The organism is Rhizobium sp. Root274 (genome assembly GCF_001429245.1).
GTDB lineage: Bacteria > Pseudomonadota > Alphaproteobacteria > Rhizobiales > Rhizobiaceae > Allorhizobium.
In genome coordinates this window covers 939,716-996,855 of sequence record NZ_LMJE01000001.1, presented here as the reverse complement: position 1 = coordinate 996,855, position 57,140 = coordinate 939,716, and the positions used below count along the sequence as shown (strand labels likewise).

The 57,140-nt window shown below is 62.1% G+C and carries 51 protein-coding genes and 1 tRNA gene (2 of these 52 running past the window's edge); 33 read left to right on the top strand and 19 right to left on the bottom strand.

Annotated features, from left to right (window positions below):
- A protein-coding gene (locus ASE36_RS05095; protein ID WP_082510836.1) for a gluconokinase crosses the window boundary here: on the top strand, positions 1-500 show its 3' portion. 49 nt of this gene lie to the left of the window's left edge; the window shows 500 of its 549 coding nt (coding positions 50-549); its start codon lies beyond the left edge, outside the window; it ends in the stop codon at positions 498-500.
- Here ASE36_RS05095 and ASE36_RS05090 read toward each other — a convergent pair.
- Positions 477-1,382: a LysR substrate-binding domain-containing protein gene (locus tag ASE36_RS05090; RefSeq protein WP_062276167.1), complete on the bottom strand. Its 906-nt coding sequence runs from the start codon at positions 1,380-1,382 to the stop codon at positions 477-479. The genes ASE36_RS05095 and ASE36_RS05090 overlap by 24 nt on opposite strands.
- A 933-nt stretch (positions 1,383-2,315) precedes the next feature.
- On the opposite strand from ASE36_RS05090, the gene ASE36_RS22510 reads away from it, so the two are divergent.
- Genes ASE36_RS22510 through ASE36_RS05060 form a run of 7 tightly spaced genes read left to right on the top strand, consistent with a single transcriptional unit; the run spans position 2,316 to position 10,350 of the window.
- A complete protein-coding gene (locus ASE36_RS22510) occupies positions 2,316-2,525 on the top strand; it encodes a hypothetical protein (protein WP_156378567.1) in 210 nt (69 codons plus the stop codon).
- An 11-nt stretch (positions 2,526-2,536) separates the two neighbouring features.
- A complete protein-coding gene (gene kdpF, locus ASE36_RS23255; protein WP_062276165.1) occupies positions 2,537-2,623 on the top strand; it encodes a K(+)-transporting ATPase subunit F in 87 nt (28 codons plus the stop codon).
- Between the two features lie 14 nt (positions 2,624-2,637).
- Entirely contained in the window at positions 2,638-4,347 is a 1,710-nt protein-coding gene (kdpA, locus tag ASE36_RS05080; RefSeq protein ID WP_062276162.1) for a potassium-transporting ATPase subunit KdpA, read from the top strand.
- A 9-nt stretch (positions 4,348-4,356) separates the two neighbouring features.
- The gene (gene kdpB, locus ASE36_RS05075) at positions 4,357-6,393 is read left to right on the top strand and encodes a potassium-transporting ATPase subunit KdpB (protein ID WP_062276160.1); all 2,037 of its coding nucleotides are present in this window, start codon (positions 4,357-4,359) and stop codon (positions 6,391-6,393) included.
- A 2-nt stretch (positions 6,394-6,395) separates the two neighbouring features.
- The gene (kdpC, locus tag ASE36_RS05070) at positions 6,396-6,959 is read left to right on the top strand and encodes a potassium-transporting ATPase subunit KdpC (RefSeq protein WP_062276158.1); all 564 of its coding nucleotides are present in this window, start codon (positions 6,396-6,398) and stop codon (positions 6,957-6,959) included.
- Between the two features lie 14 nt (positions 6,960-6,973).
- Positions 6,974-9,664 carry a sensor histidine kinase gene (locus tag ASE36_RS05065; protein WP_062276156.1) on the top strand — a complete coding sequence of 897 codons (2,691 nt, stop codon included), beginning with the start codon at positions 6,974-6,976 and terminating at the stop codon, positions 9,662-9,664.
- Positions 9,661-10,350 (top strand): response regulator, encoded by a 690-nt coding sequence (locus ASE36_RS05060; protein WP_062276154.1) that lies wholly within the window; start codon positions 9,661-9,663, stop codon positions 10,348-10,350. Before ASE36_RS05065 ends, ASE36_RS05060 begins: the two co-directional genes overlap by 4 nt.
- 646 nt (positions 10,351-10,996) lie before the next feature.
- On the opposite strand, the gene ASE36_RS05055 is transcribed toward ASE36_RS05060, so the two are convergent.
- Positions 10,997-12,010, bottom strand: coding sequence for a substrate-binding domain-containing protein (locus ASE36_RS05055; protein ID WP_062276152.1), 1,014 nt, complete (start codon positions 12,008-12,010; stop codon positions 10,997-10,999).
- A 10-nt stretch (positions 12,011-12,020) separates the two neighbouring features.
- On the bottom strand, positions 12,021-13,373 hold the full coding sequence (locus tag ASE36_RS05050) for an ROK family protein (protein ID WP_062276150.1): 1,353 nt from the start codon (positions 13,371-13,373) through the stop codon (positions 12,021-12,023).
- A 187-nt stretch (positions 13,374-13,560) separates the two neighbouring features.
- Between ASE36_RS05050 and ASE36_RS05045 the strand changes: the two genes are divergently transcribed.
- From ASE36_RS05045 to ASE36_RS05020, 6 genes are all read left to right on the top strand, one after another.
- On the top strand, positions 13,561-14,373 hold the full coding sequence (locus ASE36_RS05045) for a sugar phosphate isomerase/epimerase family protein (RefSeq protein ID WP_062276148.1): 813 nt from the start codon (positions 13,561-13,563) through the stop codon (positions 14,371-14,373).
- Between the two features lie 45 nt (positions 14,374-14,418).
- A complete protein-coding gene (locus ASE36_RS05040; protein WP_082510834.1) occupies positions 14,419-15,540 on the top strand; it encodes a substrate-binding domain-containing protein in 1,122 nt (373 codons plus the stop codon).
- Positions 15,541-15,646: 106 nt separating this feature from the next.
- Positions 15,647-16,813: a Gfo/Idh/MocA family protein gene (locus ASE36_RS05035; protein WP_062276144.1), complete on the top strand. Its 1,167-nt coding sequence runs from the start codon at positions 15,647-15,649 to the stop codon at positions 16,811-16,813.
- Positions 16,810-18,384, top strand: a complete 1,575-nt coding sequence (locus ASE36_RS05030) for a sugar ABC transporter ATP-binding protein (RefSeq protein WP_062276142.1) — start codon at positions 16,810-16,812, stop codon at positions 18,382-18,384. Before ASE36_RS05035 ends, ASE36_RS05030 begins: the two co-directional genes overlap by 4 nt.
- On the top strand, positions 18,377-19,318 hold the full coding sequence (locus tag ASE36_RS05025) for an ABC transporter permease (protein ID WP_062276140.1): 942 nt from the start codon (positions 18,377-18,379) through the stop codon (positions 19,316-19,318). Before ASE36_RS05030 ends, ASE36_RS05025 begins: the two co-directional genes overlap by 8 nt.
- A complete protein-coding gene (locus ASE36_RS05020) occupies positions 19,315-19,620 on the top strand; it encodes a putative quinol monooxygenase (RefSeq protein ID WP_062276138.1) in 306 nt (101 codons plus the stop codon). The genes ASE36_RS05025 and ASE36_RS05020 overlap by 4 nt, the downstream gene beginning before the upstream one ends.
- 442 nt (positions 19,621-20,062) lie before the next feature.
- On the opposite strand, the gene ASE36_RS05015 is transcribed toward ASE36_RS05020, so the two are convergent.
- Positions 20,063-20,136, bottom strand: a tRNA-Gln gene (locus tag ASE36_RS05015).
- 286 nt (positions 20,137-20,422) lie between these two features.
- On the opposite strand from ASE36_RS05015, the gene ASE36_RS05010 reads away from it, so the two are divergent.
- The 3 genes from ASE36_RS05010 to ASE36_RS05000 are packed head-to-tail and all read left to right on the top strand — an operon-like array spanning position 20,423 to position 23,342.
- Positions 20,423-22,159: a Ppx/GppA phosphatase family protein gene (locus ASE36_RS05010; protein WP_062276136.1), complete on the top strand. Its 1,737-nt coding sequence runs from the start codon at positions 20,423-20,425 to the stop codon at positions 22,157-22,159.
- Between the two features lie 2 nt (positions 22,160-22,161).
- Positions 22,162-22,944 carry an RlmE family RNA methyltransferase gene (locus ASE36_RS05005; protein ID WP_062276134.1) on the top strand — a complete coding sequence of 261 codons (783 nt, stop codon included), beginning with the start codon at positions 22,162-22,164 and terminating at the stop codon, positions 22,942-22,944.
- Positions 22,945-22,958: 14 nt separating this feature from the next.
- Positions 22,959-23,342 carry a VOC family protein gene (locus tag ASE36_RS05000; protein ID WP_062276132.1) on the top strand — a complete coding sequence of 128 codons (384 nt, stop codon included), beginning with the start codon at positions 22,959-22,961 and terminating at the stop codon, positions 23,340-23,342.
- 10 nt (positions 23,343-23,352) lie between these two features.
- Here ASE36_RS05000 and ASE36_RS04995 read toward each other — a convergent pair whose 3' ends face one another.
- Complete coding sequence (locus tag ASE36_RS04995; RefSeq protein ID WP_062278086.1) at positions 23,353-24,759, bottom strand: DHA2 family efflux MFS transporter permease subunit; 1,407 nt, start codon at positions 24,757-24,759, stop codon at positions 23,353-23,355.
- Positions 24,760-24,998: 239 nt separating this feature from the next.
- Here ASE36_RS04995 and ASE36_RS04990 point away from each other — a divergent pair, with 239 nt between their 5' ends.
- Positions 24,999-25,985 carry an MBL fold metallo-hydrolase gene (locus tag ASE36_RS04990; protein WP_062276130.1) on the top strand — a complete coding sequence of 329 codons (987 nt, stop codon included), beginning with the start codon at positions 24,999-25,001 and terminating at the stop codon, positions 25,983-25,985.
- Between the two features lie 64 nt (positions 25,986-26,049).
- On the opposite strand, the gene ASE36_RS04985 is transcribed toward ASE36_RS04990, so the two are convergent.
- Positions 26,050-26,400: an ATPase inhibitor subunit zeta gene (locus ASE36_RS04985; protein WP_062276128.1), complete on the bottom strand. Its 351-nt coding sequence runs from the start codon at positions 26,398-26,400 to the stop codon at positions 26,050-26,052.
- 285 nt (positions 26,401-26,685) lie between these two features.
- Between ASE36_RS04985 and guaB the strand changes: the two genes are divergently transcribed.
- The 4 genes from guaB (at position 26,686) to adhP (ending at position 30,835) form a co-directional block, all read left to right on the top strand.
- Positions 26,686-28,176 (top strand): IMP dehydrogenase, encoded by a 1,491-nt coding sequence (guaB, locus tag ASE36_RS04980; protein WP_062276126.1) that lies wholly within the window; start codon positions 26,686-26,688, stop codon positions 28,174-28,176.
- 98 nt (positions 28,177-28,274) lie between these two features.
- Complete coding sequence (locus tag ASE36_RS04975) at positions 28,275-28,688, top strand: MAPEG family protein (protein WP_062276124.1); 414 nt, start codon at positions 28,275-28,277, stop codon at positions 28,686-28,688.
- A gap of 78 nt (positions 28,689-28,766) precedes the next feature.
- Positions 28,767-29,642, top strand: a complete 876-nt coding sequence (locus ASE36_RS04970) for a dienelactone hydrolase family protein (RefSeq protein WP_062276122.1) — start codon at positions 28,767-28,769, stop codon at positions 29,640-29,642.
- Between the two features lie 164 nt (positions 29,643-29,806).
- Complete coding sequence (gene adhP / locus ASE36_RS04965; RefSeq protein ID WP_062276120.1) at positions 29,807-30,835, top strand: alcohol dehydrogenase AdhP; 1,029 nt, start codon at positions 29,807-29,809, stop codon at positions 30,833-30,835.
- 61 nt (positions 30,836-30,896) lie between these two features.
- On the opposite strand, the gene ASE36_RS04960 is transcribed toward adhP, so the two are convergent.
- Positions 30,897-31,373, bottom strand: coding sequence for a hypothetical protein (locus ASE36_RS04960; RefSeq protein WP_156378566.1), 477 nt, complete (start codon positions 31,371-31,373; stop codon positions 30,897-30,899).
- Positions 31,374-31,566: 193 nt separating this feature from the next.
- On the opposite strand from ASE36_RS04960, the gene ASE36_RS04955 reads away from it, so the two are divergent.
- Positions 31,567-32,706, top strand: coding sequence for a DUF3734 domain-containing protein (locus ASE36_RS04955; RefSeq protein WP_062276116.1), 1,140 nt, complete (start codon positions 31,567-31,569; stop codon positions 32,704-32,706).
- A gap of 134 nt (positions 32,707-32,840) precedes the next feature.
- Positions 32,841-33,473, top strand: a complete 633-nt coding sequence (locus ASE36_RS04950; RefSeq protein ID WP_320410143.1) for a TetR/AcrR family transcriptional regulator — start codon at positions 32,841-32,843, stop codon at positions 33,471-33,473.
- Positions 33,474-33,482: 9 nt separating this feature from the next.
- On the opposite strand, the gene ASE36_RS04945 is transcribed toward ASE36_RS04950, so the two are convergent.
- On the bottom strand, positions 33,483-34,436 hold the full coding sequence (locus ASE36_RS04945; protein WP_062276113.1) for a LysR substrate-binding domain-containing protein: 954 nt from the start codon (positions 34,434-34,436) through the stop codon (positions 33,483-33,485).
- Between the two features lie 192 nt (positions 34,437-34,628).
- On the opposite strand from ASE36_RS04945, the gene ASE36_RS04940 reads away from it, so the two are divergent.
- Entirely contained in the window at positions 34,629-34,928 is a 300-nt protein-coding gene (locus ASE36_RS04940; protein ID WP_062276111.1) for a DUF1127 domain-containing protein, read from the top strand.
- 211 nt (positions 34,929-35,139) lie between these two features.
- Entirely contained in the window at positions 35,140-37,632 is a 2,493-nt protein-coding gene (locus tag ASE36_RS04935) for a methyl-accepting chemotaxis protein (protein WP_062276109.1), read from the top strand.
- A gap of 83 nt (positions 37,633-37,715) precedes the next feature.
- Here ASE36_RS04935 and ASE36_RS04930 read toward each other — a convergent pair whose 3' ends face one another.
- From ASE36_RS04930 to ASE36_RS04895, 8 genes are all read right to left on the bottom strand, one after another.
- The gene (locus tag ASE36_RS04930; protein WP_062276107.1) at positions 37,716-38,606 is read right to left on the bottom strand and encodes a DUF937 domain-containing protein; all 891 of its coding nucleotides are present in this window, start codon (positions 38,604-38,606) and stop codon (positions 37,716-37,718) included.
- Between the two features lie 119 nt (positions 38,607-38,725).
- Complete coding sequence (locus ASE36_RS04925) at positions 38,726-40,099, bottom strand: glutamate--cysteine ligase (RefSeq protein ID WP_062276105.1); 1,374 nt, start codon at positions 40,097-40,099, stop codon at positions 38,726-38,728.
- A gap of 142 nt (positions 40,100-40,241) precedes the next feature.
- Positions 40,242-40,979: a 16S rRNA (uracil(1498)-N(3))-methyltransferase gene (locus ASE36_RS04920; protein WP_062276103.1), complete on the bottom strand. Its 738-nt coding sequence runs from the start codon at positions 40,977-40,979 to the stop codon at positions 40,242-40,244.
- 22 nt (positions 40,980-41,001) lie between these two features.
- Positions 41,002-42,507, bottom strand: coding sequence for an inorganic phosphate transporter (locus tag ASE36_RS04915; protein ID WP_062276100.1), 1,506 nt, complete (start codon positions 42,505-42,507; stop codon positions 41,002-41,004).
- A 175-nt stretch (positions 42,508-42,682) separates the two neighbouring features.
- Complete coding sequence (locus tag ASE36_RS04910; RefSeq protein ID WP_162244202.1) at positions 42,683-43,192, bottom strand: NUDIX hydrolase; 510 nt, start codon at positions 43,190-43,192, stop codon at positions 42,683-42,685.
- 183 nt (positions 43,193-43,375) lie between these two features.
- Positions 43,376-44,125, bottom strand: a complete 750-nt coding sequence (locus ASE36_RS04905; RefSeq protein WP_062276099.1) for an HAD family hydrolase — start codon at positions 44,123-44,125, stop codon at positions 43,376-43,378.
- Positions 44,122-45,459 carry a glycosyltransferase family 4 protein gene (locus ASE36_RS04900; protein ID WP_062276097.1) on the bottom strand — a complete coding sequence of 446 codons (1,338 nt, stop codon included), beginning with the start codon at positions 45,457-45,459 and terminating at the stop codon, positions 44,122-44,124. Before ASE36_RS04900 ends, ASE36_RS04905 begins: the two co-directional genes overlap by 4 nt.
- 231 nt (positions 45,460-45,690) lie before the next feature.
- Positions 45,691-46,524, bottom strand: a complete 834-nt coding sequence (locus tag ASE36_RS04895) for a FadR/GntR family transcriptional regulator (RefSeq protein ID WP_156378565.1) — start codon at positions 46,522-46,524, stop codon at positions 45,691-45,693.
- A 182-nt stretch (positions 46,525-46,706) separates the two neighbouring features.
- Here ASE36_RS04895 and ASE36_RS04890 point away from each other — a divergent pair, with 182 nt between their 5' ends.
- Positions 46,707-47,978: a DUF3422 family protein gene (locus ASE36_RS04890; protein WP_062276093.1), complete on the top strand. Its 1,272-nt coding sequence runs from the start codon at positions 46,707-46,709 to the stop codon at positions 47,976-47,978.
- Between the two features lie 11 nt (positions 47,979-47,989).
- Here ASE36_RS04890 and ASE36_RS04885 read toward each other — a convergent pair whose 3' ends face one another.
- Positions 47,990-48,883, bottom strand: coding sequence for a DMT family transporter (locus ASE36_RS04885; protein ID WP_062276092.1), 894 nt, complete (start codon positions 48,881-48,883; stop codon positions 47,990-47,992).
- A gap of 147 nt (positions 48,884-49,030) precedes the next feature.
- On the opposite strand from ASE36_RS04885, the gene ASE36_RS04880 reads away from it, so the two are divergent.
- Positions 49,031-50,443: a DUF6880 family protein gene (locus ASE36_RS04880; RefSeq protein ID WP_062276090.1), complete on the top strand. Its 1,413-nt coding sequence runs from the start codon at positions 49,031-49,033 to the stop codon at positions 50,441-50,443.
- A gap of 3 nt (positions 50,444-50,446) precedes the next feature.
- Here the strand turns inward: ASE36_RS04880 and ASE36_RS04875 are convergent, their stop codons facing one another.
- On the bottom strand, positions 50,447-51,343 hold the full coding sequence (locus tag ASE36_RS04875) for a LysR family transcriptional regulator (protein ID WP_062276087.1): 897 nt from the start codon (positions 51,341-51,343) through the stop codon (positions 50,447-50,449).
- 137 nt (positions 51,344-51,480) lie between these two features.
- Here ASE36_RS04875 and ASE36_RS04870 point away from each other — a divergent pair, with 137 nt between their 5' ends.
- The 5 genes from ASE36_RS04870 (at position 51,481) to ASE36_RS04850 (ending at position 56,702) form a co-directional block, all read left to right on the top strand.
- Positions 51,481-52,914, top strand: coding sequence for an FAD-linked oxidase C-terminal domain-containing protein (locus ASE36_RS04870; protein ID WP_062276085.1), 1,434 nt, complete (start codon positions 51,481-51,483; stop codon positions 52,912-52,914).
- Between the two features lie 265 nt (positions 52,915-53,179).
- The gene (locus ASE36_RS04865) at positions 53,180-54,388 is read left to right on the top strand and encodes an FAD-binding protein (RefSeq protein ID WP_062276082.1); all 1,209 of its coding nucleotides are present in this window, start codon (positions 53,180-53,182) and stop codon (positions 54,386-54,388) included.
- Positions 54,385-54,765 carry a DUF4870 family protein gene (locus ASE36_RS04860; protein ID WP_062276080.1) on the top strand — a complete coding sequence of 127 codons (381 nt, stop codon included), beginning with the start codon at positions 54,385-54,387 and terminating at the stop codon, positions 54,763-54,765. The genes ASE36_RS04865 and ASE36_RS04860 overlap by 4 nt, the downstream gene beginning before the upstream one ends.
- A 59-nt stretch (positions 54,766-54,824) precedes the next feature.
- Positions 54,825-56,141 (top strand): glycolate oxidase subunit GlcF, encoded by a 1,317-nt coding sequence (glcF, locus tag ASE36_RS04855; protein ID WP_062276078.1) that lies wholly within the window; start codon positions 54,825-54,827, stop codon positions 56,139-56,141.
- A gap of 111 nt (positions 56,142-56,252) precedes the next feature.
- Positions 56,253-56,702, top strand: a complete 450-nt coding sequence (locus tag ASE36_RS04850; protein ID WP_156378564.1) for a hypothetical protein — start codon at positions 56,253-56,255, stop codon at positions 56,700-56,702.
- Here ASE36_RS04850 and ASE36_RS04845 read toward each other — a convergent pair.
- Positions 56,690-57,140, bottom strand: the 3' portion of a protein-coding gene (locus ASE36_RS04845) for an outer membrane protein (RefSeq protein ID WP_062276075.1). The gene runs 209 nt beyond the window's last position; 451 of the gene's 660 nt are visible here — the last part of the coding sequence; the start codon falls outside the window, past its right edge; the stop codon is at positions 56,690-56,692. The two genes, ASE36_RS04850 and ASE36_RS04845, sit on opposite strands and share 13 nt — an antisense overlap.

Sequence of the window (57,140 nt, the reverse complement as noted above, 5' to 3'; positions counted from 1 at the left end):
GGACTGCAGGAACGGGCAAGTCGGCGATAGGCTACCGGCTGGCAGCCGCTCTAGGCTCAATATTTATCGAAGCGGATCTGTATCATAGCCCGGAAAACGTCGAGAAGATGAGGGAGGGACGAGGATTGACCGATGCAGATCGTGAACCCTGGCTTCATGATGTCTGTCGTGCAGCACTCGATTGTCCATCTCGTCCCGTGGTCATTGCACGCTCCGCCTTGAAGCGCAGTTATCGAGACCTCATCCGTGCCAGGCTTGGCAAGGTGCGCCTTGTCTTTCTAGACGGGACACGGGAGCTGATTTCTGCCCGTCTGTCGGGACGGAAAGGTCATTTTGCGTCTGTGTCGCTTCTGGACAGCCAATTGGATACGCTCGAAAGGCCCGGGCTCGACGAGGCGCCTATCGTGCTCGACATCGCTTTGCCATTGGACGCGCTGGTCGGGACAACCATTCGTCACTTAAGTGTCGAACCGTCTTCAGGCGGCACTCTGGTCTTGTGAGGCCTGCCATGCATCGCGCTCATCTCGAAGCCAATCGAGAAACTGCCGGACTTTCTTCTGACGCAGATGATCGCGAGGACACACGATCCATTGCGTGGTGATGCGCAGTTCCGGCGGATCCTTGACAGCGCAGACCAAGGCCCCGCTTCTGAGTTCGTCCTGCATCATCAGTGTGCTTTCAAGCGCGATACCCATGCCCCGCACTGCCGCATCGATTGCCATGTGGCTTCGATCGAACAGGACACGCTGCCAGCGGGCGTCCGAGGCTGCCCCGGCCAGTTGAAACCATGACGTCCACTGCGCCTGCGATTTGACGGAGTGGATCAGCCGATGCGCCTGAAGTTCGCTCGCTGTGAGAGACCCTGAGGCGGCGTAGGCTGGAGAACAAACCGGAAGAAAACGCTCTTCCGCAAGGCCTTCGACGAAAAGGCCCGGCCAGCGGCCATTGCCATGGCGCAGTTCCAGATCGACCAGTTCCTGATTAAAGTCGGTCGGCTCATTGGTTCCGTCGAGCCGTACCTCAAGATCAGGATGCCGGTCCAGAAGTCGCCCCAGGCGCGGCAACAGCCACTTGTTCGACAGGGTCGGGGTAGCACGGATGGTCAAGGTCGTAACCGATCGGAAGCCACGAATTGTCGCCGTTGCCTCCTCGATACGCTCGATCTGATCCGAGATCATTGAGAAGTATCGTTCTCCGGCCTCGGTTAACGCGATGCCACGCCCGGCTTTGGTCAGCAGTGAGACCCCGAACTGGCTTTCGAGCAACTGGATCTGCTGGCTGACGGCAGATGGCGTCACACTCAACTCCTCGGCCGCGCGGGATATGCTTCCCGCGCGCGCAGTGGTGTGAAAAACAAGGATGGCCTTGATGGGAAGTTGCATGGTGCGTTCTGGCTTTTTTATCCACCAACGATAAGTCAGGTGCCTACGGAGTAGAAGGGCACTACGTCGAAATGTGATGATTTTTGCAGGGCAGCCATACCAATTATGCTCGTCCCGCAGGCTCAGCTCTGCGGTATAAGCATCTCGGTGAAACGAAAGAGTACGCGATGAACAATGAACACAACAAAACGGCACGCCCGAGCATCTGGGGTGCCATGTGGCATGCGTTCCGACAGGAGCGCAACCGACAGGTCAAGCGTATGCTCGGCCAGCGTCGCGGCTGACTCCGGTCAGCGATCCCCGTGAGGATAGACTACTGGACCACCGCGGGTCGACTATAACTGGATGCAGCACACGCCTCATATTCCGACGCGACCAAAGCTGACTGTTCAGCCAGCTTGGCTCGGATATCGACTGCGTCGTGCGCTCTTGCATGCTCTATGCAAGTAAGAACTTCAGAATTGTTGGAATTTGTTCTGGGTCCCCAGCCAATTTTGCGAGACCCGCTTGAGCACGACGGATGGCACTAAGAACGGGAGCCAGGATTGGCCAAGTTGTTGAGGGGGACGTCGCTTTTTTTGGTAAGAAAAGGACGCTCAACTTCAGCGGAAAACCGATCTAACACGGCCCGCCTGGAGAGCCTGGATTATCGAATGATTTCAAGCGCTTATAAAAAGAGCCTTTGATTTTCCTCTGTTTTCCTGTCGCGAGCGACCGTGGATGCCATCTTTGTGCCCTGCTTTGGGCTGACGTCAACATGGCGGACGAGCGGTAATTATTCCCGCTCGTAGGCGCCGAGGTCGAGGCCAGGTCGTGTTTTCGCGCGACAGCTTAGTGTCTTCAATTCGGTCCCCCGTTGGCAGCCTCGCACCAACAACCGGACATCCGCTCCCACGGAGACGGACCTACTCCGTGCTCTCAGCACCAGCGATAATGGAGCTCAAGCCAGCCCTGCAGGTGCATCCTTATCTTTTCTTTACGCCCCTCCCACTTCTTCCCAATCGAAGCCTGACCCGAGGTGGCCTTAATCCTTCTCCTGTATCAACAGGAGACCCTGATATGTCTGACCTCATCTTTATCGCGCTCGGCTCTGGCACGCTTCTGGTGCTGGCACTTTATGCCCGCGCGCTCGACCGGCTGTGAGGGGCACACAAATGCTTGAACCCCTTTTCGGCCTCGCTGTCGCCGTCGCGCTTGGCGTCTATCTCGTCGTGACGCTCCTGCGTCCCGAGCGTTTCTGATCGGGAGCAGATCCATGACACTTGTCGGATGGCTGCAGATCAGCCTCCTCTTTTTCGCCGTCCTTCTCGTCATCAAACCACTCGGCCTTTACATGGCGCGGGTGTTTTCGGGCGAGCGGACCCTTTTGTCTCCCGTGCTCGGCCGCGTTGAGCGCGATCTCTACCGCGTGAGCGGCATCAACCCCGAGAAAGAGCAGAGCTGGCTCGGCTACACGCTTGCGATGATCGCGTTTTCGCTGGCTGGCTTTGTGGCGCTCTATGCGATGCTGCGGCTGCAGGCCTATCTGCCGCTGAACCCTCAAGGGTTCCCTGGTCTGCCTTCGGATCTCGCCTTCAACACGGCTGTCTCTTTCGTCACCAACACCAACTGGCAGAACTACGGTGGTGAGACGACGATGAGTCACTTCTCCCAGATGGCCGGCCTCACCGTGCAGAATTTCCTATCGGCCGCGACCGGCATGGCACTCGCGATCGCCGTCACCCGCGCACTCGCCCGCTCTAAGGTTGCAACGCTCGGCAATTTCTGGGTCGATATGACGAGGGCCACCCTCTACGTCCTGCTGCCGCTCGCCATTGTCGTCGCACTTGCCTTCGTTGCCATGGGCTTGCCACAGACGCTCGATGCCTCGGTCACGGCCACGACGCTCGAAGGCGCCAACCAGGTGATTTCGCTCGGCCCCGTCGCCTCCCAAGAAGCGATCAAGCAGCTCGGCACCAACGGCGGCGGCTTTTTCAACGTCAATGCAGCCCATCCCTTCGAGAACCCGACAGCCTGGTCCAACTATCTGAACATCTTCGCCATGCTGTCGATCTCAGCATCTCTCGTCTACACTTTCGGCCAGATGGTCGGAAACCGCCGACAGGGCTGGGCGCTGATCTCGGCCATGGCGGTTCTCCTGATCGCAGGCGTCGCCGTCACCTACTGGGCCGAAGCCCAGGGCAACACGATCCTGACGGCGGTCGGAGTCGATCCAGCGCTCGGCAACATGGAAGGCAAGGAAGTCCGCTTCGGCCAGGCGATGACGGCGCTTTATGCAGCGGTCACGACCGGCCTCTCGGATGGCGGCGTGAACGGCATGCATGGCTCGTTCACCGGCTTGGGCGGTCTGGTTCCGATGTTCCTGATCCAGCTCGGTGAGGTGCTGCCGGGTGGTGTCGGCTCCGGCCTCTACGGCATGCTGGTCTTCGCGCTGCTTTCCGTCTTCGTCGCCGGCCTCATGGTCGGCCGCACGCCGGAATTCCTCGGCAAGAAGATCGAAGGCCGCGAGATGAAGTTCGCTATGCTCGCCGTGCTCATCCTGCCGCTCGCCATCCTCGGCTTTACTGCCGTCTCGGCCATGCTGCCCTTCGCGGTGGCAAGTGTCGGCACATCAGGCCCGCACGGGCTGTCGGAAATCCTCTATGCCTATACCTCGGCTGCCGGCAACAACGGCTCGGCCTTTGGTGGCCTCACCGGCAACACGCCCTGGTACAACACGACGCTCGGGATCGCGATGCTGCTCGGTCGCTTCGCCTATGTCGTGCCGGTCATGGCAATCGCCGGATCGCTCGCCGCCAAGGTGAAGTCGCCGGCTTCCGCTGGCACCTTCCCAACCGACGGCCCGCTGTTCGTCGGCCTGCTGATCGGCATCATTCTCATTCTCGGCGGTCTGCAGTTTCTGCCTGCGCTGGTGCTCGGCCCAATCGTCGAACACTTCGCCATGCTCGCCGGCCAGACCTTCTAAGGAACCATCATGTCAAATGAGAAAAAGGCATCCGCTCTTTTCGACCCGGCGATCCTGCTCCCGGCGATGCGTGATGCATTCATAAAGCTCGATCCGCGCAAACTCCTGCGCAACCCGGTCATCTTCGTGACCGAGATCGTCGCCGTCGTCGTGACGATCCTGTTCATCCGTGACTTCGCCGCAAATCCCGGCGAGGCCGGTTTCTCCGGCCAGATCGCCGCCTGGCTCTGGTTCACGGTGCTCTTCGCCACCTTCGCTGAAGCCGTGGCGGAGGGCCGTGGCCGCGCCCAGGCCGACAGCCTGAAGAAGACCAAGTCGGAACTCGTCGCTCGCCGGCTTGGAGCCAACGGCAAGACGGAGACGATCCCGGCCTCCAGCCTTAAGGTCGGCGAAATCGTGCTGGTCGCGGCCGGTGAACTCATCCCCGGCGATGGCGAAGTGATCGAGGGTGTTGCCTCGGTCAACGAAAGCGCCATCACAGGTGAATCCGCCCCCGTCATCCGCGAATCCGGTGGTGACCGCTCGGCGGTGACAGGCGGCACGCAGGTGTTGTCAGACGAAATCAAGATCAGGATCACCGTCCAGCCTGGCTCCTCCTTCGTAGATCGCATGATCGCGCTGATCGAAGGCGCTCAGCGCCAGAAGACGCCGAACGAGATCGCACTGTCGATCCTGCTCTCGGGCCTGACGCTTATCTTCCTGTTCGTCTGCGTCGCGATCTGGGGCCTTGCTGGCTATTCCGGCACGGTGCTCTCCGTCACGGTGCTGGCAGCCCTTCTCGTCACTCTGATCCCGACCACGATCGGCGGCCTGCTCTCGGCCATCGGCATCGCCGGTATGGACCGGTTGGTGCGCTTCAACGTGATCGCCACCTCGGGCCGTGCGGTCGAAGCCGCTGGCGATGTCGACACGCTGCTTCTCGACAAGACGGGCACGATCACCTTCGGCAACCGTATGGCCAGCGACTTTCTCACCGCTCCCGGTGTCACGGCGACGGAACTGGCAGAGGCAGCCCTCATCGCCTCATTGTCTGACGAAACGCCCGAGGGCCGCTCGGTCGTGGCGCTGGCGACGGGCGAGTTCGGCGTGCCCATGCCGAAGGCCGAGTTTGATGCCGTCATTGGCTTCACCGCCGAAACACGCCTTTCGGGCGTCGACATCGGTCAGCGCCGTCTGCGCAAGGGTGCCGTCGATGCGGTGCTGAAATTCGCAGGCCTCCCCGAACAGCATGCTCCCGCTGAATTCCGCCGCGCCGTCGACCAGGTCGCCCGCACCGGTGGTACACCGCTCGGCGTGGCCGATGGCGACCGCCTGCTCGGCGTCATCCATCTCAAGGACGTCGTCAAGCCCGGCATCAAGGAACGCTTCGCAGCACTGCGCGCCATGGGCATCCGCACGGTCATGGTCACTGGCGACAATCCGGTCACGGCCGCGGCCATCGCTTCGGAAGCCGGTGTCGATGATTTCCTCGCCCAGGCGACGCCGGAGGATAAGCTCGCCTATATCCGCCGCGAGCAGCAGGGCGGCCGCCTGATCGCAATGTGCGGCGACGGCACCAATGATGCACCGGCGCTTGCCCAGGCCGATGTTGGCGTCGCCATGCAGACCGGCACCCAGGCCGCCCGCGAGGCCGCCAACATGGTGGACCTCGACTCCAGCCCGACCAAGCTCATCGAGATCGTCGAGATCGGCAAGCAGTTGCTGATGACGCGCGGATCGCTGACGACCTTTTCGATCGCCAATGACGTGGCCAAATACTTTGCCATCATCCCGGCGCTGTTCGTGGCCACCTATCCGGCGCTCGAAGCCCTCAACATCATGGGGCTGACGTCACCGCAGTCGGCCATCCTGTCTGCCGTCATCTTCAACGCGCTGATCATCGTGGCGCTCATCTCGCTGGCTCTGAAAGGCGTGGCTTACCGTCCGTCCGGTGCCGCAGCGCTTCTTCGCCGCAACCTGCTCGTTTATGGCGTCGGCGGCCTGATCCTTCCCTTTGCCGGGATCAAGGTCATCGACATCGCCGTCAGCGCTCTTCATCTGGTGTAATCATGATCAACCATCTCAGACCTGCACTCACCCTCGTTGTCGCCATGACCGCACTCACCGGGCTTGCTTATCCACTGGCGATCAACGGCATTGCCCAGTCCGTCATGCCGGCCCAAGCCAATGGCAGCCTGATCGAACGCGACGGAGCGGTCGTAGGCTCAGCGCTGATCGGCCAGACCTTTACCTCGGACCGCTACTTCTGGCCTCGCCCCTCGGCGACCGGACCAAACCCATACAACGCTGCGGCCTCGTCCGGCTCCAACCTCGGCACAACCTCGGTCAAGCTGAAGGATCGTGTCACCGCAGATGTCGCCCGGTTGACCGCAAGCGGCATCGCGCAGCCTGTCCCGGCTGATTCCGTCACCACCTCTGGCTCCGGTCTCGACCCGCATGTCTCGCCGGCCTTCGCGGAAGCTCAGGTGGCGCGCGTTGCGCAGGCGAGGGGGCTGGATCCATCTGTCGTCGCCACGCTCGTCGCGCAGCAGACCGAAATTCCGACCTTCGGCATTATCGGTCAAGCAAGGGTCAATGTGCTAGAGCTCAACCTGGCACTCGATGCCCGGTAATGTGTGAGGCCTGAATGGCGGATGACGACCGCAGGGACGACCGGCGTCCCGATCCCGATGCCCTGCTTGCCCTGGCGGAGAAAGACCGCCGGGGCAAGCTGACCGTTTTTCTGGGCGCTGCTCCGGGCGTCGGCAAGACCTATGCGATGCTGTCGCGGGCCAGACGCCTGAAGGCCGACGGCGTGGATCTGGTCGTCGGACTGGTCGAGACCCACGGTCGCGGTGAGACGGCAGCACTGCTCGATGGACTTGAGATCCTGCCTCGACGCAGGGTGGCTCATCGTGGTCGGATGCTGGAGGAGTTCAATCTCGATGCAGCGCTCGAACGGCGTCCCCGCATCATCATCGTCGACGAACTCGCCCATTCCAACCCCGAGGACAGCCGTCATCCCAAGCGGCATCAGGATATCGAGGAGCTGATATCGACCGGCATCAATGTCTGGACGGCGCTCAACATCCAGCATTTAGAAAGCTTGGCCGATCTCGTCGCCCAGATCACCGGGGTGACCGTGCGCGAGCGCGTGCCCGATACCGTGCTCAAACGTGCGGACGAAGTTCTGCTCGTTGATCTCGCGCCATCCGAACTCATCGAACGGCTGAAGGACGGCAAGGTCTACCTGCCTGAAAGCGCCAACCGCGCTGTCGACCGCTTCTTCCGCCTCGGCAATCTGACAGCACTGCGTGAACTGGCGCTGCGCCGCACAGCGGACCGCGTCGACGATCAGATGGTCGACTATCTCAAGCAGAATGCCATCGACGGCCCCTGGGCCACAGGCGAGCGGCTCATTGTCTGTGTCGGCTCCGATCCCCTGTCGGAAAAGGTCGTGCGCGTTGCGAGCCGCTTGGCCTCGGGTCTCAACGCCCCCTGGCTCGTCGTCTCGATCGAGCGGGCCGACCGGGAAGTCGAGACGCCGGAGCGGCTGCAACGGATCGAGACGCTGTTTCGCTTGGCCGAACAACTGGGTGCCGAAACCCGCCGTGTGATCGGCAATGATTTCGTCGAGGAGATCCTCAAGCTCGCCCGCCGCGAACACGCCACCCAGATCGTCATCGGCACGCGCAAACGCAGCCGCTGGCAGAAGCTCGTTAGCCGCTCGCTGCCGGACGCATTGGCGGGCAGGGCATCGGGCCTGAGCATTCACATCGTGACACCGGACGGCACCGCCGCCGACCGTGCACGCCCGTCGCTAAGCCTACCAGGAGCCACGGCGCTAAGACAGTCGTCCATCTGGGCTCTCGGCTTCGTCGCCCTGACGACGGTCCTGGGGAAGGGGATCGACGTCTTCGTCGAGCTGCCGAATATATCGCTGCTCTTTCTCCTCGCCGTCCTCGGAGCCTCGGTGGTTGGCGGCTACGCTTCGGCATTCCTGGCAGCACTCCTCTCGGCGCTCTCCTACAATTTCTTCTTCATCAATCCCCGCCACACCTTCACCATCGCAGCCCCGCACGAGGTCTTTGCGCTCTTCGTCTTTCTGGCCGTGGCCATCATTGCCGGCGGTCTCGCGTCGCGTATCCGTGAACAGGCCGAAGTTGCACGCATCCGCGCGACGGCGCTGCAATCGCTCTATGATTTCTCCCGCAAGCTCGCGAGCACGGGAAAGGGCGATGACGCGATCTGGCTTGCTGTTTCGCAACTGCAGGCGAGCCTGAAGCGCAAGGTCATATTGCTCGTTCCGCGCAAGGGCGATCTCGGTGTAGCCGCCGCCTGGCCGCCTGATACGGAACTCGACGTGACGGACATGACTGCCGCCCGCTGGACCCATGACAAGCGCGAGCCGGCCGGCCACGGTACGGGCACGCTGCCGAACAGCCGTTTCGAGTTCCGCCCGCTGCTCGGACCCCATGGCATTGTCGGTGTCTGCGGCATCGAGCACACGGGCGACCGGCTCGACCTCAACGCCGAGCGTGCGCTGACCGCCATTCTCGACCAGACGGCAATCGCACTCGACCGGGCACGCCTCGCCGACGAGACTGTCGAGCAGGCGGCGCGACTGGAAGGCGAACGCTACCGCGAGGCGCTCCTGTCATCCATTTCCCATGATCTGCGCACGCCTCTTGCGACGATCACCGGCGCCGTCACCGGCCTCCGCCAACTTGGTGAGCGCATGACGCCTGAAGACCGCGACGACCTCCTGCAGTCGATCGAGGAGGAGAGCGGACGGATGAGCCGCTTCGTTGCCAATCTGCTTGATATGACACGCATTGAGGCCGGCATGCTGACGCCAAAACAGGACTGGGTAGATGTCGCCGACGTCGTGCAGTCCACTGTCGAGCGGACGCGCAAATATGCGCCCGGACGGGTCGTCGAGACGGGCATCGCCTCTGACCTGCCGCTCATTCGTGGCGACAGCGTGCTGATCGGTCAGGTCCTGTTCAACCTTCTGGACAATGCGGTGAAGTATGGCGGCGACGAACCGATCAATGTCTATGCCCGCCGCGACGGCAAGGATGTGATGATCTCGGTGACCGATCACGGCAAGGGTATTCCGCCTGAGGATCTGGACCGCATCTTCGAAAAATTCTATCGCAGGGGAAAGCCGGATGGGCGCGCACCGGGAACGGGGCTCGGCCTCTCGATCGCCCGCGGCTTCGTTGAGGCCATGGGCGGCAAGATCCATGCGGAGAGCCCGGCACTCAAGAAGCGGGGTACGCGCATCGTGATGCGGTTTCCCGGAAGCAATGAAGCAAGGGGAGATGTCCGATGAACCAGTCCCGCATCCTGGTGGTGGATGACGAGCCCCAGATCCAGCGGTTCCTGAAACCGTCTCTTACGGCTGCCGGCTACGAAGTGGTCGAGGCTGGAACGGGCGCCGAAGCCTTGAAGGCAGTCGCAACCCAGGCGCCGGACCTCGTCATCCTCGATCTAGGCCTGCCTGATATGGACGGCAAGGAAATCATCGCGAACCTCAGAGGCTGGTCGGACATCCCGATCGTCATCCTTTCGGCCCGCGACCGCGAAAGCGAGAAAATCGCGGCGCTCGACCTCGGTGCAGACGACTATGTCGAAAAACCCTTTGGTATCGGAGAACTCACCGCGCGTATCCGCACCGCGCTGCGCCATCGTGGACGTCGGGATGCGATCCCGACCGTGATGGAAGTCGACGGCCTGACGATCGATCCTATCAAGCGCATCGTCTCGCGAGGCGGCGAGCTCGTGCACTTGACGCCGAAGGAGTATGACCTGCTCCTTCTACTTGCCCGTCATACCGGTCGGGTAGTGACCCACCGCACATTGTTGACGACGGTCTGGGGGCCTGCACATGGCGACGATCTGCATTACCTCCGCGTCTTCATCGGCCAGTTGCGCCAGAAGATCGAGCAAGATCCAACCCAGCCCCGGATCGTACGCACGGAACCGGGCGTCGGCTATCGGATGGCCGAGCAGGAATGAAGACTGCTGCAGGATGCGCCTTCAGCTCGAGTACGAGTGTCCGTTCCTGTTGCTCCGCTTCATTGCAGGGACGGTTTCTTCACTCCCCGAATACGGACGCTATTTGCGGGTCCCCAGCCAATTCCGCGAGACCGGCTTAGGCACAACGTATGAACGGAAGAACAGCGGCCAGAATTGCTCAAGTTTTTGAGAAGACGCCGCTTTTTTTTGTGAGAAACAGTCGCCGATTTCACGCGGAAAACCGACTGAAAATGGCCTGCCTGGAGAACCTGGATTCTCGCATGATTTCAAAGGGTTAGAAAAGTTGCCTCTGATCTTCCTCTGTTTTCCCGCCGCGAGCGACCGTGGATGCCATCTTTGTGCCCTGGCTTTGGGCCGACGTCAACATGGCGGGAGAGCGGCAATTATTTCCGCCCGACACTTGGAATGTTCAGCCCAGGGTGCGCGATAACTTTGATCCGATTGTCAACCATACGCGCCGGCCTTCGTAGGCCCTAGATATTGCGGGTTCGCTATAGCGCAGTTGTTTGGATGAGCTGACCGTAGCTTCACGGCCCCGCCTGTTGTGATCCGCCGCATGCTGGCTATTGTTATCCGAGTTTTCACTGGCCTTCCGGGCGCGCTGTCGCTCAAGTCCCTGGTGCGGCTAGTGATTGGCGCCGACGAGCCTGAGCCTGCGGAGAACTTCTTGGGGTGCGGGCGCTCGCCAGACTGTCTGGAAGCACTCCACCACATTGCTTGCAGTAACCGCCAGTCCGGGCAGTGCGACCCAGTCAGGGGCCGGCCTGCCGAGGAGCGCGGTCACTGTGATGGAGGCTGCGCTCTCACCCTGGCGGAACGGCTGCTGGGCGGCAATCGCGACAAGGGGGGCGCTGGCAGCAAGCCCGATCGCCGCCGCATGGCCGAGATCCACGGTCGTCATCGGAATCTTGCGCCCTAGTGTTTTGAGAACGCCGGCGGCCATCATTGCCGGCGTGTCCCAGACGACAAAGAGGCCGGCGAGATCCGGATGGGCTTCGGCAAGAGTGCGCGTGGTTGCGGCAACTGCCGACAGGGCCGGAAACCGCTGGACTCGCAGCGTAACGTCCGGACGGTGGATCTGCATCCATTTCACGAAGGCGATTTCCCGCTCGTTGGTCGCGAAGAAATCGGCGTCGTAGCCGAGCACGCCGACCTCCGCGCCATCAGGCAGATGCGGCGACAAGCCTTCAGCCGCGATCTTGCCGAGGCCGAAATTGTCTGCCGAGACGAGGGAGATGTAGTCCTTTCCCGGAAGAAGTCCGGTTGGTGCGTTGTCGAGCAGGATGAGCTTTATGCCGGCCGCAGACACGCGCGCATGCGCCGCTGCCACTTTCGAATTGGCGACGGGCAGGGATATGATGGCATCCGGTGCTTCCTCGATCAGCCGCCCGAGTGCCTCGATCTGGACCTCCGGCGTGAAGGCGCAGTCGATCACGTCGATGACCGCAACCCCGCAATTGCCGAGCATGCCGATGATGCCGGAAAGCTGCTGTTTGGCCCAGTCGCTTTCGAGCGTGTGCAGCACGACGGCGACCCGCAAGCCTCCTGCCCGCGCCCGCTCCATGTCCTCCGGCAGCAGCAGAACCCGCTCTGGCGCCGATGCCCGCTCCCCATGAGGGCCGAGACCCGCAATCGTCATTCAATCCTCCTCACATATTCGGCGGCCGGACAACATCCCCCTCGATGACCTTTCGCCGGGCAATTTCTTTTTTCATCTCCCGGAAAAGCGGATGCGCCTGAGGCTGCCCGGCCATGATCCAGTCTTTCAGCATCGGTGGTGCGAATAACCCCTCGGACGCAACGATTGCGGCCCCGACAAGACCTGAAGAACTGCCCATCTGGGAGCGGATGATCTGCATGTCGCGGCTGACGAGGGGGTGGCAGGCACCGTAGATGGCCTCCCGCGCGGAGGCGAGAAGAATGTCATTGGTCTGCGCGATCGAGCCGGACAGCACGATGAGCGCGGGGTTCAGCATGTTGGCGAGCGTCGCGACCACCTGGCCGATCAACCGGCCACTCTGCGCCAGGATATCGATGGCGGCGGCATCGCCCATCTGTGCGGCCTGGGCGACTTCCAGCGCCGTGATCTCGGCGCCGCGTCGAACGAGCTCGGCAAGTATCGGGCTGGTGCCGTTCTCTGCTGCAAGCCTGCCATCCTGGGCAATGTGGTCCGACCCCGCCATCGCCTCAAGAGTACCCGTCCTGTCGCCGACGGTCACCGGAACAGAACCGATGAGGCCGACGGCCCCCTGTGCGCCGCGAAAGAGAATTCCGTCGCTTGCAAGCCCGGCGCCGATGCGTTTGCCGACCTTGACGAACATCATGGTGCGCTGATTGCGCCCGGCTCCGGCATGCAGTTCGCCCATCGTCATGGTCTCGACGCTGGAACGGAGCCAGACGGGTGCATCGAAGGCCCCAACGAGTGTTTCGACAAGCGGAAAACTCTCCCAGCCGGGCAGAACGCCAGGCGTGGCGCGTTGGAAAAGCGTCTCGGCACCGTCGGAGACGGCGCCTGGAACGGATATTGAGATGCCGTAGAGCTGGATGTCCGAATGCCGTTCCAGGATCCAGCGAAAAAGCGTGACCAGACGATCGGCGAGGGCGGACACAGGTTGGCTGAGTTCGGTCGCCTCGTGATGCTCCATGAGCAGGGAGCCGCCGAGATCGGCAATACCGACGCCGAGCGCGGTTTGGTCGAGCGTGGCAACGAGGATGCGGCCACGATCTGCGGCAAAACGCACGAGGCGCGGCGCGCGCCCACCGGATGCGGTCGCAAGTTCGCTTTCGTCGACCAGACCGAGTTCGCCGAGCGTACCCAAGCGGTCTGCGACGACCGCGCGGCCGAGTTCACTCTGGCGCTCGATTTCCTGGCGTGTGGCGGCCTGTTCTGTCCGCACCAGATTGAGAATTTCGACAAGGCTCGGCGCCGCGGTCTCGGTGACGCGCGGCCGACCTTTGCGGCGGGGAGCGGCGTCATTTGCCGCGGTTGCCGTCGTCGCCATGCCTTCTTCCTTCCGGCGGATTCGCCCTCTCCATCCTTCTTAAGGCGGAGGCTTCCGACTGGCAACATCGATCTTTTGCATTAAATCAGCAAAAGTATGGTTAGTTCTGCAGTTAAATAATTGACATGCACTTTTTATGGACGTAAGACAGCTCGCACATCAACACGGTCACTGGGAGGAGGCGCCGATGTCGAACTTCAAGCTCGCCTATCATGCGAACTGCTGGGGCAGTCTTGGCGGAGATGCGGTCGGCGTCACGTCAATCACCAATCTCGCTTACCGCACCTTTGGCGACATGCGCCGGGCCTTCGCCGACATCGCGTCGGCGGGTTATGAGGGTGTCGAGCTCTTCGATGGCAACCTTCTCGATTTCGGCGTGGACGACATGCGGGCCCTGCTCGGCGACAACGGGCTGACGCTCGTGGCAACCTATGCCGGCGGCAATTTCATCTTCGACGATATCCTGCCGGAGGAGCTGGCCCGGGTGACCCGCGCGGCGGATCGTGCTGCCGAACTCGGCGCCCCGCATCTGGTCGTCGGCGGTGGCGCCAAGCGCTTCGACGGTATTCGCGAGGCCGACTATCACAAGCTTGCAGCCGCGCTCGACCGCGTGAAGGAAATCGCCGAGGCGCGCGGCCTCACCGCCCATTACCACCCGCATCTTTCAACCATCGTCGAGGGGCCGGCCGAGGTGCGCAAGATCTTCGCGCTCACTGGCATTCATTTCTGCCCGGACACGGCCCATCTCGCCGCTGCCGGAGGGGATCCCGCCGCACTCGTCCGCGAGCATGCAGCACGCATCTCCTATGTCCATCTCAAGGGGTTCCAGAAGGAGCCCTTCGCCTTCACACCGATCGATCGCGGCGACGTGCCGACGAACGACATCATCGCGGCCCTTCGGGAGGTTGGCTTCGATGGCTGGGTCTGCACCGAGCTCGATTCATGGTCTGACCCACTCGAAGGTGCGAAGGCGAGCATGACCTATCTCAAATCGGCCTGACGGCCGCGACCGGGGCGCATGCCCCACTTTCGGGAGGAGAAAGTGATGATGAAGAGACGAACCCTGTTGGGCACTGCCGCCGTGTTGGCGCTTGCCTGCACCTATTCAGCGCCGGCCTTCGCCGATCCTGACAGCGCCCTGGCCGCGCTCCAGCAGACGGTCCTGTCCAAGGGACCGTCGGGCGAAGATCCCTCGCCAGCCGCCGACGTTACCCTGACCGACGAGGAACTGGCGAAGATCAAGGCCATGAATGCGACGGCCGCGATCGTCATGCATTATGGCGGCAACGACTGGTCCCGCGCCCAGATCAACGGTCTTCAGACCCAGTTCGCCGCGATGGGCATCAAGGTGCTTGCGGTGACCGACGCCGGTTTCAAGCCGGAAAAACAGGTCTCCGACCTTGAGACCATCATGGCGCAGAAGCCTGATATCATCGTCTCGATCCCGACGGATCCGACAGCGACGGCCGCGGCCTACAAGGCAGCCGCAGACGCTGGCACCAAGCTCGTCTTCATGGATAATGTGCCGACCGGCTTTGAAGCCGGCAAGGACTATGTGTCGGTCGTATCTGCCGACAACTACGGCAATGGCGTGGCCTCTGCGCACCTGATGGCCAAGGCGCTGAACGGGGAGGGCGATATCGGGCTCGTATTCCATGCCGCCGATTTCTTCGTCACCAGGCAGCGTTTGGATGCCTTCAAGGCGACGATCGCCTCCGACTACCCCAATATCAAGATCGTGGCCGAGCAGGGCATCGGCGGACCTGATTTCTCGGGCGATGCGGAAAAGGCGGCGTCTGCTATCCTCACCTCCAACCCCACCATCAAGGGCATCTGGGCGGTCTGGGACGTGCCGGCCGAAGGCGTGATTTCGGCGGCGCGTGTCGCGGGTCGCGACGATCTCGTCATCACCACGATCGACCTCGGGGAAAACGTGGCGATCTCGATGGCCCAGGGCGGCTTCGTCAAGGGGCTCGGCGCGCAGCGGCCTTATGATGCCGGTGTCGTCGAGGCCAAGCTTGCCGGCTATGCGCTGCTCGGTAAGGAAGCGCCGGCCTTTGTCGCACTGCCTGCCCTTCCGGTGACACGCGACACACTGCTCGATGGCTGGAAGGCGGTCTATTCCACCGAGGCGACCGACAACATCAAGACGAGCCTCGGACAGTGATCCGCAGGATACGGGGCGCTGCTCGCGCCCCTTATCCGACACGATCCGGCCTTCGCCGGCAGTCGAACTTGGCGCCCAAAGGGCGAGTTTTTTCAGGAGAGAACCGATGACCAAAGTGATGAACGTCGCCATGATCGGTGGCGGCTTCATGGGCAAGGCGCATGCCATGGCCTATGCCTCCATGCCAATGTTCTTCTGGCCCGCACCGGCCATTCCCCACCGCAAGGTCGTCGTCGATGTGACCGACGGCATGGCCGAGGAAGCGCGCGAGCGCTACGGTTTCGAGGAAGCGTCGTCGGACTGGCGGGCTGTCGTCAACCGGCCGGATATCGACGTCGTCGATATCTGCACGCCGAACAACGTGCATGCCGAGATCGCCATTGCGGCCGCCAAGGCCGGCAAGCACATCATCTGCGAAAAGCCGCTTGCCCGCACCGTCGAAGAGGCGAGGGCGATGCATGACGCGGTGAAAGCCGCCGGCGTCATTCACATGGTGGCCTTCAATTATCGCCGCACGCCGGCCGTGGCGCTCGCGAAGAAGTACATCGACGAGGGCAGGATCGGCCGGATCCTGAATTTCCGCGGCACCTATCTGCAGGACTGGTCGGCCGATCCGGATTCGCCCCTCTCCTGGCGCTTCCAGAAGAAGATCGCCGGCTCCGGCACGGTCGGCGACATCGCCACCCATGTCGTTGACCTCGCCCATTATCTCGTCGGCCCGATCGCCGAGGTCAACGCGATCACGACGACCTACAACAAGACACGACCGCTGCAGCAGGGCGGCGTCGACAAGCTCGGCGCAGCAGAGAAGGCCGCAGACGCCGAACGCGGCGAGGTGGATGTCGACGACGAGGTCATCTCGATGCTGAAATTTCAGGGCGGCGCGATCGGCAGCCTGGAAGCGACCCGCAACGCTTATGGCCGCAACAACTTCATCACGCTGGAAATCCACGGCACCAAGGGCTCGATCCACTTCAACTACGAGCGCCGCGACGAGCTTCAGGTAATGTTCGCTGACGACCCGGCAGATGCCCGCGGTTTCCGAACCGTCTATACCGGCCCGGCCCATCCCTATGGCAACGGCCTGTGGCCGATCCCCGGCCTCGGCATCGGCTATTCTGAAACGAAGATCGTCGAATGCTATGATTTCTTCTCGGCCATCGCGAAGAACCGGCAGCCGAGCCCGAACTTCGAGGACGGCTTGCTGACGGAACTCGTCGCCGACGCCCTCATCCGCTCCGGTGAGACCGGGCTGTGGGAGAAGGTGGGATGAGTGCGAGCGCCGCTGCGGTCCGCATGACCGGCATATCCAAGACCTTCGGCGGCGTGCGTGCGCTGGACGACGTCTCCTTCGAGGTCATGCCCGGCGAGGTCCACGCGCTGCTGGGCGGCAACGGCGCGGGCAAGTCGACGATCCTCAAGGTGCTGAACGGTGTTCACCGGCCGGACAAGGGCGCAATCGAGGTCGGTGGTGTGCCCCTGTCCACCCATTCGCCGGAGGCGTCCCGGGCTGCCGGCATCGCCATGAACTATCAGGAAATGAGCCTTGTCCCGACGCTGACGGTGGCCCAGAACATCTTCCTGACGCGGGAATACCGCGCCGGCACGGGGCTGATCGATGACCACGAGGCGGAGAAGCGTGCGGCGGACATCTTTGCAATGCTCGACGTCGTCGTTGATCCGACAGCGCTGGTCGGCGATCTCGGTGCCGGGCAGAAGCAACTGACGGAAATCGCCAAGGCTATATCGCAGGATGCGCGCGTGCTTGTCCTGGACGAACCGTCGACGGCGCTCGCCGTTTCCGATGTCGAGCGGCTTTTCGTCTTCCTGCGCAAGCTCAAGGCGAAGGGCGTGGCGATCATCTATGTCAGCCACCGCATGGATGAGATCGCCCGCATCGCTGATCGTGCGACGATCCTGCGAGACGGGCGGCATGTCATCACCGCCCCGCTTGAAGCGTTGCCGATCGACACGATGATCGAACATATCGTCGGCCGTCGCTCGAAGGGATTGTCTGATGTCGAACGCGGCGCTTCCCTGAGGGGAAAAGTGCTGCTGGAACTCGACAATGTCAGCGGCCGCCACAAGCCGGAAAACGTGTCCCTGACGCTGCATCGCGGCGAAGTGCTGGGGCTTGCGGGCCTTCTGGGTTCGGGCCGTTCGTCGCTGGCGCGGGTCATGACCGGCATCGACCCGGTGGCCAAGGGCGAAATAAGGATCCAGGGCCGCCCCGTCACGATCCGCAAGCCGGGCGATGCGATTGCCGCCGGTGTCGCCCTGGTGCCGGAAGCGCGCGCCACGCAGGGCATCATCCCGGATCATTCGGTCGCGTCCAACATGATCCTCGCCGTCATTGACAGACTGTCCAAAGGTGGCCTTGTCGATACCAAGGCGGCAAATGACCTCACGGATGCGCAAATCGAACGCCTGCGGGTGAAGACGGCGAGCCGTGACCATGCGGTCTCGACGCTCTCGGGCGGCAATCAGCAAAAGGTCGTCATCGGCAAGTGGCTCGCCACCAATCCCGACATCCTCATCCTCGACGAGCCGACTGCGGGCATCGATATCGGTTCGAAGTCCGAAATCATCCGCCTGGTGCGGGAACTCGCCGCCGCCGGCAAAGGCATCATCATGATCTCGTCCGAGCTGTCCGAACTGTTGACCGCCTGCGATCGCATTCTCGTCATGGCTGACGGGCGCGTGCACCAGGATCTGCCGCGCGAGGCGCTGGAAGATCCATCCGTGCCCGCCGATGACCTTGCCCATCGTCTCCAGGCCGCCGAACAGCGGCTCCAGATCGAAATTCAGAAGGCCCTTGCGGTCCAGGAGGTTTCCCATGGCTAACGCCTTCTTCGCCAACTGGCGCCAGAACATCATCTATATCGGCTTCGTCGTCATCTTCCTCGTCTTTGCCGTGACACTGGCAGACAAGGGGTTCCTCAATCCCAACAACCTGCTCAACATCGTCCGGCAGACCGCGATGATCGCCGTCATGGCGATCGCCATGACCTTCGTGCTCTCCGCCGGCGAAATCGACCTTTCGGTTGGCGCAGTCGCGGGTCTTGCGACGGTCACGGTCGCGATGGGCATCGCCGCAGGCGGTCCGGTCGTCGGTGTCGGTGCCGGCATCGCCACGGGGCTTGCGGTCGGCATGTTCAACGGCTGGCTCACCACCCGCATCGGTATCCCGTCTTTCCTCACCACCTTGGCGATGATGGGCATAGCCAAAGGGGTAGCCATGTGGATTTCGGCGACCGCTGCCGTGCCGATCCTGTCGCCAGGCTACTCCTGGCTCTTCGGCGGTGGCAACCTCGGTCCTGTTCCCGTACTGCTCCTCTGGATGGCCGTCCTTGGCGGTCTCGGCCACATCGTGCTGCGACGCTCGACGTTCGGTCGACGTGTTCTGGCGACTGGTGGAGGAGAAACAGCCGCGCGTTACTCCGGGATCGACACCAGGGCAATCAAGTTCCAGGTCTTGGTCATGTCCTCGCTCGCCGCAGCGCTGGCAGGCATGCTTTACGCAGGGCGTCTTCAATCTGGGCGCTTCCAGCTCGGCGAGGGGGATGAACTCTCGGTCATCGCTGCTGCGGTCCTCGGCGGTACCAGCCTGTTCGGCGGAAAGGGTACCGTGATCGGGACCATTGTCGGCGCCCTGATGATCGGCCTCATCAACAACGGCCTTATCCTGATGGGGCTCGAATTCAGCCAACAACTGATCGCCCGCGGTGGCATCATCATCCTGGCAGTAGCACTCAGCCAGAAGAGGATGGCATCATGACCCTAACGGTTGTTGCCACCATCACAGCTCGTCCCGAATTTAGGGACGAACTGGCTTCCTTGCTCGTCGCTCAGATCCCACCGACCCGCGCTGAGCCTGGCTGCATCAAATACGACCTGTATGCCGACCTGAATGATCCCTGCGTTTTCGTGTTCTACGAAGACTGGACCTGCCCAGAAGCCCTCTTGGAGCATATGGCCATGCCGTATCTCACGCCTTTTCTCTCTCAGGTCGATCGGCTTTTGGCAACACCGATAGAGGTTCGCCAGCTCCGGATGCTTAAAGGTACTGTTTCAACTTGAGCGCCCGCCTTGGGATCGCGACAGGTCTCCAATGCACCTTGACTGGCTTCGTTCGCCCCGCTCGCCAAGGAGACCTAAAGATCAGGCATCAGATCTCGACATTGCCGGTTTGAAATGAGGGCATCCCTCAGCCAAGAAGAGTGAACTCTCAGAATGAAACCCTAAACCAGGTCCCCAGCCAATTTGGGAGGCCCACTTGCGCACGAAGGCTGCTGGAATGCGTGGCCGCCAGTAGAAGATGTTTCCCCGGCGGATAAGATTTTCGACCCCGTGGCGGACTGCCATGACGAAGACACCCTGTATCAGGCCCGAATGTCACCCCATGCCGATTTCAGCTTGGGCATCACCTTTGGGCATCAGTTTTGGCATCAGGTCGCCGATGACGCCAAAACGGGATTCGGCACGACTGAAAAACATGAGAATCAAGGCATTTTGGGAGAATTGGCTGGGGAACCTGGATTCGAACCAAGATTAACGGAGTCAGAGTCCGTCGTTCTACCGTTGAACTATTCCCCACCAGGGTATCGCTTGCGCGATCGGTGAGCGGGCTTATAGACAAAAGCTTCGGCATTGCAAAGACCCAAAGCTGAAAAAAATCATGGAAAGTGTCGGCGTCTTCAAAGCGCTCCCGGATCCCGGCTTTTGCCGCTCTGGTCCGGTTCTCGTGCCGGTTCACGCGTCGTTCAGAAAAACCGTTTGGCTGAAATGGCTTGCGCTGGTATGCTTTGCCCAACGAAACGAATGATGACACCAGCGGCACGCGTCGATCTCGGCGCCTTGCGCGGTTCAGTGGATAACTTCAGTGACAGACCCCAATCGCGGCGGACAGCCGAAAAGCGAGGGGGCGTCGACAGGCAGGCGCAAGGGCGGGTCACACCGTCGGCGCGGCAAGGGCAAGAAGGCGGGGCCGGCAATGAACGGTCTCGAGACTTCTGCTTCGGCAGGATCGGCGGCAGCGTCGGTCCCTGAGCGACGTTCCGAAACGGTGATTGCGGATGGCCCCATCCGCAAGCGAAAACGCCGCCGGCGCGGCAAGGGCGCGGGAGCGCCTTCCGCAAATCCGCAGACGCACGCTGTAACGAGGCCTGGTGATCATCGGTCCGGTGAGGCGCAGTCTATGCGGCCGGCCGGCTCGACGGGCGGCGCTGTCGTCGCCGACGGGGCATCTGGCCCGCAGGTTCGTCATCCACAATCCCAGGCCTCAGAGCGGCATGTTGGTGACCCTGCGCGAGGCTCAGCAGGTGCGGCAACCGGGGAGCCCTTGTCCACCCGTGGTGACCAGCCGCAAGCGCGCAAAAGTCGGCGCAACCGCAGTCGGCGCGGCCACGGGCCGAAGCCCGGCCATGTCCGGCCGCTTGCGGGATCGGAGCCGCCCTCTGCCGCCCACAAGGCGCGCGCTGCAGATCCCGCACCCTCGCCAAAGCCGGCTCCAGTCAAGTCGCATGCTCCGCGCCCGCCGCAGAGCCCTGCGACGGAGCGGCCGCGCAGCACCTGGGAATTCGCCTCCGACGATCTCTACGCAGCCCTTGATCTCGGCACCAACAATTGCCGTCTGTTGATCGCCCAGCCGACCCGGCCTGGGCAGTTTCGCGTCGTCGACGCCTTCTCCCGCATCGTTCGGCTCGGCGAGGGTTTGGGCGCCACCGGCCGGCTGTCGCAGGATGCCATGGATCGTGCTGTCGAAGCCCTTCGCATCTGCGCCTCGAAGCTTGCCGGTCGTGACATCAGGCGCATGCGCCTGATCGCCACCGAAGCCTGCCGGGCGGCGGAGAACGGCGAACTCTTTCTCGAACGGGTGACCGCCGAGACCGGCCTGAGACTTGAGATCATCAACCGCGAGACCGAGGCGCGCCTTGCCGTGTCCGGCTGCTCGTCGCTGGTCGGGCGCGAGGCCCGTTCGGTGGTGCTCTTCGATATCGGCGGTGGATCGTCCGAGATCGCCGTCATCCGCATCGCCGACAACCGCTCCAGCCGTCTCGCCAACCACATCACCCACTGGACCTCGCTTCCGGTCGGTGTCGTCACGCTCTCCGAGCGCCATGGCGGTCGCGATGTGACGCCCGACGTCTTCGAGGCAATGACCCGTGAAGTCGAAGGCATGCTCGCCCGCTTCGACTGCCCGGATCTGCCGGTGGAGCCGAATGGCTTGCCGGAGGATTTCCATCTGATCGGCACCTCCGGAACGGTGACGACGCTTGCCGGAGTGCATCTCGACCTGCCGCGCTACGATCGCCGCAAGGTGGATGGCCTGTGGCTCACCGATGCTGAAGTGACGGCGATGCAGGCGAAACTCCTGTCCTGGGATTATGCCGGCCGCGCGGCCAATCCCTGTATCGGGCCGGACAGGGCAGATCTGGTGCTCGCCGGTTGCGCGATCCTCGAGGCCATTCGCCGCCGCTGGCCATCGAGCCGCATGCGGGTGGCCGATCGTGGCCTGCGCGAGGGACTTCTGACCGATATGATGGCCGATGACGGTGTCTGGCGCCGCGGCCGCAGCCGCCGCCCGCATCCGGCGCCACAGACTTCAAGGGAACGCTGAGAATGGCAAAACCACCCATTGCCGGCAACAGAACCGGCCGCAAGCTCGGCCAAAAGGTCAAGAAGGGCAAGCTGAAGGCCTCGTCCAGACGCTGGATCGAGCGCCACATCAACGACCCCTATGTCCAGCGCGCCAAGCTTGAGGGTTATCGCGCCCGCGCGGCCTTCAAGCTGCTGGAGATCGACGAGAAGCACCAGATCCTCAAAGGCGCCACCCGCATCATCGATCTGGGCGCTGCCCCCGGTAGCTGGTCGCAGATCGCCGCCAAGGTCACCGATTCGACCGATGACGACATTCGTGTCGCGGCGATCGACTTTCTCGAAATGGCGCCGCTTCCGGGCGTGAAGATCCTGCAGCTCGACTTCCTCGACCCCGATGCGCCGCGCCAGTTGATCGAGGCCGTCGGTGGCACGCCAAACCTTGTGATCTCGGACATGGCGGCCCCGACCACCGGCCACCAGAAAACCGACCATATCCGCACCATGCATCTGTGCGAGGTGGCAGCGCATTTTGCTGTCGAAGTCCTGTCCGAAGGCGGTCATTTCCTCGCCAAGACCTTCCAGGGCGGCACGGAAAAGGACCTGCTCAACATGCTGAAGCAGAATTTCCGCCAGGTGCTGCATATCAAGCCTGCCTCTTCACGGCAGGAATCGGTCGAAATGTTCCTGCTCGCCAAGGGCTTCAAGGGCCGAAGAGGCCCGGGCGTGGTGGAACTCGACGAAGACGGCTTTGCCCGTGACCCGCGCGAGGATGTGCCCGCGAGGGAGGATATCGATCAGGACTGACGAGGGAGGCGATCGTGTTCACCTATATCACCATCGGCATCAGTGATTTGCCCCGTGCTATCCGTTTCTACGATCCGGTATTGGCAACGCTTGGCATCGAGCGGCGGGAAGTCGACGACAACGAGGCGGGTTATGCTGTCGCTGGAGACACCCGCTGCCGGTTCTGGATCAACCATCCCTTTGATCGCAAGCCGTCGACCGTGGGCAATGGCTCCATGCCGGCCTTCGAGGCGCCGTCGCGCGCAGCCGTCGACGCCTTCCATGCCGCAGCACTGGCCAATGGCGGCACGGATGACGGCGCCCCCGGCATCAGGCACTTCCATCCCAACTTCTACGCCTGCTATGTCCGCGACCCTGATGGCAACAAGCTGTCGGCGCTCTGCGAACGGCCGGAGTGATCACGCGCGATCATTTCACGCTGATCGTCTCCTTCCCTGGTGCCCGGCGATAGCCTGATACGGCTGAGCCGACATCCCGCGAAAGCCCGAAAAAGGGCAAGACGGCGAAGACGGACAGCCCGGCGACAACCGCAAAGGCGAGGTGAAAATTGCCGAGAGACAGCGTCTCTCCGGTGACCCGTGTGCTCGCCTCCAGGATGGCGGCGGCGGTTGCCACGCCCAGCGCCAGGCTGACCTGCTGCAGCACCGAGGTCAACGACGTAGCCTGCGAGGCCTGCCCGTCTTCGATCTCGGCATAGCCGAGCGTGTTCACGCCGGTAAAGAAGAACGAGCGGCAGAAGCCGCCGATCAAGAGCATGGTCATGATCACGGCGATCGGTGTGGCCGGGGTAAAGACGCCGTTCGCCGCCGTCGTGATCGCTCCGCCGATGCCGGCCGCAATCAGCAGGTTGCGGAAGCCCGCCGCAGCAAAGGCGCGTCGTGCAATGAACTTGGTCGAGATGGCGCCAACGGCGGCGATAAAGGTGGTCATGCCCGATTGGAAGGCGCTCATCCCGAAACCCAATTGCAGCATCAGCGGCAAGAGGAAGGGTGTGGCACCGGCCGCGATGCGGAAGACGGTGCCGCCAATGATGGCCGCGCGAAAACTGCGGTTGGCAAACAGGGTGAGATCGAGCAGCGGGGCAGGGTGGCGCCGCGCATGCAGCACATAGAGTATGAGGCTGACGACACCCGCAAGCGTCGCGGTCGCGCCGACGGCAATCGGCAGCGCCGGCAGGCTCATGACGGAAAGGCCGAAGACGAGGCCGGAAGCCGCCGCCGAACTGAGCGCAAAGCCGCGCCAGTCGATCGCCGCCGTCTCGATCGGTTCGATCTCCGGCAGATAACGGCTCGAGAGCACGAGGCCAAGAAGCCCGATCGGGATGTTGATCAAGAATATCCAGTGCCAGCTGAAGAAGGTGGTGATGAAACCACCCACCGGTGGCCCGGTGATCGGCCCGAGCAGGCCGGGAATGGTTAAGAGCGCCATCGCCGAGACCAGTTCCGACTTCTTCGTGGTGCGCAGCAGCACTAGGCGCCCGACCGGCGTCATCATCGCCCCGCCCATGCCCTGCAGGAAGCGGGAGGCGACGAAGAAGAGCAGGGTATCGGAGATCGCGCAGAGCAGAGATCCCACCATGAACACGACGATAGCGGCCCGGAAGATGCGCTTGGCGCCGAAGCGGTCGGCCATCCAGCCGCTCACCGGGATGAAGATGGCGAGCGCCACCATATAGGCAGTGAGGGCAAGTTTGAGCGTGATCGGCCCAACGCCGAGATCCGCGGCAATGGTCGGCAGCGCGGTCGCGATCACGGTGGAGTCCATCTGCTCCATGAACAGGGCGACGGCGAGGATCAGGGGGGTGATGCGGTTCATCGGCATTCCGGACAGGCCGTTGGGGACACGGCAGATACAGCCTCATACTGCATTCGCACGCGGGGTGAAACCGTTTGGCCTTGCAGCGCGTTCCCAAAGGCAAGGTCCGTCGGGCGGACAGAGGGCGCAAGCCTGCATCACGATGGTGTGAGGGAACTTTCCTCTCGCTTTGTCCAGCCTATGTCGCGTTGCGGCCCCTCGATCCGGGGTAGAGGACTTGTCGTTGAGGAGATTTCCAGATGTCGATTAACAGAAGAATGGTATTGGGCGGAGCCGGCCTTGCGCTTGCATCGCCGATGATCATGGCGCGCGCCGCCGTAGCGCAACAGACGAGTGCCGATACATCCATGAGCATCGATCACGCCATGCCCCCCGAAACGCATCGCTTCAACGTCGGAAAGTTCGAGGTCCTCGTCGTGAAGGACGGCGCTCGCGCCTCGGGCAAACCGCAGGAAACATTCGGCACCAACCAGACGCCCGAAGTGGTCGGCGCTCTCCTTGAGGCCAATTTTCTGCCAGCCGACAACTTCGTCAACAGCTTCGCTCCCGTGCTCGTCAACACCGGTTCTGACGTCATCCTCTTCGACACGGGCATGGGGGAGGCGGGGCGTGCCAACGGCCTTGGTCGTCTGGCCGAGGGCCTGACCGCGGCCGGCTACAAGCGAGAAGACGTCACGATCGTCGTCTTGACCCATATGCATGGCGACCACATCGGCGGCCTGATGGAAGGCGGCCAGCCTGCTTTCCCCAATGCGCGTTACGTCGCCGGACAGGCGGAATATGATTTCTGGGTCGACCCGGCCCGTGCCGGCACCCCGGCTGAAAACGGCCAGAAGGGTGTGCTGGCCAATGTCAAGCCGCTGGCGGAAAAGATGACCTTTATCGGCGATGGCGGCGAGGTGGTCTCCGGTATCACCGGCATGGCGGCTTTCGGTCACTCACCGGGCCATATGATCTACCGCCTGGAATCGGATGGCCGACAGCTGGTGCTGACCGCCGATACTGCCAACCATTTCGTACTGTCGCTCCAGCGTCCGGACTGGGAAGTTCGCTTCGACATGGATAAGGCGGCTGCCGCGGCCACGCGCAAGAAGGTCTTCGACATGATCGCGACCGACAAGCTCGCCTTCCTGGGCTATCACATGCCGTTCCCGGCCGTGGGTTACGCCGAGAAGATCGAGGAAGGCTATCGCTTCGTGCCCAAGGCCTATCAGTTCGACATCTGATCTTTGTCGCCACCTATGGAAGCCCGTGCGATGCCCTTCGCGCGGGCTTTTCTGTCACACAGAATTAGTTCGCCCCGTCCTCGGCATCTCGGTGGACATGGCCATGCTCGCTACGCCGCAACTCTTCTGCCGCGCTGCGCAACAGGGCTACCATCCGATCCTGCAGCACCTCGTCCAAGATCTCGATGCCGGCAGCCCGGAAATCCTTTCGTATCCGATCCACAAGGCCTTTATCACCGGATGCGGCAGCCCGAGCCAGTTCCTCGGCATAGGCTTGCGCATCTTCGAGGTCGAGGACCGTGGTCGCCCATCGTGCCATCAATGTTATTCGTCGGGCGCAAATCTTGCCGGAAAGGACATCTTCATGCGCGTCTGTGCCCTGTGGTGCTCTCTTGCTGCTGTCACCGATTGCCATCGGACCATCTCCGTCTGCGTCCCTGTGCCCCTCCGAGGGACGGTGCGTCTGATAGCATAATGAATTTGAAGATCTATTTATTAGGAAGATCGAATTTTCGTCTCTTCATCGCGATCTCCAGGTGAAAGGTTCCATCGGGCGTCTGACCTGCAGGTTTTGCTATTCCCTTCCTGTCATGAACGTGTTACCAGCCCTCGCCAACTTCCAAGCATTTCATGCAGAAGCGACCGAACGGGATTCCCGTTTTCCGGGCGGATTCTGCCTATTCAAACGAAGGAATTGGCAATGGCACGCATCGTAATGTCGGCAACCGGCGCAGAAGCGCTCACCTTCGACGACGTCCTCCTGCAGCCGGGGCACTCGGTCGTCATGCCGGGTCAGACGAATATCGCCACCCGGATTGCAAGGGACATCGAACTCTCTCTGCCGATCCTCTCTTCCGCCATGGACACGGTCACCGAAAGCAGGCTCGCCATCGCCATGGCCCAGTCCGGCGGCATCGGCGTCATTCACCGCAACCTCACCCCCGTCGAACAGGCCGAAGAGGTCCGACAGGTGAAGAAGTTTGAAAGCGGCATGGTCGTCAACCCGGTCACCATCGGCCCGGATGCGACGCTCGCCGAAGCCAAGGCGCTGATGAGCGCGCACGGCATTTCCGGGATCCCGGTCGTCGAGGGCGCAAGCCGCCCCGGCCGCCTCGTCGGCATCCTGACCAACCGCGACGTACGCTTTGCCTCTGATCCGAACCAGAAGATCTACGAGTTGATGACCCGCGAGAATCTCGTGACGGTCCGGGATGGTGTCGACCAGCAGGAAGCCAAGCGCCTGTTGCATTCGCATCGCATCGAGAAGCTCCTCGTGATCGACAATGAAGGCCGCTGCGTCGGTCTGATCACCGTCAAGGACATCGAGAAGTCGCAGCTCAACCCGCATGCCGCCAAGGACGCCCAGGGCCGTCTGCGGGTCGCCGCTGCCATCTCCACCGGTGACGATGGCGTCGAGCGCGCAGAGCGCCTCATCGACGCCGGCTGCGATGTCATCGTGGTCGATACCGCCCACGGCCACAGCCAGAAGGTTCTGGATGCCGTTGCTCATGTGAAGAAGATGTCCAACGCCATTCGCATCATCGCCGGCAACGTTGCGACCGGCGAAGGCACACGCGCTCTGATCGACGCAGGCGCCGATTGCGTCAAGGTCGGCATCGGCCCGGGCTCGATCTGCACCACCCGTATCGTGGCTGGCGTCGGCGTTCCCCAGCTCGCAGCCGTCATGGCGGCTGTCGAGGAAGCCAACAAGCTCGACATCCCCGTCATCGCCGATGGCGGCCTAAAATTCTCGGGCGACGTTGCCAAGGCGATCGCGGCCGGTGCGTCTGCTGTCATGGTCGGTTCGCTGCTCGCAGGCACCGATGAAAGCCCGGGCGAGGTCTATCTCTATCAGGGCCGCTCCTTCAAGGCCTATCGCGGCATGGGCTCCGTCGGTGCCATGGCCCGCGGCTCGGCCGACCGCTACTTCCAGGCGGAAGTGCGCGACACGCTGAAGCTCGTGCCGGAGGGCATCGAAGGCCAGGTACCATACAAGGGCCCGGTCTCCGCCGTCCTGCACCAGCTCGCTGGTGGCCTTAAGGCCGCCATGGGTTATGTCGGCGGCAAGGACATCAAGGAGTTCCAGGAAAAGGCGACCTTCGTGCGCATCTCGGGTGCCGGCCTGCGCGAAAGCCATCCGCATGGCGTGACGATCACCCGCGAAAGCCCGAATTATCCGGGCGCCAACTAAAGCGGCGCTGGCAATCCAGAGATACACAAGGCCCGGGAGGGGGTTATCTTTCCCGGGCTTTTTCATGACCTGCTCTGTTCTGATGGAGGATGTTGACGATGAGTGGTTTCGAAATGTTCTGGCCCATGATGGCGCATGCCTTCCTGGTCTTCTGCCTCTACGCTTTGCTCGTCCGTCGCCGCGCCGCCGTGGTCCGCGCCGGCAAGATCGAACGCAGCGCCTTTCTTGAAAACCATGCCGAGCCAGAGGAAAGCCGCGTCGTCAACAAGGTGATCGCCAACCAGTTCGAGCTGCCCGTCCTGTTTTACGCCATTTCCATCCTGCTGTTCATGATGGAGGCAGACAATATCCTGTCGGTTTCGCTGGCCTGGCTTTTCGTTGTCTCCCGCTATCTCCAGGCCTATATGCACATCACCGGCAACCTGGCCCTGCGCCGCGCCTCCTTCATGGCGGGGTTCGTCAGCCTTTTCCTGATGTGGCTCTGGCTCGTCGTCTGGATGGCCACCGCCTGAGGCCTTCACGGCATTTTGTCTGGGCCTCCGGTGGGAGCCGCCTATCTTCTCCGCAGCAACAGCCCGGAGGAGACACCCGTGTCAAAGCCCAGCATTACCCAGGCCATGATCGACGCCTATGATGAATACACCCACCTCACGCTCGATCGTCGCGGCTTCATGCAAAAGCTGACGGCGCTGGCAGGGTCCGGCGCCGCAGCTGCTGCGATCATGCCGATGCTCGCTGCAAGCCAGGCCAGCGCAACCGTGATTGCCGATAATGATGAACGGCTCACCGTCGAGGATCTGACCTATCCCGGAGTGGCGGGCGAGATGAAAGGCTATCTGGCGATCCCCAGGAATGCCGAAGGACGGCTGCCTGCCGTGATGGTCATCCACGAGAACCGAGGCCTCAACCCGCATATCCGTGATGTCGCCCGACGCATGGCGCTTGAAGGCTTCGTGGCCCTCGCTCCCGACTTCCTGTCACCAAACGGCGGAACGCCCGCCAATGAGGACGAGGCACGCAACATGTTCCAGTCGCTGGACATGGTGGCTACAGTGGCCAATGGCGAGGCCACGCGGGCCTTCCTTGCAGGTCATGAAAAGACCAACGGCAAGGTCGGTGCCATCGGCTTCTGCTGGGGTGGCGGCATGGTCAACCGTCTGGCCGTCGCCTCGCCTGAACTGGGTGCCGGCGTCGCCTATTATGGCGCCCAGCCACCTGCCGAGGACGTTCCCAAGATCAAGGCGCCGCTGATGCTGCATTACGGCGGCCTTGATGAGCGCATCAATGCGGGCATTGACGTCTATAAGGCAGCACTCGATGCCAACGGCAAGACCTACGAGCTTTTCATCTATGACGGCGTCAATCATGCCTTCAACAACGACACGTCTGCTGCTCGCTATGACAAGGCGGCAGCCGATCTCGCCTGGTCGCGCACAGTGGCGTTCCTGAAGAAGAACCTCGCCTAGCGAAGCGGGGCGCCTGAGCGCGCCCCGGATGACGGTTTGATGAAATATACGCCCGTTTGATGCCGATCAATCGCCCGCATCTCCAGCGCGCATAAGGTCTGGCCATACCCGCTTGGCATTGATGCCCGGCGGATGTCCAGTTCGAAGAACGATGGGAGATTGATATGGCATCGATGATGAAAGCCGCTGTGGTCCGCGAATTCGGCAAGCCCTTGACGATCGAGGAATGGCCGATCCCGGAGCCCGGTCCCGGCCAGGTCCTCGTCAAGTATGAGGCGACAGGCGTCTGCCACACCGACCTGCATGCCGCCAATGGCGATTGGCCGGTCAAGCCCAGCCCGCCCTTCATCCCCGGCCACGAAGGCGTCGGTTATGTCGCCAAGCTCGGTGCCGGCGTCTCCCGCATCAAGGAAGGCGACCGCGTTGGCGTGCCGTGGCTGCACACCGCCTGCGGCTGCTGCTCGCCCTGCCGCACCGGCTGGGAAACGCTCTGCGGCAGCCAGCAGAACACCGGCTATTCGGTCAACGGCACGTTTGCGCAATACGGCCTGGCCGATCCCGATTTCGTCGGCCGACTTCCCGACAACCTCGAGTTCGGCCCGGCAGCCCCCGTTCTCTGCGCAGGCGTCACCGTCTACAAGGGCCTCAAGGAGGCCGAAGTGAAGCCTGGCGAGTGGGTCGTCATCTCCGGCATCGGCGGCCTGGGCCACATGGCCGTGCAATATGCCAAGGCCATGGGCATGCATGTGGTCGCCGCCGACATCCACGACGATAAGCTAAAGCTCGCGAAGAGCCTCGGCGCCGATGTCGTCGTCAATGGCACGGACAAGGATGCGATCGAGCAGGTGCAGAGGGCAACAGGCGGCGTCCATGGCGCGCTGGTCACCGCCGTTTCGCCGAAGGCGATGGAGCAAGCCTATGGCTTCCTGCGCTCCAAGGGCACCATGTCTCTGGTCGGCCTGCCGCCGGGCTTCATCTCTCTCCCGGTCTTCGAGACCGTGCTGAAGCGCATCACGGTGCGCGGCTCGATCGTCGGCACGCGGCAGGATCTTGAGGAAAGCCTGCAGTTTGCCGGCGAAGGCAAGGTCGCCTCGCATTTCAGCTGGGACAGACTGGAAAACATCAACGCCATCTTCCAGCGCATGGAAGAGGGCAAGATCGACGGTCGCATCGTGCTGGATCTCAGCGCCTGACCTCAGATCTCGAAGAGACAACAAACGGCGCGGTTTCACCGCGCCGTTTCGCGTTTCCGGCTTAGTCGACGGACTGGATGGTAATGACGCGCGGCAAGCTGCTGTTGCAGGCGCTGTCTTCGCAGACCCCGCTGATCCAAACCTCGCCGTCGCCGAACATCAGGCCCTCGCTATTGACGAAGGCCTGGCCGTACTCCTGATTGCGGACGATATTCACGATCTTGTCGGTGAAGACGTCGTTATAGCTGTCCAGCAATTGTGCCTCGTTCTCGAAGGTCGCGTCTTCCCCACCGATGCTGATGGTGATCGGGTAGGAGACGAGGCTGACGGCAATCTCGGCTTTGCCCTCGGCCACCGCACTCTGGAAGGCGTAGAAGAGCTCCTTGTAATCCGCGGGATCGCCGAGCAGGGTCTCGATCTGTCGGTCGGTGTCGGCCTCGTCCGCCCGGACGGGCCAAGAAACCGTTGTCAGCATCGCGCCTGTTATGAGGCTGAGAGCGAGGAAAGCTCGAAGAGCACGAAAGATCGGTAGAGACATGAAAAGGGTCCTGGGTCGATGATTTAAGGCGTCATGACCTTAAGCGAGATTGGTTTACGCCGTTGAATTACTTTTGGGGCAAACGCCGCCGTCGCGTCCAATTCGCCAAGTGGCTCGCATTGCAGCGTCGGCACTGGTTTCCGCGCGACTCTCGCCCTATGTATTGCACTGCAGCATTATCCGGGAATAAGTCATGCCAGACGCCGTCACGAACTCCGAAACCGACCGCATCTTCGTCTTCCAGGGAGGTGGGGCACTCGGGGCGTATCAGGCAGGCGCCTATGAGGCGCTGCACGAAAACGATCTTGAACCCGACTGGCTCGCCGGCATTTCGATTGGTGCGGTCAATGCAGCAATCATCGCCGGCAGCCCGCGCGACAAGCGCATCGCCCACTTGCGCGACTTCTGGCACACCGTCTCCAGCGGGCTCGATTACGGCTGGGCGGCACAGGACAACACCTTGCGGCGGATGCAGAACGATGCGGCCGCCATGGCAGCCACGCTCTTTGGCGTGCCTGGCTTCTTCTCGCCGCGTCTTTTGACGCCGAGGCAGCTGCTTGAAAGTGCCGATATGCGCGTGAGCTATTATGATACAGGCCCGCTCCTGAAAACGCTGAACCGGCTCATCGATTTCGATTTGCTCAACGACAGCCAGACACGCCTGAGCCTGGGGGCGGTGGAAGTGAAATCAGGCAATTTCGCCTATTTCGATAACCGCCAGACCCGCCTTGATGTGCGCCACATCGCCGCCTCCGGCGCCTTGCCGCCTGGCTTCGCGCCGGTCGAGATCGATGGCCGCTCCTATTGGGACGGCGGCCTTGTCTCCAACACCCCGCTCCAGCATGTGCTGAATGTGAGTGACGCGACGCGCGATCTGGAGATATTTCAGGTCGATCTGTTCAATGCCCGGGGTGACATGCCGCGCGACCAGTTCGAGGTGGAAAGCCGGGTGAAGGAAATCCGCTATTCCAGCCGAACCCGCATGAACACGGACGAATTCGCCCGCCGCCAGATGGTGCGGCGCGCCGCCAAACGCCTGCTGGACAAGCTGCCGCCGGAATTCCGGGGCGACGAAGACGCCCAGGTCTTGCGCTCGATCGGTCAGGAATACGACGTCACCATCGTGCACCTCATTCATCGTCGCGCTTCACATGCCACCCATGCAATGGATGTCGAGTTCTCCCGTCGCTCGATCGAGGAGCACTGGAAGGCCGGTTATGACGATGCCAGCTACACCTTGAAGCACCCCAAATGGCGCGGCCGCGGCAGGCCTCGGGACGGCATCCAGATCTTCGACCTTGCACGCGAACGCCATCTGCGCGTGAACGCTTGACGTCCTTCTGCGACCTTTTTTGTGTTAATACTTCGGCATGGGGATAAAATCCATTCCGTTAACCATTTGGCGACGACGACGTCCTATTGATCGTGCAGATTATCAAGGGAGCCGACGCATGATTTGTCGGTCATATGTCAATGATAGACCGTACTTCAGTCGTGCGACTTGCATTGCGCAAGCTGCCCCAGCAAGAGCGCAGTGTCCAAAGGCTTGAGGCCATTCTGGACTCGGCCATGGCACTTGTGCTGGAAAAAGACGTTTCCACCGTCACGATGAGCGAAATCGCCCAGCGCGCCGGCATTCCGATCGGCTCGCTTTACCAGTTCTTCCCGCAAAAGGCCGCAGTGCTCAAGGCACTGCACGATCGCCTCTCGATGGAGATCGAAGATAGGGTCAGTCAGATCTTCTCGGGCGTAAGTTCACTGGAAGAGGCAGCCAAACGCGGTGCGGATGCGCTGTTCGAGCTGCATACCCTGTTTCGCGAGCGACCGATCTTCATGTCGATCTGGCAGGCGATTCAGTCGGACAAAGATCTCAACCACCTGTCGAACGACTACCACGAACACCTGATGGGGGTTTTCCTCAAGGATCTCGCCCATCTCATTCCGGCCGAGGAACTGGGCAAGGTCCGCATCACGCTGAAGCTGTTTATCATCACGAGCGGTGATGTGATCCGCTTCGCCACCAGCCAGGGACCCGACGCGGCACGGGTTTATCTCGACCGCTGGCACCAGATCGTTCGAAACTCGCTCTTCGTCTCCTGACGCTGAAGATCACCAGCCGGGGATCATGTTCCCCGCCTTCAGTCGCGGGTAATGCCGCGAATAGGTCTTCGTCTCGCCATCCATGTCATCGTCAACCTGAGCCGGCGTGATGTTGTCGAGGCAGGCCGTGATGTGGTCGGTGATCGCGTTTAGCAGCGACACCGAGAAACCGGGACGCTTCATCAAGCCGATCTGAACAGGTGGCAAGGGCGGGAAACCGTCACCGGCGGTCAGCACCTTCATGCCGGTCCTCAGCGCCGATTCAGGCAGGATCGATACGGCCATGCCGGCCAGCACGGCCGCAGCGACAACGGTCGAAGACCAACTGGTGAACAGGATCTGGTAGTCCCGGCCATCCGCATCGAGCGCGGAGCAGGCGAGTTGCCGCCACTGACAATCCCGTCGCCCGACCGCAAGCGGCACCGGCGCATCGTCCCTGAGGGGATGGTTGGCCGAGCCCACCCAGCAAAGCGGCTCGGTCCGCACCACGTCCGACTGGCGCAGCAGCGGATTATGGGTCACGAGCGCAATGTCGAGTTCCCCTCGGCCCATCTTCTCGGCCAGATCCACCGATGGTTCGCAGACGATATAGAGTTCGACATTCGGATGCGTCTTCGCAAAACGCCCGATGATCTCAGGCATGTAACGGTCGGCATAATCATCCGGCGTGCCGATGCGGAGCGTACCTTCCAGACGATTGTCGTCGAAGGCGGCGATCGCCTCCGAGTTCAGCCGAATGATCCGCCGCGCATAATTCAGCAGCTTGTCTCCATCCGCCGTCAAACGGTTGCCGCGACCGTCCTTGATGAACAACTGTTTGCCGACCCGTTCTTCCAGCCTGCGCATCTGCATGGAGACGGCCGATTGCGTCTTGAAGACGCGGCCGGCAGCCTTGGTGAAGCTGCCTGTATCCACGATGGCGATGAACGTCTGCAATTGGTCGATATCAAGGGGAGCCGACATGAAACTTACCCATCAGAGAGGTTGATGATTATCATTAGAAACATTCGTTGGACTGATCAATATCCATTCGACATCCTGAGGCTGCATTCCGCACCGGCCATGCAAGGCCAATCGTTCCACTCCAGCCCCATCGCCTGGTCGCGCAAGCGACCGGGGCCTGTCTTTTCGTGCCCTGTCAAAAGGATGAACGTCATGCGCACGACCCATCGGACCCTCGACCTCGATCTCGCTCTCCCTTCGAAAGCGCGCGTTGCGCATTCTCATGGGGTGCTCGTGTGGCTTCGAAACCGGGTGACGGCACTGCGCAATCGTCTTTCTGCGAACAGCCTCGCCGATCTTGATGACCGCCTGCTCAACGACGTTGGCCTCAGCCGCTCCGACGTCAACAAGGCGCTCAAGGAGACCGGCCTGGCTGACGATCCTTCGCAGCAACTGACCCGCCTAGCCCGCCGCCGGGCAGAACTCGCGCTGCGCGGTCGCAGGGCAGAATGAGACAATTCCCATCCCCGCAGGGTGACAGCCAATAGCCCTGCTCTTTGCCCGGTTTCGGAAAATTTTCCGGACCGGGCTTTTTTTTAAACGCTAAAATAACGGTGCCGGTTGTGAAATGCGAAAGGAATGGGGTCGGCAGGTAACGACTTGCTAACGGCCTTGTGTCAGCGATGAAGTGGCTTGATCGCGCTACTTCTGATGGGGATCTTTCATGCGCATTTCGACAAAACTGCCCGTCGCCGCAGCTCTCTTCGCCTTCGTCATCCTGAGCGCATCCGTTGCGATCGGTTTGGTGCAGCAGAGCCGTATCCTGGACCAGCAGGTGTTTGAGAAGCTGGAGGCAACGGCAGATGGACGCCGCAACGAAGCGCGCCGCTTCCTTGATGGGATCCAGCTGGATGCACAGCAGACCGCCGCCAACATGATGACGCAGCAGGCGCTCTTTGGCATAACCGGTGCATGGGCGAAGCTTGGTGACGATCCGGCAGCCGAATTGCACCGCCGATACATCGACGAGAACCCGAACCCGGTCGGTGAAAAGTTCGAGCTGGAAAGTGCCAAGAAGGATAATTACGACCGCGCCCACCGCCAGGGACACACGACATTCCTGAAGCACAAGGAAGCCCAAGGCTATTACGATATCTTCCTGATCGATGCAGAGGGCAACGTCGTCTACACCGTTATGAAGGAAACGGACTTCGGTACCAACCTGAATACCGGTCCCTACAAGGATACCGGCCTGGCCAAGGTTTTCCAGAAGGTCATCCAGAGCGACGACCCGAATGTCTTTGCCAATTCCGACTTCGAATCCTACGCACCGTCTTCCGGCGCGCCCGCCTCTTTCGTGGCTGTTCCGATCATCATGAACGACCGGAAGGTTGGCGTTCTCGCCTATCAGCTCCCCAACGACCAGATCAACGCCATCTTCTCCAACACCCGAGGCCTCGGCAAATCAGGCGAAACAGTCCTCGTCGATAGCGCCGGATTGCTGGTTTCCGACAGCACGCGCACGCCGGACTACGACACGTTGAAGGTGAGCATCAACTCGCCAATGCTGCAGGTTGCTCAGTCGTCCGGTGAAGCAACCGGCACGATCGAAGGCTATCGTGGCATCAGCAGCTTCGCGGCCATCGTGCCGTTGCAGTTTGGTGACGTCCGCTGGTCCGTCATCGCTCTGATCGGTGAAGAAGAAGTCTGGGCGCAGGTTGTCTCCGCCGGCCTTAAGTCCGTTGGTTTCGGCATTGTCCTGATCCTGGCCGGCTCCCTCGTTGGCGTCTTGTTCTCACGCTCGCTTACCCGGCCGATCTCCGAACTCGTCGGCTCCATGGGGCGCCTTGCCAATGGCGACACGAACATTGACCTGAAGGGCCTCGAGCGTTCGGACGAAATCGGCGATATGGTCCGCTCCGTCGCCGTCTTCCGGCAGGCGGAAATCGACAAACGTGACCTTGAGAGCGAAAATGAAACACGCCGTTCCGCAACAGAGACCGAGCGCCGACAGCGCGAGGCTGAGCGGGCGGCAGCTCAGGCCGAACTGACGGAAGCTATCGACGTGCTGGGTTCCGCCTTGCAGCGTCTGGCGAACGGTGACCTGACGGCCACCATCCAGAAGCCGCTGACCGGCAATCTCGACCGGTTGCGTCTTGATTTCAACGCCTCGCTGGAACGCCTGTCCGGCACGGTCTCGGCCGTTCACGGCAATGTCGCCGAAATCAACCGCAAGAGCAGCGCCGTCAGTTCCTCGACGGCCGATCTCAGCCACCGAACTGAGCAGCAGGCAGCTGCCCTTGTCGAAACCTCTGCCGCCATCCGCCAGATCATGGATGCCATCCGTCAGTCCTCCGAAAGGGCGGAAAATGCGTCCCGTCTCGCGCTTGAGGCGCGCACCAATTCGGACCGGTCCGGCGAAATCGTGGGTGGCGCGGTCGACGCCATGCAGCGCATCGAGAATGCGTCGAGCGAAATCTCGAAGATCATCAACGTGATCGACGAGATCGCCTTCCAGACCAACCTGCTCGCCCTCAATGCCGGTGTCGAAGCGGCTCGTGCCGGTGAAGCCGGCAAGGGCTTTGCGGTCGTGGCCCAGGAAGTGCGCGAACTCGCTCAGCGCTCGGCAACCGCCGCCAAGGACATCAAGGCGCTCATCACCAAGTCGGGCGAGGAAGTCGCAAACGGCGTCGGCCTCGTACGCCAGACCGGAACGGTTCTCTCATCGATCGCCGGTCAGGTCGTGCAGATCGGCGACCATATCCATTCGATCGCCTCCACCTCCAAGCAGCAGTCTGCAAGCCTCAACGAAATCAACGCCGCCGTTGGCCGGATGGAGGATGTGACCCAGCACAACGCCCGGGCTGCAGAGCAGACCAATGCTGAGATGGCCGGTCTGACACGCGATGCCGAAATGCTCTCCTCGCTCGTTGGTCAGTTTACCGTCGAAGCGAGCTCCGCCTCTGTCCAGAACCGCTTTGCTGATCAGCGCGACACCGGTTTTTCGCGGAATCCGAGCACGGGTTCCGGTCAGCCATCAGCGCCAGCCGCCCCCGTCCGCCCTGCGGCCAAGCCCCGTGTTGCGCCTGCTGAAGCCGGTAGCCGCTCGGTCGCCTCGCCAGCCCGCTCGCTGATGGACAAGATCTCTGTGGGGCTGGGAGCCAGGCTCAATCAGGCGAAGGACACGAAGTCCGAATCGGATTGGGAAGAGTTCTGAAGGCTTACGTTATCTTCTAACAACAACGGCGCGGGAAACCGCGCCGTTTGCATTTGAAGATGAAGGTGGCTGAAGACGGCGCGTCAGCCCTTCGGCGCCGGCGGCTCATTGTCTGCCGCTGTCTCGCCTTTGGAAGCTGTCAGATAGGTGTCGAAGATCTGCTCCATGCTCTTCTGGTAGCTCTTCTGCACTTCGAGCCCGCTGTCGAACATGGTGTTGATCATTGCCGCAAAGCCTTCACCGGCATCCTTCCCCGGGGCCTTGGACGCCTCGGGCTTCGACGCTTCCGGCTGAGCAGCGGTCTGCCCGGTGTAGGCGGCAGCCATGTCCTGGAACGCCTTGGCGAAGGGGTTCTCCAGGAAGGGGTTCGCCTGGGCCTGCGGCTCCGGCTTCTTCGACCCGCCCATCATTTCCTGGAAGGCGCGGGTGAAGGGATTGTCGAACATCGTATCGGCCTGGGGCTGCGGCTTCGGCTGCAGTCCGGTGCTTTCAAGCCATTGCTGCATCATCGCAGCCATCGGCGATGCCGTGAAGGCATTGGCGCCACCGAACTGGCCGGTGGCCTGCTTGAACAAGCCGCCCATCATCGTATCGGCCATCACAGGCATCATCTGCTTGAGGATGTCCTGCCCGATGCCGGTGAGCTGCGCCGCCTGCGCGGCAATCGCGCGGGAAACTTCCTTGGACCCAAACAGCTGCTGCAGAACCTGGTTGCCATCGGCGATGCCCTGCGGCGTGAAGGCGGAACTCATGTCCTCGAAGTATCGGGCATAATTGCCGGAGCTCATCGCGGAGAGCAGGGCCGAGAAATCGTAAGGGTTTGCCGTATTGCGCTTGAAGCCGGAGGCAAAGGCGGGCGTGAGCGCGGCCATGGCCTTCGCCGCCTGTTCCTGCGCCAGGCCGAACTGCCGCGCCATGGCGTCCATCGCGTTGCCGTTCTGTGCCTGGAGCATCATGTCGAACAATGGCAGCATGGACGCCTTCTCCCCGAATATGTGCGAATGTGTAAAGCACTATAGACGGAAAAAACCCTGGGCAAACCGGTTTCTACCGTTTTGCCCAGGGTCGCTGATCTGCGGGATAGGCGGAAGCGTCAGTACTGGTATTCGTCGAAGACAGGATCGACGGAGCCGTTCCAGCGCCCGTGATAGAGGCCAAGCAGATCGTCGGCCAGTGTCGTGCCCTTGGCGAGCACCTCGTCCAGCGTGTTGAGGAAGATGCTTTCATCCTGGCCGTCGCCGTTCAGCCGGGCTCTCGCCTTGAGGCCCTGGCGCGAGATGCCGACCATGTCGCGGGCAACCTCCAGCAGCGGCCGGCCGGCGACACTTGCCTTCAGGCCTTGCGCGGGCACAGCGTCGCGCATCGCGATCACGTCCTCGACCGTCCAGTCGGCGGTCGCGGCATCGGCGGCAGCAAGCGCTGCATCATCGTAAAGCAGGCCGACCCAGAAGGCCGGCAGCGCACAGATCCGCCGCCACGGGCCGCCATCGGCGCCACGCATCTCGAGGAAGCGCTTCAGCCGCACATCGGGGAACAGGGTCGACAGGTGGTTCGTCCAGTCACCCAGTTGCGGTGCCCAATCGGCGATCTCGCCTTTCAGAGCCCCGTCCATGAACTGGCGGAAGGTGATGTGCGTGCAATCGTGATAGCGGCCGTCGCGGGTGACGAAATACATTGGCGCGTCGATCGCCCAACGCACATAGTCGCCGAAGGAGAAATCCTTGGAGAAGGTGAAGGGCAAGACGCCTGCGCGCTGGTTGTCGGTGTCGCGCCAGATATCGCCACGCCAGGAGAGAAGCCCGTTGGGCTTGCCTTCGGTAAACGGCGAGGAGGCGAAGAGCGCGGTCGCCAGCGACTGCAGCTTCATCGACACCCGCATCTTCTGCCGCATGTCGGCTTCCGATGAGAAATCCAGGTTCACCTGAATGGTGCAGGTCCGGTACATCATGTCGAGACCCTTGGTGCCGACCTTCGGCATGTAACGGGTCATGATGTCGTAACGCGACTTCGGCATCCGCGGCGTCTCGGCCAACGTCCATTTCGGACTGCCGCCAAGGCCGAGGAACCGGATGCCCATCGGTTCGGCGATCTCGCGCAAGACGGCCAGATGCTGGTTGGACTCCTTGCAGGTCTGGTGCAGCGTCTCGACCGGGGCGCCCGACAGCTCGAACTGGCCGCCGGGCTCAATGGAAATCGCACCCATGCCATGCTGTTCGCCAAGCCCGATGATGTTCTCGCCGTCCATGATCGGCTCCCAGCCGAGCTTGCCCTGCATGCCCTTTAAAAGCGCAGAGATGCTGGCATCGCCGAAATAGGGAACGGGGCTGTTGTCGGCGCGGAAGAAGGCGAACTTCTCATGCTCCGTTCCGATCCGGAACTGCTCCTTCGGCTTGGAACCGGCATCCATATAGGCTGCCATGTCGTCGATTGTGCCGAGGGGGGTCTGGTCGGTGGTGTCACGGGCCATGAATGAAACCTTGTTGAGGCATCGTCGCTGGGCACGGGAGGCCCATCCGACAGGCTGATTGAACCGGATTTATATGCCGCGCAAGTGAAATTCTCTCAAGCACGGCTCAAAAAACTGGAACAAGCGAACGGTGTAGTGAACGCTAGCGCCAGTCGCCGATGGCGGCCTGTACCACGGCCATCGCGGCAACGGCGGCCGTGTCCGCCCTGAGGATGCGCGGCCCCAGAGGGATGGCCGTCACAAAGGGCAGGGAGCGCAAGAGTTGACGCTCCTCGTCCGAAAACCCGCCTTCCGGCCCGACCAGCAGCGCAAGCGACTTTTCCTCGATGCGGGAGAGGGCGGGTAGAGGATTCTGCGTCGAGCTGTCCTCGTCGCAATAGATGATCCGGCGCTCGGGCGACCAACGGTCGAGAAGATCACGCAGCTTCACCGGCTCAGCGACCCTGGGAATTGCGAGGATCCCGCATTGCTCGGCCGCCTCGACGGCATTGGCCTGCAGCCGCTCGACACTGCCGATCTTGCCCTGAACGTGCTGGGTCATGACCGGCTGCAACACCCCGGCACCCATTTCCACGGCCTTCTGCACCAGGTAATCCATCCGGCCGACCTTCAGCGGGGCAAAGAGAAAATGCAGGTCGCTGTCCTCAGGCTGCGGACGGGTCTCCTCGACGGGGGTCAGCAGGATGCGCTTGCGCGTGGGAAAGCCAACGCTTGCCCGCCACTCGCCATGACGGCCGTTGAACAGCAGCAGATCTGCGCCTTCGTCATAGCGCAGCACATGGGCAAGATAGTTGAACTGCTCGGTCGTCGCTTCGATCGTGTGTCCGGCGGCGAGATCCGCCGTGACATGAAGCCGCTGCATCTTGTAGTTCGCACGCATTGGAAAAAATCGACTCCCGTCATCAGCCAACGAGCTGAGACATAATCCAATAGATGATCGCTGCAAGCCCTGCAGAGAACGGAACGGTAATGACCCAGGCGGCGACGATTGTCATGAAATGCGAGCGGCGGACCAGATAGCGGCGGCGCAGCTCTTCCGAATTGCGCTCGGGTTTCGGCTCAACCTCCCAGCGCTCCGCCTTGGCGCGCATGTACTCGACCCGGCGCGTGGAATTGCGCGTGTACCACTCGCGGAAGAAGCCGACGCCGAAGACGGCACCGATAGCGATGTGGGTCGAACTTACCGGCAAGCCCACCGCCGAAGCGACAAGTACGGTGATCGCCGTCGACAATGATACGCTATAGGCCCGCATCGGGTTGAGTTTGGTGATTTCCTCCCCGACGATCCGGATGAGCCGTGGGCCGTAAAGCAGAATTCCGGTGGAGATGCCGAAGGCGCCGATCAGAACAACCCAAAGATGCGGTGCGCCCCCGGTGGGCAATCCATAAGTCCGCGTCGCCTCGACGATTGCCGTCAGCGGACCGATGGCATTGGCGACGTCGTTTGCGCCATGCGCGAAGGACAAGAGCGCAGCCGCGAAAATCAGCGGCAGGCGAAACAGCTTGCGCAGGGACTGGTTGCGGTTCTCAAGCCCAATGGACTGGCGCCGGATCAGAGGGATCGCGGCCGCCCAGGAGAGCAGTCCAGAGACAAGGCCGATCGCGAGCGCCATCGGCATGCTGATCGGGATCAACTGACCGAGCCCTTTCAGGGCGAGGTAGCTCAAAAAGGCGCCCACCATGACGGCAATCAGGATCGGCACCCATCGGCGGGCCGACCCGATCTTGTCCTCCCGGTAGATGACGAACTCCTTGATGAAGGCGAGAACCAGCGCCGCGATCACGCCGCCGATCAGGGGGGAAAGCACCCAGCTCGCCGTAATGCCACCGACAATGCCCCAGTTGAGCGCCGCAGGTCCTGCGGCAGCGACACCAGCGCCCAGAACCCCTCCGACCACGGCATGGGTGGTCGAGACCGGTGCATTGATCCAGGTGGCAAGATTGATCCAAAGTCCGGCCGACAGGAGTGCCGCCATAATTGCCCAGACGAAGGCGTCTGAAGACCCTGTCATGGAGGGTGCGATGATGCCGCGCGAAATCGTCGCGACAACCTCGTTGCCGGCGATCAGGGCCCCGGCGATCTCGAACACCACGGCAAGCGAGAGGGCCGTCGCCATGGTCATGACGCGGGCACCGACCGCCGGGCCGACATTGTTGGTCACGTCGTTGGCGCCAATGTTCATTGCCATATAGGCGGCGAGGGCCGCAGCGGCGATCACGACAGCAGCGCCCGGCTTTCCTGCGGCGGCGCCGGCGGCAACCACTGTGGCGAGGATGACGAAGATCAGGCCGAGGCCGAGCGGCGCCAACCCGCGCGACACGTGCTGCGAGGCCGCCTCGACATGGGCGACCTTGCCCAGATCCTTGTCCAGGGTCGGCTTCAAAAGCTTTGGCGTCGTTTTGCCCATGGGCCGGCTGCCTCCGGAAGAGGCCCCGTGCTGGTCCTCGTTCTTGCATGTCTAACGGCGGTTGATGAAAGTGACGCGTCGGCAACCGCCGGCCATGTCTTGGTTCACATCAATCCGAAGCCACTACCGGCAAAGGTCGGTGGGTTCAATATGACAGTTTTGTGACAAAGCCCTTTCAGGCCACCTCGGCAGATTTTTTTGGGTTTTCGGCCTGGCTCTGCAGGAGACGGGGGAAGGCACGGAAAAGCGCCTTCAGCTCCGGTTCATCGACGCGGTTCGCAGCTTCCTCGCAGGTGACCCATTCCAGGCGGCGGCTTCCCTTCTCCGGAAAGTCCTTGAGCATGGACTTGACCAGCAGGCTGTAGACCTGAACCCGCGTTGGCACCTTCAGGCCACCGTTCATCTTCTTCATGTAGCCATAGCTGCCGATGGGGTCGCGCTCGGCCTTGCCCTTGATGCCGGCTTCTTCATAGGCCTCCCGCTCGGCGATGGCGTGCGGTTGCTTGCCGGGCATATGCCACCCCTTGGGGATCACCCAGCGGCCGGTATCACGGCTGGTGATCACAAGCACTTCCAGCTCATTGGTCTTCTTGCGCCTGCGGTGACAGATCGCAGCAAATTGCTGCCGCGGCGGTCGCTGCAGCATGAGCCTGATGTCGGATGTGATACGGCCGATGATTCCCAATGGACTTGCACCTCGATTCGGTTGATTAGCGCATGATCAGTTGCTTAAGTGAAGGCTGATCGATGTCTTAGGCAAGCACTTAATGATCTAGATCTGCGGCGTAGCAGCCGATTCCCCGGCATGGGCATGTCGCTGCGACATGCCGTGCCGCATCTGGCAAAGCCAGCAGGGGGCTGCTCTGTTTCAACCGGGATCGAGCAACCCCAGTTGCCTGAGGCCATCCAGAACGCCCCAGGCGGCTTGGCCGTTGCCACGCACGATAGTCTTTCTACCCTGTGCAAGGCTGGAGAGCTCCCCCAGGGCGTTTTCCGGCAGAATGCCGGTCACCCCTTCTAGTTCGAACATCGCACGATCGTTGCCGGTGTCGCCAGCAACAACCACGAAAGAGAGCCGGATCCCCAACTCCGTGCACAGCCAGCGGAGTGCCTGACCCTTGTCTGCGGCGCTCGGAATAATGTCGAGATCGCGATTGCTCGAATAGACCACCCGCGCCCCCTGACCCTCCGAATGCAACCGGCTCTTGATCGCCTCCAGGTCGTCGGGACAGGCGTCATGCAGATACCAGCTGGATTTCAGCCGATGCTGATAGTGATCAGGCTGACGCGACAGTCTCTCCATCGGTCGAAGCAAGGCTTCGACACGATCGACGTCAAATCCGCGATCGAGTGTCGCCCGATAGGCATCGCCAAGATGGGGCCAGACTTCCGAATGAAGCATCGTCCCGACGCCTCCGATGACGAAGTCGGCCATGGGCAGGCCTTCTTCGGCAGTGAAGGCGAGGATATCTTCAACCAGCCGGCCGCTGTTGTAGACCAGCAGGGGACGCCGGTCGTCGGGCAGGGCCGACCAGTGTCTGGCAAAGGCATGCGCGCCATCGCGGTCGCCCGCTAGCGTGCCGTCCAGATCGGAACAAAAAAGTTGGATCGTGTTCAATCGCCGTCATTCCAGGGTTCGGCCCAGTCACTTTCCTCCAGAGCCTGCGCCACCGGCCGCCCCTCGACAAGGGCGATCAGCTGTTGCGCAATACCGGTCCAGGTAAAGAGACTGCGAGCCTTGTGCGCACCCATCCGGGAAAGCCGGCCGTAAAGCCGCGGGTGGTTGAGCGGTTTCATCATGGTGATACCCAGATCCTCCTTGTCGAAAGGATCCGCATAAAGCGCATGCCGGCCATAGCTTACCGCGCGAAAAAGACCGCCATGAATGGTGACGATCGTCGGGGTCCCGCTCGCCATTGCTTCAATTGCGGTCATGCCAAAGGGTTCGTAGCGGCTGGACAGCACAAACAGGTCGGCTGCGCGATACATGTCCGAGAGATCCTCGTCGGCCACGAAGCCGGTGAACTCCACCTTGTCGGTCAGCCCGAGATCCGCGACCTGCTGCTTCAGCTGCGCAAGGATTGTCTCTTCCTGCGCATCGAGACTTTCACCACCCAGCGCCAGCCGCAGCCGCGCGTCCGGAACGCGTTTGGCCAGCACCGAGAAGCCGTCGATCAGAAGATCATAGCCCTTGTTGGTCGCGAGCCTGCCGAGCGCCAGGACCGTGCGGCCCTCGAAGCCGAAGCGCTGGCGGACCATCTGGCGTGACGATTCCGAGACCGGATAAAAGCGGTTGTCGTCGTAACCCGGCGGGATCATGTGAACCCGGCTGCGCGAGAGGCCGTAATCTTCGGTCAGCATGTCGAGCTGGATGGGCGTCGTCGCAATCACAAGCTGGCAGCTGCGATAGACGATTAGCTCGTGCTGGATACGTTCTTTGAAGTTGAATTCCTGCTCAAACCTGTCGGCTCGCTCCGGATAATCGGTCTCCATCTGACGCTTCTTCCAGAGGCCGAGGGAATGCGGCGTATGGATATGCGGCACCCCAAGTGCCTCGGACAGTCGTTGCCCGGCGACGCCGGCGTCCCAATAATGACTGTTGATGAAGAGATAGGTGAGCCCCTCACGTTTGATGTAACGCAGAGCTTTCTCGTTCCATTCGCCCAGATGACGATGCAGATATTCCTTCGGAATGAAGTCCGGACCACCGCAGGGAATACGGATTACCCGTACATTTTCGTCGACTTCGTCGAATTCGGGCTGGTCTTCGAAGCGGCGGGTATAGATGTCGACCTTGTGCCCGAGCTGGGCCAGCTTCTTGGCGAGCTCAAGGACATAGACGACCTGTCCGCCGGTGTCGGCCGCACCTAAAGGCGGTTGGGCTGCAACATATCCATGTGTGGAGATGAGCGCGATGCGCGGTGTCTCCAATGCGTCCGATGTCGGTGCCATGGGTCCCCCGTTGTGAAAAATTCATTCGTATGAAGCGGGAAGATAACATGAAAAACGGCGTTCTGTTCCGAATAGTCGGATGAAAATTCTCGCGATGGGATGATTTGTCGTAAATCGACCTCTTCGGCCGCACAGTTCCTGCCACCGCTCGACCGCATGCGGCCCGTTCAAGAAGGGTCGCAGGTATCGTGAGTATTGGCCGATTCCGGGTGACCCGGCGTGCCCATGGCTTCAGTCGGAAGCCGAGTCCCGCGGCGGCCGTGTAACGCGCGTTGCCGGGTGAGTGCCCTCGCGTCGAAGAAGCCGCAGTTTCGCGACCCTGCCCCATTCGTCCGAGCGCGCGCTGTCGGCCGCCGCCTGCATCACGAAGTCGATATGCGTCTGCGCCGCCTGCTTGGCAGCAACGGGATCGCCGTCCCGGATCGCTTCCTGGATCGCCACATGCTGCTCCAGCAGCCGTTCGCGGGCGCTGGGGAGCGAAAACACCGCCTTGCGATTGAAGAGGATGCCTTCCGACAGCAGCCGGTAACAGGCCCGCATGGTGTGAAGGAGGATGATGTTATGGGCGGCCTCGCCAATGGCATTATGGAACTCGACGTCAGCCGCAAGCTCTGCCTCCGGCTCTGCATTCTCGTGCGCAAGTCGCATGTCGTCGACGATCCGTGCCAGAAGCGCCTTGTCCGTCTCGGTCGCCCGCTGGGCGGCAAGCTCCGCCGTCAGCCCCTCAAGTTCGCGCCGGTATTCGAGATAGTCGCGCGTTGCCCGCCCATGCCGGGAGATCAACTCGGTCACCGGCTTGGAAAACACCTGGCCAATGATATCGGCGACGAATGTTCCGCCGCCGTGATGGCTGACCAGCAGTCCTCTGGTTTCCAGCTCCTTCAGTGCCTCGCGCAGGATCGGCCTCGACACGTCGAGGGACTGTGCCAGATCCCGCTCGCCCGGCAGCCGATCGCCGTCGCGCAGCACGCCGTCGAGGATCAGCAGCTCGATCTGCTGCACCACCTCGTCTGCGGTCCGGCTGTGCGTCACGCCGGAAAAAAGGGTCTCGTCACTGTCGCTCACATGCGTCTCCTTGGCACTGAGACTTATCAAGCACCCTGCAGATTGGTCAAATAATTTGGCCACTTCTGCCGTCACACCCGGGCGTACAAAAACTGCGGATCGATCACATCCTGTGACAATTGCGCCTTTGCTCCCAGGCGGCAGCACTGCTAGCTTGACGATGGGCAAGGGAGACGAGTGACGTGGCAAAGGGTGATTTCGCATTTCCGATGGCGCCGGAGCGCACACTCGCGCTCGGCGAAATCCACGCGCGACCTTATGCGCTGGTAAAATCGAGCCGCGTCATCTTTCAGCTCGCCTTCATGATGGATGGCGGCTCAGCGGTACACCACGCCGCGATTGCCGAAATGTCCCGCGCCCGTGGCGTGCCGCTGCCAGACAAGCAGGCGCGCTATCAGGCATTGCCCTGGGGGCAGGGCACGCTGCGTTGGGAGCGGCACACGGAATTCTCGACCTGGTTCTGGGATGGCCCCCTGCCGGACACGTTCGGCGGCGAGGTGCCGATCCATCCCTTTGGTGATGGCTTTATCGCACCCGGTCCGCTGATCTCGGGTATCAGGCTTGAACTGCGGCCCGAGGGGCCGGAGAGCACCGAAGCGCGCAATGCCTTCGATCCGGCAAGCCTCTGCTACAGCGAATTGAAGAACGGCCAGGCGGCCGTCCTCACCGACTTCCGCCAGGATGGAAACGGCCTGACACAGATCCTCGTCATCGATCGCGGCATGACCGAGGCCGGACGAGGTGCTGTCGTCCAGCGTCTGCTCGATATCGAGACCTATCGCACCATGGCCATGCTCGGCCTGCCGCTCGCCCAGACCTTGTCCCCGGAAATCCGCCGGATCGAGGATGGGCTGACCGCCGTCACCCAGCGCATGAAGGCCCATGCCCGGGAGGAAGCCGACGAGATGCTGGCCGAGATCACCCGGCTTGCCGCCGAGCTCGAAGCCAATGCAGCCCTCAGCCTCTATCGGTTTGGCGCGAGCCGCGCGTATGACGGGATCGTGCGCGAACGCGTCAAGACGCTCGACGAGACGCCGGTGCCCGGCCATGAAACGCTGGGATCCTTCCTGGAGCGCCGCCTGGCGCCGGCCATGCGCACCTGCCAGTCGATCGAGGAGCGCCAGGCCAACCTGTCGCGCAAGCTGTCACGGGCCACCGGCCTCGTCCGCTCCTGGATAGACGTCGAGATGGAGCGCCAGAATTCCGACCTGCTCGCGGCCATGAACAGCCGCGCCGAAATGCAGTTGCGCCTGCAACAGACGGTCGAAGGCCTCTCGGTGGCTGCCATCTCCTATTACATCGTCGGCCTTGTCAGCTACGCCGCCAAAGCCATTCCGCACGATGTCCTGCCCGTCGATCCCGCCATCATCACCGGGATATCGGTGCCGCTTGCTGTCCTTGCCGTCTGGTGGGTGGTGCGCCGCATTCGCCGAAGCCACGAGAACGAGGCGTAACCTCTTCTTGCCTAAAGGCTGATGAGCGCCGTTCCGACCACGGCCAGCACAGCCCCGAGCCAGGCGGTCGGGCGCGGCGCTATCCCCGTGCGCAGCCAGAGCATCGGCAGGATGACGACCGGTGTCATCGAAGACAGGGTGGAGACGATCCCGACATTGCCGCCTTCGAGCGCCGCCATCAGAAGCGACATGCCGAGGCCGGTTCCGAAGAAGGAGGCGGCAATCGCGAGCCGTAGCGCGCGCCATTCGAAGGGTTCGCTGCTCTTCAGCCTGCGGATCGGCAATAGCGTCAAGGCGAGGAAGAAGAGAGCGGCAAGGCCCGAGCGCACGGCCATTGCCGTGAAGGGCTCCACACCATCGGCCATGGCGGGACGGGCGCTCAGATTGCCGAGCGCCTGCCCGAATGCGGTGACGATGCCGAGCACGATCCCCGATAGCGGTACGCCGCGCCCAAGGGAGGATGTGCCCCGGGTAGACCGGTCGGTGCCGGGCAGGCCGATCGCAAGCGCGATCCCGGTCAGGACCAGCGCCACGCCCGCCGCCTGTTGCAGGCTGATCGTTTCCCCCAGCACGAGATAGCCGAGCAGGAGCGCGAAAGGCGAAGTCAGCGAAAACAACAGCGCCGTTACGCGCGCGCCGGCGCTGTAGATGGCGGCGAAATAGGTGGTGCTGGCGATCATGATGCCGAAGAGGCTCGAGGCGGCGAGATAGCCGAGGTGCCAGGCCTCCAGACTGCGCCAGCCGCCGATGGCAAGCGACACGCTGCCGGTCATTACGACGGCGGCCGTCATCTGCCAGCGGGCGAGCCGAAAGAGCCCGACGCGTCCGTTGAGTTCGTTGATCAGCATGCCGCACATGGCGATGCAGGTGGCAGCGCCGAGGGCAAAGAGTTCCGAAATCAGCATGAGCCACCGGGGGAGACAGAGTTGCAGCCTAGTAGCATTGGGGTGGCGACTTGGCCACTGCCGCGCCGGATGCTGATCGCCCCTTGCCAGAAAAAGGCATCCGGCCCAAGAAGGGGAGGTTCGAAATGGAATGAGACACGCGTTTAGATGGCAAAGCAGGCAAAGGCCAAGCTCGACAAGAAGGGCCTGACGGGGCTCGGGATCGACAAGCTGGTCGAAATCCTTCTGGAGGAATCCGCCGCCAATAAGGCCCTGAAGGCAAGGCTTCAGACGGCATTGGCAGGTGAATCCGGGCCAGACGAAATGGCTCGGCTGATCGACAAGCGGATCGACGCCATCGATCAGGCCACCACGCGCATCAACCGCGCCCGCGCCAAGGATATGTCGGTCGAGTTCGCAGCGCTTGCCCGCAACATCCTGTCGGAACTCGGCAGCGCCGATCCTCAAGCAGCCGCTGAACGCATCCTGCGTTTTCTCGCCCTCCGCTTTCCGGTGTCCGCACGTCTTACCATGGACAATGCCCGCCTGTGGAAGGTCTTCGACGACGCCGAACTTTCGGCGCTCGACATGATCAAGGGGCTGGACGAAGGCGCACAGGCACTGCTCGTGCCGCAGATTGAAAAGCTGCGGCTTCGCGACCGCTACGGCGAACACACCGGCTTCCTGCGCGCCCTCACATCCGTCCTTGGCAAGCGGGCCGCCGCGGCCTGGAAACAGATGCTGGCGGCGGTGCTGCCGAGCGAACCCCTGAAGCTCGGCGCGCTCGATCTCTTGCAATCTCTCGCCCTGCACCAGGGAGAAATCGACGACTTCCTCACACTTGAGCGGCAGAAGCCCGACAACCGCCGCGATACGCTCGCCGTGGCAGCCCTGCTCCATGAGGCGGGACGTTTCGAGGGTGCCCTCGAATGGGTACGCGAGAGACCACGCGGCGTGCGCCTGATCCCGGTCAACGGCGTGCTTGCCTCCGTCGGCCCCGAATACGGCGCCCATGAGCGACGCCTGCTGGAGGCGGAAATCCTGGAAAAGCTCAAGCGCCGCGAGGATGCGCAGGAGCTGCGCTGGCGGGAATTCTGCGAAACCCTCGGCCCATCCGTCCTTCGGCTGTATCTCTCCAAGCTCGACGATTTCGCCGAATTCGACGAGATGGACCGTGCCTTCGCTGTCGCCAAGGCGCATGACGACATCTATCTGGCGCTCGACTTCTTCCTCGCCTGGCCCCGCCTCGATCTCGCCGCAGCCCACGTCCTGGAGCATCAGCACGACTGGGAAGGCCGCCACTACGACGATCTGGCTCCCGCGGCCGAAGCGCTCACCGCTAAGGAGCCGCTCGCTGCGGTCGTGCTCTACCGTGTTCTGGTCGAGGACATCCTCAGGCGCGGCATCGGTATGGCCTATCCCCATGCCGGCCGCTATGTCGGCGAACTTGCCCGCCTCATGCCCAACCTGCGCGAAGGCCACGGCCTCTCGACCCATGCCGCCTTTCTGGCAGAGCTTCGGCGCAATCATTCCAAAAAATACGGCTTCTGGAGCTCGGTGCCGGGCGGGCTATCGGGCTAAGTCCTATCGTTCCCAATAGGGCACCGGCCCGTAAAGCTCGGCCAGATAGTCAATGAACAGCCGCACCTTCGCGGGCAGGAACTGACGGCTCGGATAGACCGCCGACAGCGCCACATTGCGCGAACTCTCATACTGCGGCAGCACCTGCACCAGACGGCCGCTCTTCAGCTCCGTGCCGATATCCCAGGTCGAGCGGAGCGCGATACCGAGGCCAGCGATGACTGCCTCCCGGATCACATCACTGGAATTGGTGATCAGCATGCCTTCTGGGCGCAGCACCACGGGTCCGTTCGGCCCTTCCAAACGCCACGAATCCATATTGTGCGCCGGCAGACAGCGATGGCGTTTCAGGTCCTCCAGCGTCTCAGGGGTGCCGTGCTGGGCCAGATATTCGGGCGAAGCGCACAGAACCCGGCGCACCGGCGCGAGCCTGCGGGCGACCAGTGACGAATCGTTCAGTTCTGCGATGCGGATCGCCAGGTCGAAGCCGCCGCCAACGATGTCGGTGAATTCGTCGGAAAGAATGAGGTTCAGCGTGAGGTCGGGATGCCGGTCCATGAAGGGTTTCAGGTTTGGCGCGATATGCATGCGTCCGAATGAGGTCGGCGCCGAAATCTTCAGGACACCATTGACCTCCGACGACCGACCGGAGGCGAAGGCTTCGGCCTCCTCCAGTCCGGCAAGCACGGTCAGCACCCGCTCATGAAAACCCTGACCCGCTTCCGTCAGCGAAATCTGCCGCGTCGTCCGCTGCAGGAGCCGGGTGCCGAGCTTGTCTTCCAGCCGCTTGATGCGTTTGGAGACGACAGCCGGCGAAAGGCCGAGATCGCGCGCCGCAGTCGACATGCTGCCCGCCGCGATCACGCGGACGAAAACTTCCAGGTCGCCGAGATTCGTCATGAATGCGGATCACTCTTTCTCATTTTGTCATAAGTCCATAGCATTTGCGCTGCCAAACTCATAGTGGTAAGAAAATTGAACCAGTTGAGATTGGCGCCGTGTATCGTTAGCATGGCGGGCGACGAGGGGATGTTATCATGACCGAGGCCATAGCCTTCCTGCCGCCGCGCGCTGATGTTCTGGCACGCCGCGCCGAAATCCTGGCAGATCTCCGCGAACTCGTTCCCCCGGGGCGCCTCGTCGAGGAAAACAACGCGCTGGTGCCCTTCGAGACCGATGGCTTCATCGCCTATCGCCGCCGTCCGCTGGCCGTCGTCCTGCCTGAAACCACGGCACAGGTGGCAGCCGTGATGAAATACTGCCATCGCTACGGCATTCCCGTCGTCCCGCGCGGGGCCGGCACCTCGCTGTCGGGGGGCGCCATCCCGCAGGAAGACGCCGTTGTCCTCGGCCTTTCCGCCATGACCCGCATCCTCGACGTGGACTATGCCAACCGCACCGCAACCGTTCAGGCCGGCGTCACCAATCTTGCCATCTCCGATGCCGTCGGCGCGGACGGTTTCTTCTACGCGCCCGATCCAAGCTCGCAGCTCGCCTGCACCATCGGCGGCAATATCGGTATGAATTCCGGCGGCGCACACTGTCTGAAATACGGTGTCACCACCAATAACCTGCTCGGCGTCAAGCTGGTCCTGGTTGATGGCACAGTGATAGATCTGGGTGGCCAGCATCTCGATGCCGAAGGTTATGACCTGCTCGGCCTCGTCTGCGGCTCCGAAGGCCAGCTCGGTATCGTGACTGAGGCAACGGTGCGCCTGCTTGCAAAGCCGGAAGGTGCGCGTCCCGTGCTCTTCGGCTTCGACAGTGCGGAGGAAGCCGGCTCCTGCGTCGCCGATGTCATCGGCGCCGGCATCATTCCGGTCGCAATCGAATTCATGGACAAGCCAGCGATCCAGATCTGCGAGGCCTTTGCCAAGGCGGGTTATCCGCTTGATGTCGAGGCCCTTCTGATCGTCGAGGTCGAGGGCTCCGAAGCCGAAATGGACGCCATGCTCGCTTCGATCGTCGAGATTGCCAAGACGCATGGGGTGAAGACGGTGCGCGAATGCCAGTCGGCCACCGAAGCAGCGCTCATCTGGAAAGGCCGAAAATCCGCCTTCGGTGCCACCGGCCGCATCGCCGACTACATCTGCATGGACGGCACCGTTCCCTTGAGCCAGCTCGCTTACGTGCTGAGAAAAACTGCCGAGATTGTCGATCGCTACGGCCTGCGTGTCGCCAATGTCTTCCACGCCGGCGACGGCAACATGCACCCCTTGATCCTCTACAACATCAACGATCCGGAAGACGCCGCCAAGGCCGAAGCCGCCGGCATGGAAATCCTGAAACTCTGCGTTGATGCCGGCGGTTGCCTGACCGGCGAACACGGCGTCGGCATCGAAAAGCGCGACCTGATGTTGCATCAGTTCACGAAGGTCGACCTCGATCAGCAGATGGCCGTGCGTTCGGCTTTTGATGCGGATTGGATATTGAACCCCTCCAAGGTCTTTCCGCTGGAGGGGAGGGCGTGATGATGTCGTTTCTCCCCGCCGCATACCCCCCTCTGTCCTGCCGGACATCTCCCCCACAAGGGGGGAGAGCGGGAACCCGCCAACGCCCTGCACCTTACCGAACTTCCGACGGTCAGACGTCGCGCAATAGCGCGTCATCTGGCTCGTTGATCTTCGTTCAAATTCGTACCGCCGAGCGACCCCATCCACTCTCCTCCCATGTGGGGGAGATGCCCGGCAGGGCAGAGGGAGGCGTCCTTGCGCTGAGACTTGAAGGGGCCACCCCATGCTGACCCCATCGACCGAAACCGAAGCCGCCGACATCATCCGAGCCCATGTCGAAAGCCGTACACCGCTTGCCCTTCGGGGAGGCGGCACCCGCGCCGGCTTCGGCAATGCCGTGAATGCCGCCGAAACTTTGTGCTCCACGGCGCTCACTGGCATCACCGTCTATAACCCCGCCGAGATGGTCATGACCGCCCGCGCAGGAACGCCGGTGGCCGAGATCGAGGCCGCATTGACCGCGAACGGCCAGGGCATGGCCTTCGAACCCATGGACCATCACCCCCTGATGGGCACCACGGGTACACCGACCATCGGCGGTCTCTTTGCCGTCAACAGTTCCGGTCCGCGCCGGTTCACGGCGGGGGCTGCCCGCGACCATCTACTGGGTATCCGCTTCGTCAACGGCGCGGGTGAACTGGTGAAGGCCGGCGGCCGGGTGATGAAGAATGTGACCGGTCTTGATCTGGTGAAGTTGCTCGCCGGCTCCCATGGCACGCTCGGCTTCCTCACCGATGTCACGTTCAAGGTCCTGCCGACGCCGAAGACATCAGTCACGATCGTCATCTCCGGCCTGGAAGACGACGAGGCCGTGCGGGCCATGGCGGCTGCCATGTCGCTGTCGGTCGAAGTCTCAGGGGCAGCCCATCTGCCGGAAAGCGTGCGCGGGCGATTGCTCGGCGGCACCCTGCCCGAGGGGCCGGCAACCGTGCTGCGGCTCGAGGGTCTTGCCGCATCCGTTGCCGTCCGGGCCGACAAGCTTGAGGTCGCCATGACAGGCTTCGGCCCGGTAGCGCGCCTCGACAGCGAGGCCTCAACTGTCCTCTGGCGCGAAATCCGCGACGTTGCGCCTTATGCCGATGGCACGGAACGCCCCCTCTGGCGCGTGTCCATGGCCCCTTCGCGCGGTCACGAACTCGTGGCGGGCCTGCGTCTGCGCGCGGGCGTCGACGCCTTCTATGACTGGCAGGGCGGACTGATCTGGATGCGCATGGAAGCCGATCCGGAAGCCGATATTCTGCGCCATGGTATTCGCACCCTGGGCGGTGGTCATGCGACCTTGCTCCGGGCAAATCCAGCTATTCGGGCAGCGACTCCGGCTTTCGAACCCCAGTCACGCCCGGTCGCCCTTCTGTCCGAGCGCATCCGGGGAAAGCTCGATCCGCACGGCATCTTCAACCCCGGACTGATGACATCAGGAGTGTCTCAATGACCGACCCAAACTTCCGCCCACCTGCCGGTCCCGCCGGAGACACCTGGTTTTCGCCGGGTCGTCTCAATGCACAGATGGTCTACGCCCTCTATCTCGTGAGCTTCGTCGTCGGCATCACCGGCATCATCGGTCTGATCATGGCCTATGTAAACCGAGGCAAGGGCGAGCCTTGGGTCGACACACACTACACCTATGCCATCCGTACCTTCTGGATCGGACTTCTCTACGCACTGATCGCCTCGATCCTGATGCTGCTGGCGATCGGCTTCATCCTGATCTTTGCCGTCGCCATCTGGATCGTCGTGCGCTGCGTCATCGGCCTGCAGAAGGCCTCTGCCGGAGAACCAATCGCCCGCCCCGAAAGCTGGTGGATCTGAACGCCACGGCCACATTGCCGGCCGCAAGCCGCGCCTGAGTTCGCCTGAGGAGAATCTGCGTGCAGACCAATTTTACCGCCGAACAGCTCGCCGATCCCCATGTTGCGGAAGCGGAATCGATCCTGCGCAAATGTGTGCATTGCGGTTTCTGCACGGCCACCTGTCCGACCTATGTTACCCTCGGCAACGAGCTCGACAGCCCGCGCGGCCGGATCTACCTGATCAAGGACATGCTGGAAAACGGACGACCAGCCGATAACCAGATCGTCACCCATATCGACCGTTGCCTCTCCTGCCTCGCCTGCACGACGACCTGTCCCTCCGGTGTCGACTACATGCATCTGGTCGACCATGCCCGCGTCCATATTGAAAAGACTTATCGCCGCCCGTTGATGAACCGGCTGACGCGTAACGTGCTGGCCATGGTCCTGCCTTATCCGGGCCGGTTCCGTCTTGCCTTGAAGCTGGCCGCCCTCGGTCGCCCCTTCGCCGGCCTCTTCGATCAGGTGAAGGCCTTGAAGCCTGTGGCCGCCATGCTGCGCCTTGCGCCGGCAAATGTCCCTCTACCCTCGGATTTTGCTAAACCCGCCACCCATATGGCAGTTGTGCCGCGCCGCGGCCGGGTCGCCATCCTCACCGGCTGCGCACAGCCCGTGCTTGATCCGGGTATCAACGAAGCCGCCATTTCGCTGCTCACCCGTCTCGGTGTCGAGGTTATTGTTCCGCCGGGCGAGGGCTGCTGTGGCGCGCTGGTCCATCATATGGGCCGCGAGGCGCAGGCGCTCGACAGCGCCCGTCGCAATGTCGATGTCTGGACACGCGCCGTGGACGAGGGCGGCCTTGATGCGATCATCGTCACGACATCAGGCTGTGGCACGAAAATCAAGGACTATGGCCACATGCTGCGCCTCGATCCCGCCTATGCCGAAAAGGCAGCCCGGGTCTCGGCGCTTGCGAAGGACATCACCGAATATCTCTCCACCCTCGACCTCCCCGCAGGCGAAACCAGGGGCATGACGGTCGCCTATCATTCCGCCTGCTCCCTGCAGCACGGGCAGAAGGTGACGATGGCGCCGAAACTGCTGCTGAAGGCGGCAGGCTTTACCGTCAAGGATCCGCCGGAGGGTCATCTCTGCTGCGGCTCGGCAGGCACCTACAACATCATGCAGCCCGAGATCTCGGCGCGGCTCAAAGCCCGCAAGGTCAAGAATATCGAGTCGACGAAGCCGGATGTCATTGCCGCAGGCAATATCGGCTGCATGACCCAGATCGGTTCGGCTACCGGCATTCCCGTGGTCCATACGGTGGAATTGCTGGACTGGGCCTATGGCGGCAAGAGGCCGAGGGCGTTGCGCAGCATCCACCGGATCAACTGAGGGAATTATTAAGCGATTGCTGTTATAACGATCCCAGGATGAAACATCCTGGAGGCTGTTATGGGTAACAGGCATCTGACAATCGCGATGCTCGCACTCTGTTCCTGGACAATGCCCGCATTCGCCGCCGCCGATCGCATCTATTGCGCCGCGTCCGACGCGGTCGTAAATGTGACGCTAGAAACCGGCTTCAGCAACAAGGACGAGCAAAGGCTCATACATTTCCGCGGTATGGTCGCAGTGTTGGATAAAGCCGTTCCCCCGGAGTTCCGGCGGATCGAGCTTGATTCAGACATGCTGCGCCAATACTGGACGGACGGACGAGACCTTCGTTTCAGCCTGCACGCCTTTTCGCCGAGCAAATCCCCGGTCTATCGTGTCACCATATCGCTCGTGACGAACCGCAAGGCGGACAGCGATGAGCGCTATGACGGAAGCTTTCGCTTGGCGGTCCAGAGACTGACGGCAGGCAGCCGCGTCGATGGCGAAACCCTGTTTGAACACGAAGTACCGATATTCTGCGCAATCAAGCGGTCGGTCTGGCCGTCTCAGAACTTGTAGCTGACCCCCACATTCACCGCATTGGTGAGGATCTGCGTCTTCAGCGTCGTGCCGGAATCGATGTCGACATCGACCCAGGAATAGTTGCCCTTGTATTCGAGAAAGGCGGCCCAGTTCTTTGTGAACTTATAGGCCACGCCCGCTTGCGCCTGCAGGGTCGCGCCCCCGAACTGATACTCGAAGGTCTTGCCCGACCCGCGCGTCACTTCGACATGCGGAACATTCACGCCGGCGCCAGCGCCGACATAAGGCACGAATTTTGTCCCCGCGATCGGCATGCGATAGAGCGCATTGAGCGTCAAAAGGTTGAGCCCATCCGAAAACTCGAAATGCGACCAGCCGGATGACGCCAGTGTCTCATCATCGGCATAGACCTTGGAATGGCTGAAATCCACGGAGAGGCCGAGGTTCGGCCTGCCCAGATCGTCCATCCACCAG

Excerpts from the sequence above, each read along its gene's own strand:
- ASE36_RS04935 (WP_062276109.1), top strand. The coding sequence starts at position 35,140 with ATGCGCATTTCGACAAAACTGCCCGTCGCCGCAGCTCTCTTCGCCTTC.
- ASE36_RS05035 (WP_062276144.1), top strand. The coding sequence starts at position 15,647 with ATGACCAAAGTGATGAACGTCGCCATGATCGGTGGCGGCTTCATGGGC.
- ASE36_RS04920 (WP_062276103.1), bottom strand. The coding sequence starts at position 40,979 with ATGCGTGCGAACTACAAGATGCAGCGGCTTCATGTCACGGCGGATCTC.
- ASE36_RS05005 (WP_062276134.1), top strand. The coding sequence starts at position 22,162 with ATGGCAAAACCACCCATTGCCGGCAACAGAACCGGCCGCAAGCTCGGC.
- kdpC (WP_062276158.1), top strand. The coding sequence starts at position 6,396 with ATGATCAACCATCTCAGACCTGCACTCACCCTCGTTGTCGCCATGACC.
- guaB (WP_062276126.1), top strand. The coding sequence starts at position 26,686 with ATGGCACGCATCGTAATGTCGGCAACCGGCGCAGAAGCGCTCACCTTC.
- ASE36_RS04930 (WP_062276107.1), bottom strand. The coding sequence starts at position 38,606 with ATGCTGCCATTGTTCGACATGATGCTCCAGGCACAGAACGGCAACGCG.
- ASE36_RS05050 (WP_062276150.1), bottom strand. The coding sequence starts at position 13,373 with ATGGCGACGACGGCAACCGCGGCAAATGACGCCGCTCCCCGCCGCAAA.
- ASE36_RS04975 (WP_062276124.1), top strand. The coding sequence starts at position 28,275 with ATGAGTGGTTTCGAAATGTTCTGGCCCATGATGGCGCATGCCTTCCTG.
- ASE36_RS22510 (WP_156378567.1), top strand. The coding sequence starts at position 2,316 with ATGGAGCTCAAGCCAGCCCTGCAGGTGCATCCTTATCTTTTCTTTACG.
- ASE36_RS04960 (WP_156378566.1), bottom strand. The coding sequence starts at position 31,373 with ATGTCTCTACCGATCTTTCGTGCTCTTCGAGCTTTCCTCGCTCTCAGC.
- ASE36_RS05090 (WP_062276167.1), bottom strand. The coding sequence starts at position 1,382 with ATGCAACTTCCCATCAAGGCCATCCTTGTTTTTCACACCACTGCGCGC.
- ASE36_RS04865 (WP_062276082.1), top strand. The coding sequence starts at position 53,180 with ATGCTGACCCCATCGACCGAAACCGAAGCCGCCGACATCATCCGAGCC.
- ASE36_RS04985 (WP_062276128.1), bottom strand. The coding sequence starts at position 26,400 with ATGGCAATCGGTGACAGCAGCAAGAGAGCACCACAGGGCACAGACGCG.
- adhP (WP_062276120.1), top strand. The coding sequence starts at position 29,807 with ATGGCATCGATGATGAAAGCCGCTGTGGTCCGCGAATTCGGCAAGCCC.
- ASE36_RS04850 (WP_156378564.1), top strand. The coding sequence starts at position 56,253 with ATGCCCGCATTCGCCGCCGCCGATCGCATCTATTGCGCCGCGTCCGAC.
- ASE36_RS04900 (WP_062276097.1), bottom strand. The coding sequence starts at position 45,459 with ATGGCACCGACATCGGACGCATTGGAGACACCGCGCATCGCGCTCATC.
- ASE36_RS04875 (WP_062276087.1), bottom strand. The coding sequence starts at position 51,343 with ATGACGAATCTCGGCGACCTGGAAGTTTTCGTCCGCGTGATCGCGGCG.
- ASE36_RS04925 (WP_062276105.1), bottom strand. The coding sequence starts at position 40,099 with ATGGCCCGTGACACCACCGACCAGACCCCCCTCGGCACAATCGACGAC.
- ASE36_RS04915 (WP_062276100.1), bottom strand. The coding sequence starts at position 42,507 with ATGGGCAAAACGACGCCAAAGCTTTTGAAGCCGACCCTGGACAAGGAT.
- ASE36_RS04945 (WP_062276113.1), bottom strand. The coding sequence starts at position 34,436 with ATGTCGGCTCCCCTTGATATCGACCAATTGCAGACGTTCATCGCCATC.
- ASE36_RS04990 (WP_062276130.1), top strand. The coding sequence starts at position 24,999 with ATGTCGATTAACAGAAGAATGGTATTGGGCGGAGCCGGCCTTGCGCTT.
- ASE36_RS05055 (WP_062276152.1), bottom strand. The coding sequence starts at position 12,010 with ATGACGATTGCGGGTCTCGGCCCTCATGGGGAGCGGGCATCGGCGCCA.
- ASE36_RS04955 (WP_062276116.1), top strand. The coding sequence starts at position 31,567 with ATGCCAGACGCCGTCACGAACTCCGAAACCGACCGCATCTTCGTCTTC.
- ASE36_RS04880 (WP_062276090.1), top strand. The coding sequence starts at position 49,031 with ATGGCAAAGCAGGCAAAGGCCAAGCTCGACAAGAAGGGCCTGACGGGG.
- ASE36_RS04950 (WP_320410143.1), top strand. The coding sequence starts at position 32,841 with ATGTCAATGATAGACCGTACTTCAGTCGTGCGACTTGCATTGCGCAAG.
- kdpA (WP_062276162.1), top strand. The coding sequence starts at position 2,638 with ATGACACTTGTCGGATGGCTGCAGATCAGCCTCCTCTTTTTCGCCGTC.
- ASE36_RS05030 (WP_062276142.1), top strand. The coding sequence starts at position 16,810 with ATGAGTGCGAGCGCCGCTGCGGTCCGCATGACCGGCATATCCAAGACC.
- ASE36_RS05040 (WP_082510834.1), top strand. The coding sequence starts at position 14,419 with ATGATGAAGAGACGAACCCTGTTGGGCACTGCCGCCGTGTTGGCGCTT.
- ASE36_RS04940 (WP_062276111.1), top strand. The coding sequence starts at position 34,629 with ATGCGCACGACCCATCGGACCCTCGACCTCGATCTCGCTCTCCCTTCG.
- ASE36_RS04860 (WP_062276080.1), top strand. The coding sequence starts at position 54,385 with ATGACCGACCCAAACTTCCGCCCACCTGCCGGTCCCGCCGGAGACACC.
- ASE36_RS04870 (WP_062276085.1), top strand. The coding sequence starts at position 51,481 with ATGACCGAGGCCATAGCCTTCCTGCCGCCGCGCGCTGATGTTCTGGCA.
- ASE36_RS05020 (WP_062276138.1), top strand. The coding sequence starts at position 19,315 with ATGACCCTAACGGTTGTTGCCACCATCACAGCTCGTCCCGAATTTAGG.
- ASE36_RS05065 (WP_062276156.1), top strand. The coding sequence starts at position 6,974 with ATGGCGGATGACGACCGCAGGGACGACCGGCGTCCCGATCCCGATGCC.
- ASE36_RS04995 (WP_062278086.1), bottom strand. The coding sequence starts at position 24,759 with ATGAACCGCATCACCCCCCTGATCCTCGCCGTCGCCCTGTTCATGGAG.
- kdpB (WP_062276160.1), top strand. The coding sequence starts at position 4,357 with ATGTCAAATGAGAAAAAGGCATCCGCTCTTTTCGACCCGGCGATCCTG.
- kdpF (WP_062276165.1), top strand. The coding sequence starts at position 2,537 with ATGCTTGAACCCCTTTTCGGCCTCGCTGTCGCCGTCGCGCTTGGCGTC.
- ASE36_RS05045 (WP_062276148.1), top strand. The coding sequence starts at position 13,561 with ATGTCGAACTTCAAGCTCGCCTATCATGCGAACTGCTGGGGCAGTCTT.
- ASE36_RS05060 (WP_062276154.1), top strand. The coding sequence starts at position 9,661 with ATGAACCAGTCCCGCATCCTGGTGGTGGATGACGAGCCCCAGATCCAG.
- ASE36_RS05025 (WP_062276140.1), top strand. The coding sequence starts at position 18,377 with ATGGCTAACGCCTTCTTCGCCAACTGGCGCCAGAACATCATCTATATC.
- ASE36_RS04885 (WP_062276092.1), bottom strand. The coding sequence starts at position 48,883 with ATGCTGATTTCGGAACTCTTTGCCCTCGGCGCTGCCACCTGCATCGCC.